This window comes from Phenylobacterium ferrooxidans, from assembly GCF_042714595.1.
GTDB classification, from domain to species: domain Bacteria; phylum Pseudomonadota; class Alphaproteobacteria; order Caulobacterales; family Caulobacteraceae; genus Phenylobacterium; species Phenylobacterium ferrooxidans.
This window is the reverse complement of the sequence record NZ_JAOTJD010000034.1, coordinates 1-53139: the sequence shown is the minus strand read 5'-3', so window position 1 is coordinate 53139 and position 53139 is coordinate 1. Positions and strand designations below refer to the sequence as shown.

57 protein-coding genes are annotated in these 53139 nt (G+C 68.2%); 32 read left to right on the top strand and 25 right to left on the bottom strand.

Going from position 1 to position 53139, the window contains the following annotated elements:
- Positions 1-73: 73 nt before the first annotated feature.
- From OCL97_RS16480 to OCL97_RS16465, 4 genes are read right to left on the bottom strand one after another with little or no spacing between them, the layout of a single operon-like run.
- A complete protein-coding gene (locus OCL97_RS16480) occupies positions 74-523 on the bottom strand; it encodes a DUF3429 domain-containing protein (protein WP_304700736.1) in 450 nt (149 codons plus the stop codon).
- 8 nt (positions 524-531) lie between these two features.
- Positions 532-1314, bottom strand: a complete 783-nt coding sequence (locus OCL97_RS16475) for a TIGR02186 family protein (protein WP_377370948.1) — start codon at positions 1312-1314, stop codon at positions 532-534.
- Entirely contained in the window at positions 1314-2234 is a 921-nt protein-coding gene (locus tag OCL97_RS16470) for a sulfite exporter TauE/SafE family protein (protein WP_304700740.1), read from the bottom strand. The genes OCL97_RS16475 and OCL97_RS16470 overlap by 1 nt, the downstream gene beginning before the upstream one ends.
- A gap of 26 nt (positions 2235-2260) precedes the next feature.
- Positions 2261-5326, bottom strand: coding sequence for a peptidoglycan-binding protein (locus tag OCL97_RS16465; protein WP_407072824.1), 3066 nt, complete (start codon positions 5324-5326; stop codon positions 2261-2263).
- Between the two features lie 227 nt (positions 5327-5553).
- Here OCL97_RS16465 and OCL97_RS16460 point away from each other — a divergent pair, with 227 nt between their 5' ends.
- Entirely contained in the window at positions 5554-5745 is a 192-nt protein-coding gene (locus OCL97_RS16460; RefSeq protein ID WP_370689262.1) for a hypothetical protein, read from the top strand.
- Here OCL97_RS16460 and OCL97_RS16455 read toward each other — a convergent pair.
- On the bottom strand, positions 5729-7414 hold the full coding sequence (locus tag OCL97_RS16455) for a bifunctional lysylphosphatidylglycerol flippase/synthetase MprF (protein WP_304700746.1): 1686 nt from the start codon (positions 7412-7414) through the stop codon (positions 5729-5731). The genes OCL97_RS16460 and OCL97_RS16455 overlap by 17 nt on opposite strands.
- 150 nt (positions 7415-7564) lie before the next feature.
- Here OCL97_RS16455 and OCL97_RS16450 point away from each other — a divergent pair, with 150 nt between their 5' ends.
- The 8 genes from OCL97_RS16450 (at position 7565) to OCL97_RS16415 (ending at position 15207) form a co-directional block, all read left to right on the top strand.
- A complete protein-coding gene (locus OCL97_RS16450; RefSeq protein WP_304700748.1) occupies positions 7565-8788 on the top strand; it encodes an acyl-CoA dehydrogenase family protein in 1224 nt (407 codons plus the stop codon).
- 86 nt (positions 8789-8874) lie between these two features.
- Entirely contained in the window at positions 8875-10086 is a 1212-nt protein-coding gene (locus OCL97_RS16445; protein ID WP_377370946.1) for an acyl-CoA dehydrogenase family protein, read from the top strand.
- 70 nt (positions 10087-10156) lie between these two features.
- Positions 10157-11374 (top strand): acyl-CoA dehydrogenase family protein, encoded by a 1218-nt coding sequence (locus tag OCL97_RS16440; protein WP_377370945.1) that lies wholly within the window; start codon positions 10157-10159, stop codon positions 11372-11374.
- Positions 11375-11480: 106 nt separating this feature from the next.
- Entirely contained in the window at positions 11481-12689 is a 1209-nt protein-coding gene (locus OCL97_RS16435; protein WP_377370944.1) for an acyl-CoA dehydrogenase family protein, read from the top strand.
- A 165-nt stretch (positions 12690-12854) separates the two neighbouring features.
- Positions 12855-13943, top strand: a complete 1089-nt coding sequence (locus OCL97_RS16430) for an acyl-CoA dehydrogenase family protein (RefSeq protein WP_377370943.1) — start codon at positions 12855-12857, stop codon at positions 13941-13943.
- A 143-nt stretch (positions 13944-14086) separates the two neighbouring features.
- Positions 14087-14293, top strand: coding sequence for a hypothetical protein (locus OCL97_RS16425; RefSeq protein ID WP_377370942.1), 207 nt, complete (start codon positions 14087-14089; stop codon positions 14291-14293).
- The gene (locus tag OCL97_RS16420) at positions 14283-14639 is read left to right on the top strand and encodes a type II toxin-antitoxin system PemK/MazF family toxin (RefSeq protein WP_377370941.1); all 357 of its coding nucleotides are present in this window, start codon (positions 14283-14285) and stop codon (positions 14637-14639) included. Before OCL97_RS16425 ends, OCL97_RS16420 begins: the two co-directional genes overlap by 11 nt.
- A 151-nt stretch (positions 14640-14790) precedes the next feature.
- The gene (locus OCL97_RS16415; RefSeq protein ID WP_377370940.1) at positions 14791-15207 is read left to right on the top strand and encodes a PaaI family thioesterase; all 417 of its coding nucleotides are present in this window, start codon (positions 14791-14793) and stop codon (positions 15205-15207) included.
- A 230-nt stretch (positions 15208-15437) separates the two neighbouring features.
- Here OCL97_RS16415 and OCL97_RS16410 read toward each other — a convergent pair whose 3' ends face one another.
- Positions 15438-15917 carry a hypothetical protein gene (locus tag OCL97_RS16410; protein ID WP_377370939.1) on the bottom strand — a complete coding sequence of 160 codons (480 nt, stop codon included), beginning with the start codon at positions 15915-15917 and terminating at the stop codon, positions 15438-15440.
- A gap of 307 nt (positions 15918-16224) precedes the next feature.
- On the opposite strand from OCL97_RS16410, the gene OCL97_RS16405 reads away from it, so the two are divergent.
- The 6 genes from OCL97_RS16405 to OCL97_RS16380 all read left to right on the top strand — a co-directional run bounded on the left by OCL97_RS16405 (position 16225) and on the right by OCL97_RS16380 (position 20207).
- Entirely contained in the window at positions 16225-16545 is a 321-nt protein-coding gene (locus OCL97_RS16405) for a hypothetical protein (protein WP_377370938.1), read from the top strand.
- A gap of 11 nt (positions 16546-16556) precedes the next feature.
- Positions 16557-16931 carry a hypothetical protein gene (locus OCL97_RS16400; protein WP_377370937.1) on the top strand — a complete coding sequence of 125 codons (375 nt, stop codon included), beginning with the start codon at positions 16557-16559 and terminating at the stop codon, positions 16929-16931.
- 91 nt (positions 16932-17022) lie between these two features.
- Positions 17023-17409, top strand: a complete 387-nt coding sequence (locus OCL97_RS16395; RefSeq protein WP_377370935.1) for a hypothetical protein — start codon at positions 17023-17025, stop codon at positions 17407-17409.
- 121 nt (positions 17410-17530) lie between these two features.
- Positions 17531-18145 (top strand): terminase small subunit-like protein, encoded by a 615-nt coding sequence (locus OCL97_RS16390; protein ID WP_377370934.1) that lies wholly within the window; start codon positions 17531-17533, stop codon positions 18143-18145.
- Between the two features lie 77 nt (positions 18146-18222).
- The gene (locus OCL97_RS16385; RefSeq protein WP_377370933.1) at positions 18223-18999 is read left to right on the top strand and encodes an EAL domain-containing protein; all 777 of its coding nucleotides are present in this window, start codon (positions 18223-18225) and stop codon (positions 18997-18999) included.
- Between the two features lie 44 nt (positions 19000-19043).
- Positions 19044-20207, top strand: a complete 1164-nt coding sequence (locus OCL97_RS16380; protein ID WP_305336975.1) for a patatin-like phospholipase family protein — start codon at positions 19044-19046, stop codon at positions 20205-20207.
- Here the strand turns inward: OCL97_RS16380 and OCL97_RS16375 are convergent.
- Positions 20204-20416 (bottom strand): hypothetical protein, encoded by a 213-nt coding sequence (locus tag OCL97_RS16375; protein ID WP_305761851.1) that lies wholly within the window; start codon positions 20414-20416, stop codon positions 20204-20206. The genes OCL97_RS16380 and OCL97_RS16375 overlap by 4 nt on opposite strands.
- A gap of 166 nt (positions 20417-20582) precedes the next feature.
- On the opposite strand from OCL97_RS16375, the gene OCL97_RS16370 reads away from it, so the two are divergent.
- Both OCL97_RS16370 and OCL97_RS16365 read left to right on the top strand, forming a co-directional pair.
- Positions 20583-21002, top strand: coding sequence for a CBS domain-containing protein (locus tag OCL97_RS16370; RefSeq protein ID WP_304779764.1), 420 nt, complete (start codon positions 20583-20585; stop codon positions 21000-21002).
- Positions 21003-21079: 77 nt separating this feature from the next.
- On the top strand, positions 21080-21310 hold the full coding sequence (locus OCL97_RS16365; RefSeq protein ID WP_305704907.1) for a hypothetical protein: 231 nt from the start codon (positions 21080-21082) through the stop codon (positions 21308-21310).
- On the opposite strand, the gene OCL97_RS16360 is transcribed toward OCL97_RS16365, so the two are convergent.
- Entirely contained in the window at positions 21307-22326 is a 1020-nt protein-coding gene (locus OCL97_RS16360) for a lysine-2,3-aminomutase-like protein (RefSeq protein ID WP_377370932.1), read from the bottom strand. The two genes, OCL97_RS16365 and OCL97_RS16360, sit on opposite strands and share 4 nt — an antisense overlap.
- 106 nt (positions 22327-22432) lie before the next feature.
- Here OCL97_RS16360 and OCL97_RS16355 point away from each other — a divergent pair, with 106 nt between their 5' ends.
- Positions 22433-23380 (top strand): amidohydrolase family protein, encoded by a 948-nt coding sequence (locus OCL97_RS16355; RefSeq protein WP_377370931.1) that lies wholly within the window; start codon positions 22433-22435, stop codon positions 23378-23380.
- Between the two features lie 77 nt (positions 23381-23457).
- Here OCL97_RS16355 and OCL97_RS16350 read toward each other — a convergent pair whose 3' ends face one another.
- The 4 genes from OCL97_RS16350 to OCL97_RS16335 form a co-directional block, all read right to left on the bottom strand.
- Positions 23458-24042 carry a hypothetical protein gene (locus tag OCL97_RS16350; RefSeq protein ID WP_377370930.1) on the bottom strand — a complete coding sequence of 195 codons (585 nt, stop codon included), beginning with the start codon at positions 24040-24042 and terminating at the stop codon, positions 23458-23460.
- A 291-nt stretch (positions 24043-24333) separates the two neighbouring features.
- Positions 24334-25344 carry a zinc-dependent alcohol dehydrogenase family protein gene (locus OCL97_RS16345; RefSeq protein ID WP_377370929.1) on the bottom strand — a complete coding sequence of 337 codons (1011 nt, stop codon included), beginning with the start codon at positions 25342-25344 and terminating at the stop codon, positions 24334-24336.
- A 295-nt stretch (positions 25345-25639) separates the two neighbouring features.
- Positions 25640-27415, bottom strand: coding sequence for a DUF885 domain-containing protein (locus OCL97_RS16340; protein WP_377370928.1), 1776 nt, complete (start codon positions 27413-27415; stop codon positions 25640-25642).
- 133 nt (positions 27416-27548) lie between these two features.
- Positions 27549-27785 carry a hypothetical protein gene (locus tag OCL97_RS16335; protein ID WP_377370927.1) on the bottom strand — a complete coding sequence of 79 codons (237 nt, stop codon included), beginning with the start codon at positions 27783-27785 and terminating at the stop codon, positions 27549-27551.
- A 254-nt stretch (positions 27786-28039) separates the two neighbouring features.
- Here OCL97_RS16335 and OCL97_RS16330 point away from each other — a divergent pair, with 254 nt between their 5' ends.
- Together OCL97_RS16330 and OCL97_RS16325 are read left to right on the top strand one after the other, a co-directional pair.
- Positions 28040-28921 carry a PhzF family phenazine biosynthesis protein gene (locus OCL97_RS16330; protein WP_377370926.1) on the top strand — a complete coding sequence of 294 codons (882 nt, stop codon included), beginning with the start codon at positions 28040-28042 and terminating at the stop codon, positions 28919-28921.
- A gap of 217 nt (positions 28922-29138) precedes the next feature.
- Complete coding sequence (locus OCL97_RS16325; RefSeq protein WP_304779787.1) at positions 29139-29273, top strand: hypothetical protein; 135 nt, start codon at positions 29139-29141, stop codon at positions 29271-29273.
- 4 nt (positions 29274-29277) lie between these two features.
- On the opposite strand, the gene OCL97_RS16320 is transcribed toward OCL97_RS16325, so the two are convergent.
- Together OCL97_RS16320 and OCL97_RS16315 are read right to left on the bottom strand one after the other, a co-directional pair.
- Positions 29278-29676 carry a response regulator gene (locus OCL97_RS16320; RefSeq protein WP_377370925.1) on the bottom strand — a complete coding sequence of 133 codons (399 nt, stop codon included), beginning with the start codon at positions 29674-29676 and terminating at the stop codon, positions 29278-29280.
- Positions 29677-29818: 142 nt separating this feature from the next.
- A complete protein-coding gene (locus OCL97_RS16315; protein WP_377370924.1) occupies positions 29819-31081 on the bottom strand; it encodes a cytochrome P450 in 1263 nt (420 codons plus the stop codon).
- On the opposite strand from OCL97_RS16315, the gene OCL97_RS16310 reads away from it, so the two are divergent.
- Positions 30974-31714 carry an AAA family ATPase gene (locus OCL97_RS16310; RefSeq protein WP_377370923.1) on the top strand — a complete coding sequence of 247 codons (741 nt, stop codon included), beginning with the start codon at positions 30974-30976 and terminating at the stop codon, positions 31712-31714. The genes OCL97_RS16315 and OCL97_RS16310 overlap by 108 nt on opposite strands.
- A gap of 71 nt (positions 31715-31785) precedes the next feature.
- On the top strand, positions 31786-32283 hold the full coding sequence (locus OCL97_RS16305; RefSeq protein ID WP_377370922.1) for a pyridoxamine 5'-phosphate oxidase family protein: 498 nt from the start codon (positions 31786-31788) through the stop codon (positions 32281-32283).
- A gap of 151 nt (positions 32284-32434) precedes the next feature.
- On the opposite strand, the gene OCL97_RS16300 is transcribed toward OCL97_RS16305, so the two are convergent.
- On the bottom strand, positions 32435-33025 hold the full coding sequence (locus tag OCL97_RS16300) for a sensor histidine kinase (protein ID WP_377370921.1): 591 nt from the start codon (positions 33023-33025) through the stop codon (positions 32435-32437).
- A gap of 209 nt (positions 33026-33234) precedes the next feature.
- On the opposite strand from OCL97_RS16300, the gene OCL97_RS16295 reads away from it, so the two are divergent.
- On the top strand, positions 33235-33621 hold the full coding sequence (locus OCL97_RS16295) for a putative quinol monooxygenase (protein WP_377370920.1): 387 nt from the start codon (positions 33235-33237) through the stop codon (positions 33619-33621).
- 6 nt (positions 33622-33627) lie between these two features.
- Here OCL97_RS16295 and rsgA read toward each other — a convergent pair whose 3' ends face one another.
- The 7 genes from rsgA to OCL97_RS16260 all read right to left on the bottom strand — a co-directional run bounded on the left by rsgA (position 33628) and on the right by OCL97_RS16260 (position 41102).
- Positions 33628-34701 (bottom strand): ribosome small subunit-dependent GTPase A, encoded by a 1074-nt coding sequence (gene rsgA / locus OCL97_RS16290; protein WP_377370919.1) that lies wholly within the window; start codon positions 34699-34701, stop codon positions 33628-33630.
- A 191-nt stretch (positions 34702-34892) separates the two neighbouring features.
- Positions 34893-35276 (bottom strand): VOC family protein, encoded by a 384-nt coding sequence (locus tag OCL97_RS16285; RefSeq protein ID WP_377370918.1) that lies wholly within the window; start codon positions 35274-35276, stop codon positions 34893-34895.
- Positions 35277-35350: 74 nt separating this feature from the next.
- Entirely contained in the window at positions 35351-38065 is a 2715-nt protein-coding gene (locus OCL97_RS16280; protein ID WP_377370917.1) for a TonB-dependent receptor, read from the bottom strand.
- A gap of 249 nt (positions 38066-38314) precedes the next feature.
- Positions 38315-38911: a TetR/AcrR family transcriptional regulator gene (locus tag OCL97_RS16275; protein WP_377370916.1), complete on the bottom strand. Its 597-nt coding sequence runs from the start codon at positions 38909-38911 to the stop codon at positions 38315-38317.
- A gap of 24 nt (positions 38912-38935) precedes the next feature.
- Positions 38936-40219: a cytochrome P450 gene (locus tag OCL97_RS16270; RefSeq protein ID WP_304779819.1), complete on the bottom strand. Its 1284-nt coding sequence runs from the start codon at positions 40217-40219 to the stop codon at positions 38936-38938.
- Between the two features lie 254 nt (positions 40220-40473).
- Positions 40474-40851: a c-type cytochrome gene (locus OCL97_RS16265; RefSeq protein ID WP_377370915.1), complete on the bottom strand. Its 378-nt coding sequence runs from the start codon at positions 40849-40851 to the stop codon at positions 40474-40476.
- Positions 40848-41102, bottom strand: coding sequence for a hypothetical protein (locus OCL97_RS16260; protein WP_304779822.1), 255 nt, complete (start codon positions 41100-41102; stop codon positions 40848-40850). The genes OCL97_RS16265 and OCL97_RS16260 overlap by 4 nt, the downstream gene beginning before the upstream one ends.
- 137 nt (positions 41103-41239) lie before the next feature.
- Between OCL97_RS16260 and ccoN the strand changes: the two genes are divergently transcribed.
- From ccoN to hemN, 9 genes are read left to right on the top strand one after another with little or no spacing between them, the layout of a single operon-like run.
- The gene (gene ccoN / locus OCL97_RS16255; protein WP_377370914.1) at positions 41240-42898 is read left to right on the top strand and encodes a cytochrome-c oxidase, cbb3-type subunit I; all 1659 of its coding nucleotides are present in this window, start codon (positions 41240-41242) and stop codon (positions 42896-42898) included.
- Positions 42899-42909: 11 nt separating this feature from the next.
- Positions 42910-43647: a cytochrome-c oxidase, cbb3-type subunit II gene (gene ccoO, locus OCL97_RS16250; protein WP_370690213.1), complete on the top strand. Its 738-nt coding sequence runs from the start codon at positions 42910-42912 to the stop codon at positions 43645-43647.
- Positions 43644-43823 (top strand): cbb3-type cytochrome c oxidase subunit 3, encoded by a 180-nt coding sequence (locus OCL97_RS16245; protein WP_304779824.1) that lies wholly within the window; start codon positions 43644-43646, stop codon positions 43821-43823. Before ccoO ends, OCL97_RS16245 begins: the two co-directional genes overlap by 4 nt.
- Positions 43810-44676: a cytochrome-c oxidase, cbb3-type subunit III gene (ccoP, locus tag OCL97_RS16240; protein ID WP_377370913.1), complete on the top strand. Its 867-nt coding sequence runs from the start codon at positions 43810-43812 to the stop codon at positions 44674-44676. The genes OCL97_RS16245 and ccoP overlap by 14 nt, the downstream gene beginning before the upstream one ends.
- A 9-nt stretch (positions 44677-44685) precedes the next feature.
- Entirely contained in the window at positions 44686-46194 is a 1509-nt protein-coding gene (ccoG, locus tag OCL97_RS16235; protein WP_305339022.1) for a cytochrome c oxidase accessory protein CcoG, read from the top strand.
- Complete coding sequence (locus OCL97_RS16230) at positions 46191-46676, top strand: FixH family protein (RefSeq protein WP_304779830.1); 486 nt, start codon at positions 46191-46193, stop codon at positions 46674-46676. Before ccoG ends, OCL97_RS16230 begins: the two co-directional genes overlap by 4 nt.
- Positions 46667-48838, top strand: coding sequence for a heavy metal translocating P-type ATPase (locus OCL97_RS16225; RefSeq protein ID WP_377370912.1), 2172 nt, complete (start codon positions 46667-46669; stop codon positions 48836-48838). The genes OCL97_RS16230 and OCL97_RS16225 overlap by 10 nt, the downstream gene beginning before the upstream one ends.
- On the top strand, positions 48835-49029 hold the full coding sequence (ccoS, locus tag OCL97_RS16220) for a cbb3-type cytochrome oxidase assembly protein CcoS (RefSeq protein WP_377370910.1): 195 nt from the start codon (positions 48835-48837) through the stop codon (positions 49027-49029). The genes OCL97_RS16225 and ccoS overlap by 4 nt, the downstream gene beginning before the upstream one ends.
- A 28-nt stretch (positions 49030-49057) precedes the next feature.
- Complete coding sequence (gene hemN, locus OCL97_RS16215; protein WP_305339019.1) at positions 49058-50452, top strand: oxygen-independent coproporphyrinogen III oxidase; 1395 nt, start codon at positions 49058-49060, stop codon at positions 50450-50452.
- 12 nt (positions 50453-50464) lie between these two features.
- On the opposite strand, the gene OCL97_RS16210 is transcribed toward hemN, so the two are convergent.
- From OCL97_RS16210 to OCL97_RS16200, 3 genes are all read right to left on the bottom strand, one after another.
- Positions 50465-50839, bottom strand: a complete 375-nt coding sequence (locus OCL97_RS16210; RefSeq protein WP_377370908.1) for a response regulator — start codon at positions 50837-50839, stop codon at positions 50465-50467.
- 75 nt (positions 50840-50914) lie between these two features.
- Complete coding sequence (gene fixJ, locus OCL97_RS16205) at positions 50915-51523, bottom strand: response regulator FixJ (protein ID WP_304779840.1); 609 nt, start codon at positions 51521-51523, stop codon at positions 50915-50917.
- The gene (locus tag OCL97_RS16200) at positions 51513-53012 is read right to left on the bottom strand and encodes a PAS domain S-box protein (RefSeq protein ID WP_377370907.1); all 1500 of its coding nucleotides are present in this window, start codon (positions 53010-53012) and stop codon (positions 51513-51515) included. The genes fixJ and OCL97_RS16200 overlap by 11 nt, the downstream gene beginning before the upstream one ends.
- Positions 53013-53139 lie beyond the last annotated feature (127 nt).

Genomic DNA, 53139 nt, shown 5'->3' with positions numbered 1-53139 from the left:
CTCCTCCAGCAGAGAGGATGAATCAGATCAGCCCTGATTTGGGAATCCCGATTCCGTCAAAACGCGGCCCGCTCTAGAGCGCCATCGCCTGTTCCAGGGCCATGGCCAGGGAGACCGCGGCCCCCAGGGTCAGGACCGTCATCAGCCGCGGATATCGCGTCGGCACATCGGGCGCCGAGTGATCAAACAGCCACTGGATGATGAAGGCGGCCATCAGGCCGGTGATGATCCAGGAGGTTGGAATGTCACCGCGCGCGACCAGCAGGGCGAAGCCCGCGATCGGCGAGATGATCGAGCCGGCCAGCCTGGACCAGCGCGGCTGTTCCCGGCTGCTCTCCAGACCCCAGCGGATGCCGCCCAGGAAGCCCAGCATGATCGCCGACCAGGCCAGCAGCACGCTGAGGGCGTGTTCCGACCAGCCGGGCGGGCCATAGGCGTAGAGGGTGGCCGACACAGGGAAGGCGGCCAGGCCGATCAGGGCCAGGACCCACATCGGCTTGGGGGCGGAGGCCTCGGCGTCCATCACAGGCGTCAGTTCCTCCGGAAGACAAGTGAGGCGGCCCAGCCCGCGCCGAGCGCCAGGGCCATCGACACCAAGCCGTACAACCATGGGCTATGATGGGCGAAGAGGTAAAGGGTCCGCTCGATCCCGGCCTTCTCCACCGTCAGGGTTCGGACCTTTCGCGAGACCGGCTGACCGTCCTGGAAGAGGATGATCTCGGCCTGGTAGGTCCCGATCGGCGCCTTGGTGGGCAGGTCGATCTCGGCCTTGAACAGGTCCTTGTCGACGAAGGTCACCCCCTTGTCGTCAGCGTCGTAGAGGCCGGCGTTCTCCTTCAGGCGGATGACGGCGCGCCGCCAGTCCAGATAGTCACCCCCCAGCCGGCTGACCACGACGTCGCGGACGCCGTAGCGGGTCTCGGTGCGCTGCTCGAAGGGGGCGTTGATGGCCAGGTGATCGATGCCGGCGCCCAGGCGGCGCAGGGTCCCGAAGCCGGCGATATCCTGCAGCGGCCGGGTCGAGGCGGTCATGTAGAAGCCAGGCGCGCCACGGAACACCACCGGCCGGCTGTTGACCCAGAGCCCGGCCACCTTGGTCTTGCGGGCGATCCGGATCGGGTGCTCGGGGCCCCGGACGATGACCACCACGTCGCTGGGCTTGGTGGTCGGATCGAACACCGCGCCATAGAGCACGATGTGCGCGCCCCGGAAGCTGGAGGTCACGCGGACTTCCGTCGTGGTGAGCGCGGCGGAGACCGCGGCCGGCGAGGCGGTGAGCTGCGGGGCGGTGGGGCTGGGGATCTCGAGCGCCATCAGCCCATCCCCGTCATCAGCACGAAGGGCTCGTCAGGGGTGAAGAACAGACCAAGCCCCATGCGCAGGCCCACCAGCAGGACGATCAGGGCCAGCAGGGCGCGCAGCTCCTCGGCCCGGAAGCGCGAGGAGGCCTTGGCGCCGAGCTGCGCGCCGAGCACGCCCCCCACCAGCAGCAGGGTCGCCAGGACGATATCGACGGTCTGGTTGCGGCCAGCCTGCAGCACCCCAGTCAGGGAGGTGGTGATGATGATCTGGAAGAGGCTGGTGCCGACGACGACCCCGGCGGGCATGCGCAGGATGTAGATCATCGCCGGGACCAGGATGAAGCCGCCGCCCACGCCCATGACCGCCGAGAGCACGCCGACGAAGACCCCCAGCAGGACGGGCGGGATGACGCTGATATAGAGCCGCGAGCGCGGGAAGCGCATCTTCAGCGGCAGGCCGTAAAGCCAGGGCGGGCGGCGCTCCTTGCGGGGCTTGGGCGGCTGGCCGCTGCGCCGCCGCAGGATCGACTGCAGGGACTCCACCAGCATCAGGCCGCCGATCACCCCCAGGAAGACCAGATAGGAAAGCGCCACCACCAGGTCGGCCTGACCCAGCAGCCGCAGCCAGCGGAACAGCTCCACGCCCACGATGGCGCCCACGACACCGCCGCCCGCCAGCACCCCGCCCATGCGGAAGTCCACGGCGCGCTTGCGGGTGTAGGAGATGACGCTGGAGGTCGAGGAGGCCGCCACGTGGTTGGCCATGCTGGCCACCGCCACCGCCGGCGGGATGCCCATCAGCACCAGGACAGGCGTCATCAGGAAACCGCCGCCGATACCGAACAGTCCGGAAATGAAGCCGACGAGCGCGCCCAGCGCCACCAGGAGCGGTGCGTTCACCGAGACTTCGGCGATGGGAAGATAGAGGTCCAAGGTCGCCTCTTATGGCGCCTGACGTGTCACCGCGTGAAGACGGAAAGCTTGGAAACCGTCGAAGGGTCGAGTTGGCCGGTGGCCTGCATGCCCTGATCACGCTGATAGGCGGCGACGGCCAGTTTGAGGGCGCCCGAGGCGCTGCCGTCGGTCGGGCCCTGGTAGTAGCCCAGACGCGAGAGGGCCCGTTGGGCGGTGATCACGGTCGGGGAGGCCGGGGTGGCCGCCAGGGCGGTGGCCGGGGCGACGGAGGGATTGGGTGTGTTGGCGCGGAACGCCGCCGCCGTGCGCTCGGCCACGGTGCGGGCGTCGGTCGACAGGCCGGCGGCCACGCGCTGAGCGCTGGAGCGGGCCTCGCCGTCGCCGGTGCGGGCGGCGACCAGGTACCACTTGTAGGACTCCGCCGCGTTCTGGCTGACCCCCAGCCCCTGCTCATAGAGGGCGGCCAGGTTGTACTGGCTGTCCACCAGGCCAAGGTCGGCGGCGCGACGGAACCACTGCGCCGCGGTGGTGGAGTTCTTCGGACCGCCCGAACCGGAGATGTAGGAGATGCCCAGGTTGTGCATGGCCTTGGGATCACCGCCCTCGGCGGCGCGCTCGGTCCAGCGGCGGGCCTCGACGAGGTCCTTCTTCACCCCGCCCGAGCCGCTCTCATAGAGCTTGGCGAGATAGAACTGGGCCGGGGCGTGGCCCTGGTTGGCCACCGCCTTGAGTTGGTCGAGTCCGCCGGCCTGCTTGGTCTCCACCGCCGAAGCGGCGGTCGCGAAGCGCTGGGCCAGGTCCGCCGCGAGGGGCGTTCCGGGCGCGATAGGCTGGGGCGAGAGCGCGATGGCGACCCGGGGGCCGTCGCCGAAGGGGGTCGTGTCGGCCTCCGCCCCCATGATCTCCTCAGACTTGCCGGCGTTCATGGCGGCCAGCGCATCGGCCACCCGCTTGGGCGGCGCGCCACCGGGCTTGCCGTCCATCAGCATGAAGCTCGCGGTGGCCAGGCTGAGGCAGGCCGCGCCGCCCACCACCAGTAGGGCGGTCTGCAGCGAGGAGCCGGCCCGTCGCTTGGGCCGCGCGCCGAAGCCGGCGAACAGTGACGTCCCCGGTTCCTTGGCGGCCTTCTCCGGCTTGGCCTTCTTCTCCTTGGGTTCCTTGGCCTTGCGGCCCTTGGCGTCGTTCGGCGTCGAGGCGCGGGCGGCGGCGCGGGCCTGCTCGATCACTTCGCGAGTGGACAGCGGCCGGCCGGGCTCGGGCGGAGCCACGACGGTGTTGGAGCTCACCGGGGGCTCATAGGCCGCCTCGAGGGCAGCCTCTTCCTCGTGCTCGCCAATGGGAGCGAAGCCGTCGGCGGCCTCGAAGTCCTCGGCGTCGAACGCCGGGCGCTCAGGCTCGCCGGAGAAGGGTTGGCCCGGGAAGCCGTCCGGGGCGTCGGGACCGGTCTCCGGCGGGGCGAAGGCCTGGCGGGCCAGAGGATCAGCGGCGCCCTCGGCCGGGCCGAAGCTCGGGAACGGGTCGGGGCCGAAGGGGGAGAGAAGCTCCGGGACGACGGCCGGGGCGCGCACGATCGGCGCAGCCGCCACCTGTTCCGACAGCCGGCGGTGGGACTCGCCCAGGCGCGCATCGATCTTCTCGCGCGCCTCCTCCAGCATGCGTGCGGTGCGCTCCTCGCTCTGGCGGATACGCTCGACGAGGTCGTCGGAGGCGCGTTCGCTGCGCTGGTTCATGCGCTCGGTGACCCGGGCCACCTGCTCGCCGACATCGTCGATCGCCTGCGCCGAACGGCGCTCGGCGTTGGCGATGCGTTCGGAGAGCTTCTCGGTGATACGGCCGATCTCGGCGCCCAGACGCTCCAGGGCCTCGGCATGGACACTGTCGGTACGGCCCAGCTTGCTCTCCATCGCCTGGGCGATGCGGGCCACTTCGCCGCCCACCTGTTCAATCGCGTCAGCGCTGCGGTGTTCGGTGGACTGGACGCGGCGGTTGAGGTTGTCGGCCACGGTCAGCACCTCCCGGCCCATTTTCTCGATCGCCTGGGCGGAGCGCTGCTCGGCCAGCCGGACGTGATCGCTCATCTCGGCCAGCTTGCGCTCCATGCGGTCGAAGCGGCCTTCCGCGGACACCTGGAGCTTCTGGGCGATCTCGCCGCGCGCGGCGTCGACCCGGCTGCTGAGATTGGCGGCGAGCTGTTCCAGGCGCCGGTCGAGGGCCGGCGAGGCGCCGCCCTCCACCGCGCGCAACCGGCCGTCTACGGTGGAGAAGGCGTCCTTCAGCCCCTCCATGGCCGCGGCCGTGCGCGACTCGGCATCGGCCAGGCGGTCGCCCACGCGGCTGACCACCTCCTCTATGAGGGCGGTGGGGTCCCCGCCGCCGCCATGGGCCTGGACCTCATCCACCCGCTCACGCAGGGCGCCCAGGGTCTCGCGGGTGCGGGCCTCGCCTTCGTAGAGGTGGTTGGCCACCTTGCCGAGCGCCTGCTCCAGGGCGCGCAGCGCCTCGGCCGAGCGCGGGCCGGCGGCTTCACTTTCCACGCGCCGGACGCGTTCCGCCAAGCGGGCCTGCTCGGTGCGAGCCTCGTCCACCGCGCCTTCGAAGCGGGCCGCCACGGCGACGTTCTCGCGCTCGGCGATCTCGATGCGGGACAGGGCGTCGCGGACCGAATGCTCCACGGCGCTGATGGCCAGGCCAGCGCGGCCTTCGGAATGCTCGATACGGTCGGTCAGGCGGTCGAGCGCCAGGGTGACCCGGCCAATCTCGTCGGCGGGATGCTCGGGCGCCTCGTAGCGTTGGGCGGCCTCCGGCGCGCGGGGCGGGGCCATGGGCCGTGGCGTCTCGGCGCGGGGCGCATCGTGACGCAACGGCGCTTCGTAGATCACCTCCCGAGGCGGCCGGTCGAGGAAGGCCTCGGGCCGGGCTTCCGGCGCGTCGTCGACCGCCCGCTCCGTGAAATAGGTTTCCGAGGTGACTTCCTCCGGACCCTCGTCCTCGAGGATCATGCGGTTCAGCCATTCACCCAGAGTCATGCCGGAGCGCCGAGCGAGGTCCTTGGCGACCTCCCGGGCTTTTGGGTCGATCCCTTTGACGCTCCATGGCGTCCCCGAGCTCATACCGAATCGTTCTCCGCAGGACTGACCTCAGACGCTATCCACCGATCCTTGGGGTGTAAACGCGGGGTTAACGCAAGATGTAGCGTCTGGGGCGATTGGCTGTGGATGATCCGGATCGTCCGTGAACCCAGGCGGGAACGGCTCTTGCGAATGGGAGACAGTCAAGAATCCGATCGGCTTTGCGGGCTGATCGCACGTGCGCTACGCCGTCGCGCATGACGCTCTCCGTGACCCTCGGCTTGATCGCCGCCTTCCTGGCCGTCGCCGTCTTCGCCGGCTGGCGCGGCGCCCAACCGCCCAATCCGCTGAAAGGGGTGCGCATGGCGCCCTACCGGCTGATCATGGTGACAGCGGCGGCGGCGGTGCTGATCCTGCTGGTTCACCTGGTGAACCTGCTGGGCGTCAAGACGGGGCGCTGACCGTCTGCGACGGCGCTTCCGGGCTCTCGGCCTTCTTCGGCCGCTTGGCGAGACCCGCCACCCCGCCCGAGGACAACAGGCCCACATCGGCCAGCAGCAGGGGGATGGCCCATTTGCGCGGGGCGGCGATGTAGCGGGGCTGCCAGAGCGGGTCGTACTTGTCCTTGTAGGTGCGCACGCCCTGGAAGTTATAGATCTCCTCGGCGTGCTCGAAGAACAGGTTGCCGACCCGGGACATCACCGGCGCCAATGGGCGATCCTCCAGCCCCGCCAGGGGGGCCATGCCGAACTCCACGGCCTTGTAGCCCTGGGCCCGGCCCCATTCGATCAACTCGACGAACAGGTAGTCCATGATGCGCTTGGGCGCGGCGGGGGCGTAGCGCATCAGGTCCATGGAGAAGGAGGTCTTGGCCGCCGTGATCCAGAGGGTTGCGAAGGCCACCACGGCGCCCTCGAACCGAACCACGGCCACGGGGAATTCCGAAACATAGCCGGGATAGAACCCACCCATGGAAAACCCCTTCTCGCCGCCGGCGTGCTCGGCCAGCCAGGCGTCGGATATCTTGGCCAGGGTGGGGACGAGGTCGCTGATCTGGTGCGGCGGGATGACCTCGAAGGTCGCGCCCTCCTCGCCGGCCTTGCGCCAGGCGCGGCGCAGATTGCCGCGCTTGGTGCCCTCGATGCGGAAGGTCTCGAGGGGGACGGCGGCCGCCTCCCCCACCTTCTGGATCGAGAAGCCCAGCTCCACCACGTCGGGCAGGTGGTCGGCGCCAATCCCATAGATGCCCGGCCGAGCGGCATGGGCGTCGGCCAGTTCCCGGAACCGCCACAGCAGCTCCAGTTGCTCGTCGCGGCGGCCGACCGGCGCCCCGAGCGCGATCCAGGAGCGCCCCCGCACCCCGAACATCAGAAAGCTCTCGCCGCTGGCCGAGAACAGGAACCGCTTGTCCCCCAGCAGGGCGACGTTGGAGCCGGGCTCGGCCACCTCCGCATTGGCCAGGATGTGGCGTACGCGCTGGAAGTCACGGTCGGCCTCTCCCACCACCGGCGGCGTGGCCGCGGTCGCCAGCATCCGCCACAGGCCGAAGGCGAAGAGGGCCAGGGCGGCCCCGGCCCAGGCGCGGATCGATCGGGCGGCGTCGGCGTCCACCATCATCCGCCAGAAGGGCTGGTCGGCGTAGTCGGCATGCTCAAAGGACCAGAGGCCCAGCAGTCCCGCCCCCACCAGGGCGGCGAAGGCCGAGGCCAGCCAGCCCGGCGTGATCTCCATACGCGACAGTCGCGCCGTCCGCGGGAAGGCCTTGCGGAACGGCAGCAGCGCGAAGGCCAAGGTCACCAGCAGCGCCGTGTCTTCCCAGACAAAGCCCTTCAGCAGCGAGAGCGAGGCGGCCAGCAGCAGGGCCCCTATGGTCGCGCCCCAGGCGGCGTCGAGCCGGGAGCGCAATCCGAAGGCCAGCATGACCAGGGTCAGCCCCAGGATGGACGAGAGGAAGTGGCTGACCTCGATCAGATAGACCGGTGTCATCTCGTAGAGGCGCAGGAAGCGGTCGGGGACCGAAGGCGTGGCGCCCGAGGCCACCAACATGACGCCGGCCGCCAGGGTCAGGACCGCGCCAAGGACGGGGGCGACCGCAAGGGCCGCCGGCTTCAGTTCTCGCCAAAATCTCATATGCGGTCCGTGCGTCGCCGAAGGCCCAGCCGCCTAGATAGCCGATTTTTTGAGCTTTGGGCCGCGTCAAACAAGCGTTTCGTTCCTTGCTCTTGAGGCGCCCGACGCTAATGTGGCGACGGCTTCAGCTTGAGACCTCGGGAGGATTCCATGGCCGACTTCGGCGGCGGCGACATCGACGCGTTCCGCAACGAGGTGCGCGCCTGGCTCGAGGCCAACTATCCGGCTGAGCTGCGCGACCCCAAGGCCAAGACCGATCCTGAAGCCGTCTGGGGCGGCCGCGCCTTTGCCGGCGGAACCGACCCCCAGGCCGTCTGGACCCAGCGCATGGGCGCCAAGGGCTGGACGACTCCCACCTGGCCTAAGGAATATGGCGGCGCGGGCCTCTCGCCCGCCGAGGCCCGGGTGCTGGACCAGGAACTGGCCGCCGGCCGCTATCGCCCCGGCGTGCTGGCCTTCGGTATCTGGATGCTGGGGCCCGTCCTGCTGGAATACGGCACCGAGGCGCAGAAGAAGACCTTCCTGCCCCCCATCGTCCGCGGCGAGATCCGCTGGTGCCAGGGCTATTCCGAACCGGGCGCCGGCTCCGACCTCGCCAGCCTCGCCACCCGCTGCGAGGACAAGGGCGACCACTGGCTGATTAATGGACAAAAGGTGTGGACCAGCTACGCCGACAAGGCCGATTGGTGTTTTTGTCTGGTGCGTACCGATACTTCGAAGAAGCATGAGGGGATTTCCTTCGTGCTGATCGACATGCGGACGGAGGGCGTGGAGACGCGGCCGATCCAGCTGATCTCGGGGGAGAGCCCATTCTGCGAGACCTTCTTCAACGACGTGAAGATCCCGAAGGACCAGCTGGTGGGCAAGGTCAACGGCGGGTGGGAGATCGCCAAGCGGTTGTTGCAGTATGAGCGGCAGAACATCTCGGGCGGTTTCGGCGGCGGCGGCGGGGCCGGCGGTTCGGCCGCGGACCTGCCGGTGGTGGCCAAGAGCTACAATGGGACCGATGACACCGGTAGACTGGCCGATACGGACCTGCGCCAGCGGATCACCCGCAACGAGATGGATTTCCGGTCGCTGCGGCTGACCATCGGGCGGACGGCCGCCGAGGCGCGGGCCAGCAATGGGCCGAGCGCGGCGACCTCGATCATCAAGTACGCGGCGGCCGAGTTCGCCAAGGAGCGATCGGAGCTGATGGTGGAGTCCATGGGCCACCAGGGCCTGGGCTGGGAGGGCGACGCCTTCACCACCGGAGAGCTGACGGCGACCCACGGCTGGCTCCGCTCGAAGGGCAACTCCATCGAGGGCGGCACGACCGAGGTGAACATCAACGTGGTGGCCAAGCGGGTCCTGGGCCTTCCCGATCCGAAGTAAGCGCTTACATCCAGGGCGGCGCTCAATTTCAGGGTGGCGCTCTCTTCGACTTGAACGACTGATTTTTTCGAGAAGGCGATTTTCCCATGGCTGATTTCGGCGGCGAAGACACCACCACGTTCCGCAGCGAGGCCAAGGCCTGGCTCGAGGCGAACTTCCCTGAGTCCCTGCGCAAGAACCCGGCCGCCCAACTGGCCGCCCAGATGGGCGGGACCGAGAGCGAGGACGCCAAGGCCTGGCGGCAAGCCATGGGCGCCAAGGGCTGGGGCACCCCCACCTGGCCGGCCCAGTACGGCGGCGGCGGTCTGAGCCGCGCGGAGGCCCGGGTGCTGGCCGAGGAGATGGCCGCCATCGGCGCCCGCAACCCCATCGGCGGCATGGGGGTGATGATGTTCGGCCCAACCCTGGTGGAGTACGGCACCGAGGAGCTGAAGCAGCAACACCTGCCCGGGATCATCAAGGGCGAGGTCCGCTGGTGCCAGGGCTATTCCGAGCCGGGCAGCGGTTCGGACCTTGCGAGTCTTCAAACCCGCGCCGAGGACAAGGGCGACCACTGGCTGGTAAATGGTTCAAAAATTTGGACTTCTGGCGCAAATCTGGCCGATCGATGCTTCTGCCTGGTGCGTACCGACACCTCAAAGAAGCATGAGGGCATCAGCTTCCTGCTGATCGACATGACGGCGCCGGGCGTCGAGGTCCGGCCGATCCGGCTGATCAACGGCACCTCGCCCTTCTGCGAAACCTTCTTCACCGACGTGAAGGTCCCCAAGGACCAGCTGTTTGGCCCGCTGAACGGCGGCTGGACGGTGGCGAAAAGGCTGCTGCAGTTCGAACGCGACAACATCTCGGCGGGCCTGGGCGGCGGTAACCTGGGCGCGGCCCAGGCGACCATGACCGTCAGCGAGGCGGCCAAGCACTATATGGGCGTCGACGACACCGGCCGGCTGGCCGACACCGACCTGCGCCGCCGGATCACCGAACACCTGATGGAGACCCGCGCCTTCCAGCTGACGGTGCGGCGAGCGGCCGACGAGGCCAAGTCGAACCAGGGCCCCTCCTCGGCCACCTCGATCATGAAGTACGCCGGCGCCAAGATCGCACAGGACCGCAACGAGCTGATGGTCGAGGCGATGGGCCACAGCGGCCTGGGCTGGGAAGGCGACGGTTTCGAGGGCAATGAACTGGCCACCGTGCGCGCCTGGCTGCGCTCGAAGGGCAACTCCATCGAGGGCGGCACGTCGGAGATCAATCTCAACGTGGTGTCCAAGCGCGTGCTGGCTTTACCGGACCCCAAGTAACGGGGACTCCGATTGGGCGTATTTTGTGTTATACTGATAGCTAAGAATTTGAATTCAGGGAGAATTTTAAATGGCTGATTTCGGAGGCGCTGATCTCGACGCTTTCCGCGCCGAAGCGCGCGAGTGGCTCGAGGCGAATTTCCCCAAGTCCCTGGGCAAGGATCCGGAGGCCCTGCAGGCCGCCGCGATGAGCCCCGAGGCCCCCACCGGCGACTACGCCACCTGGAAAGAGCGCATGGGCGCCAAGGGTTGGGGCGTTCCCACCTGGCCCAAGGCCTATGGCGGTGGCGGCCTATCGGCCGGCGAGGCCCGCGTGCTGGCCTCGGAGATGGCCAAGATCGGCGCCGTGAACCCGATCGGCGGCATGGGCGTGGGAATGTTCGGTCCTACCCTGCTGGAATACGGCACTGAAGAACAAAAGCAGAAGTATATCCCCGACATCGTCACCGGTAAGGTGCGTTGGTGCCAAGGTTTCAGCGAGCCGGGCGCCGGGTCTGATCTGGCCTCCCTGCAGACGAAAGCTGAAGACAAGGGCGACCACTTCTTGGTGAATGGGTCCAAGATCTGGACGAGCGGCGGCCAATACGCCGACATGATCTTCTGCCTGGTCCGCACCGATAGCAGCAAGAAGCACGAGGGCATTTCCTTCGTGGTCTTCGAGATGCACCAGCCGGGCGTCGAGGTTCGCCCGATCCGCCTGATCGCCGGCTCCTCGCCGTTCTGCGAGACCTTCTTCACCGACGTGAAGGTGCCCAAGGAAAACCTGATCGGCCCGCTGAACGGCGGCTGGACCGTGGCCAAGCGCCTGCTGCAGCACGAGCGTTCGGGCATGGGCGGCCGTCAGGGCGAGGGCGGAAACCGCTCCAAGGCCGACATCCTGGGCGTGGTGGCCAAGAAGTATGTGGGCGAGGACGCCAAGGGCCGACTGGCCGACAGCGACCTGCGCACCCGCATCATCCAGAACGAGATCGACCAGCGCGCCCTGCAACTGACCGTGCGCCGCGCGGCCCTGGAATCCCGCAGCAATTCGGGTCCGTCGGCCGCCACCTCGATCATGAAGAACGCCAACATGAAGGTCGCCCAGGACCGGGCCGAGCTGACCCTGGAATTCATGGGTCACCAGGGCCTGGGCTGGGAAGGCGGCGATTTCACCGCTGAGGAGCTGACCGCCGTGCGCGGCTGGCTTTCCGGCAAGGCGGGTTCGATCTATGGAGGTTCCAACGAGGTGCAGAACAACATCATCTCCAAGCGGATCCTCGGGCTGCCGGACCACATCCAGCAGCACTAGGGCGTCCCCCTCCTCCGTCGGGCCGTACGCCCGACATCCTTCTCCCCCCACGGGGAGAAGGCCCCCAGTTTTCGAGTGACCTGAATTTTCAAGGAGACTTTCTAAAATGGCAGACTTTGGCGGCGGCGACCTGGACGCCCTGCGCACAGAGGCCAAGGAGTGGATCGCGGCGAATTTCCCCGCCTCCCTCAAGGGCCGTCCGAACCCGATGATGCGGGAAGAGCGTTCGACGCCCTCCCCCGAGCAGGAAGCCTGGCGCAAGGCCATGGGCGAAAAGGGTTGGGGCGTTCCCACCTGGCCCGCGGCCTATGGCGGCGGCGGCCTGTCGGCGGCCGAGGCCCGCGTGATCCAGCAGGAGCTGGGCCGCGCCGGGGCCTATAACCCCATCGGCGGCATGGGCGTGATGATGTTCGGCCCGACCCTGTTGGAATACGGCACGGAAGAGCAGAAGCAGGAACACATCCCGCCGATCGTGAAGGGGGAACTGCAGTGGTGCCAGGGCTTCTCCGAGCCGGGCGCCGGCTCCGACCTGGCAAGTCTTCAGTGCAAGGCTGAAGACAAGGGCGACCACTTCGTCATCAACGGCCAGAAGATCTGGACGAGCGGCGCGCAATACGCCGACTGGTGCTTCTGCCTGGTCCGCACGGATACTTCGAAGAAGCATGAAGGCATCTCCTTCGTGCTGTTCACGATGCATCAGCCGGGCGTCGAAGTCCGTCCGATTCCTCTGATCGCCGGCAACTCTCCTTTCTGCGAAACCTTCTTCACCGACGCGATCGCCGACAAGAAGAACCTGGTGGGTCCGCTGAACGGCGGCTGGACCATCGCCAAGCGGCTGCTGCAGCATGAGCGCTCCGGCCTCAGCGGCGCCGGTGGCGGCGGCTTCGGCATGGGCGGCCGCGGCATCGTGCAGATGGCCAAGGACTATGTGGGCGCCGACGAAGACGGCCGTCTGTCCGACAGCGACCTGCGCACCCGCCTGATCATGAACGAGATGGACGGTCGCGCCTTCCAGCAGACCGCCGTGCGCTCGATGATGGAATCCCGGTCGAACTCCGGCCCCTCGGCCGCGACCTCCATCATGAAGAACGCCGGCACCCGCTGGATGCAGGACCGCGCCGAACTGACCCTGGAGATCATGGGTCACCAGGGCCTGGGCTGGGAAGGCGACGACTTCTCCGCCGAGGAACTGGGCGCCGTTCGCGGCTGGCTCGGCGGCAAGGCCACCACCATCTATGGCGGTTCGCAGGAGGTGCAGAACAACATCATCTCCAAGCGCATCCTGGGCCTGCCGGACCTGACGCAAAATAACTGATGAGACTCCTCACCACGTCATCCCGGCCGTAGCGTAGCGGAGAGCCGGGACCCAGGGGACGGAGCAATCCCCCCTGGGTCCCGGATCGGCCTGCGGCCGTCCGGGATGACGTGGTGGTTATTGAACCAAATCACATTTGAGAATTGAGCTAGGGAAACAACGAAAATGGCCGTTCTGAACGAAGAACAGAGCATGCTCCGCGACGCCGCGAAGAGCTGGACCCAGGAAAAGAGCCCGGTCACCGCCTTCCGCAAGATGCGCGATAGCGGTGTGGACGTCGGCTATGACGCCGCCGCCTGGAACGAAATGGCCGAGATGGGCTGGGCCGGGGTTATCATCCCCGAGGAATACGGCGGGTCCGACTTCGGCTACCTGTCGATCGGCCTGATCCTGGAAGAGCTGGGCCGCACGCTCACCGCCTCCCCGCTGCTGGTCTCCGCCGTCGGCGCGGCCTCGGCCCTGGTGCTGGGCGGCTCTGACGCCCAGAAGTCCGAGTGGCTGCCGAAGATCGCCGAAGGCACCGCCGTCGGCGCGCTCGCCGTCGACGAAGGCGCCCACCACAACCCCGACAAGGTGGAAACCAAGTTCGAGGGCGGCAAGATCACCGGCAAGAAGACCTTCGTCCTGGAAGGCTTCAAGGCCGACGTGCTGATCGTCTCGGCCAAGGGCCCGGACGGCGTGGGCTTCTACCTGGTCCGTGGCGATGACGCCGGCGTCAGCCGCACCCGTCTGGCCCTGGCCGACAGCCGCGGCGCGGCCAACATCGAGTTCAAGGGCGCGGCCGCCGAGCCCCTGACCGGTGGCGCCGCCGTCGTCGAACAGGTCCTCGACCGCGTTCGCGCCGCTCTGTCGGCCGAGATGCTGGGTGCCGCCGTCCAGGCCTTCGAAGTGACCCTGGACTACCTCAAGGTCCGCGTTCAGTTCGGCCAGGTCATCGGTTCCTTCCAGGCCCTGCAGCACCGCGCGGCCAAGATGTTCACCGATCTGGAACTGGCCCGCTCGGCCGTCGAAGCCGCCCTCCAGGCGATCGACGCCGGCACGCCGGACGTGCCGGAGCTGGTCAGCCTCGCGAAGGCCAAGATGGGCGACACCTTCCACCTCGTTTCCAACGAGATGGTCCAGATGCACGGCGGCATCGGCATGACCGACGCCCACGACGCCGGCTTCTACCTCAAGCGCGCCCGCGCCGCCGAAGCCGCCTTCGGCAACCAGGCGTTCCACCGCGACCGCTACGCCAAGATCCAGGGCTACTAAACAGCTTCGCCGCCCGGCTAGCCGGGCGGCGGGTTTAGCTCAGAGTTCGAGATTGAGAAGCCCCGTCGGTGTGAGCCGGCGGGGTTTTTCTTTGGGGCGCCGGATATGATATTGCTGGTGGGACACGTCTTGGAGCATCCGCCGTGGCCGACGACGTCCAGGCCAAGAGCCTCATCGAGAAGATCACCGCCCTGCCCGCCGAGCGCGTCGCGGAGGTCGAGGACTTCGTCGACTTCCTCAGCCAGCGGGAACAGGGCTTGGCGTTGACACGGGCCGGGGCCGCAGCGAGCGAACCGGCCTTCGCTGCGGTCTGGGACAATCCCGAAGACGCCGCGTACGATGCCCTCTGAGACGGAGGTCGGCACGCTCGCCTTCGGCGACGTGATCCTGGTTCCGTTTCCTTTCACCAACCAAGCGGCCTCGAAACGGCGGCCTGCCGTCGTGGTGAGCAACCGCGCCTACAATCTGGCGCGGCCCGATGTGGTAGTCATGGCCGTGACGAGCCAGTTCCGCGCCACGGAGAGTTTGGGTGAGGTTTGGCTGGGGGCTTGGGAACCTGCGGGGCTCTTGAAACCCTCGGCGATCAAGCCCGTGATCGCGACGCTGGAGCGAGGTCTGGTGATCCGCCGACTGGGTGTGCTCGGGGCCGTGGACCAGACTTCATTGCGGCGGGCGATGGTGCAGATCCTGGGATAGAATCGTTCCTACGGGACTTCGCAATTTCACACAGTGTCACCGTAATTCGGGATGATCTGGGCCCCGGCCTGCGCCGGGGTGAGCGGTGGGGAGGGCCTGGGGTCGAAGACCGAATCCGCTAGGGTGGCGTCCCCTGCCTGGAGCGCAACCCATGACGACCATCCCCTCCCTCAACGAAACCCTCGGCCAACAGCGCGTGGTGTCGAACGCCGACGGGCGCGCGGTGATCGAGTATCTGGCGGGGCCGCATATGTGCCACTCGGGCGGGGTCGTGCAGGGGGGCTTTGTCAGTGGCTGGATCGACGCGGCCATGGCGCACGCGGCGATGAGCGCGGGCGGCGACGTGACGCCGATGTCCCTGGAGCTGAAGGTCAGCTTCTTCGCACCCGCGCGGCCCGGCCTGGTGATCGCCGAGGGTTGGGTGGAGCGGCAGGGGCGCTCGGTCTGTTTCCTGGAGGGGCGGCTGACCGACGGCGCGGGCGCCGTGCTGGCCAAGGCGTCCTCCACCGTGCGGCTGATGGATCGGGCCCGGGTCGAGGGGGCGGCGCGGGCGGCGACCACCACCTGAGCCCTTGTCCGTGGGGTTCGTGGTTCCAAGTCCTGCGGCGGTGACGCGGCGAGGCGGATGAGATTGACCACGAACCCCACGAACCACACGAACGGGGGGCCACCTCCACGGCCTTGGGATGAATCTGGGCCCCGGCCTGCGCCGGGGTGAGCGGTTTGGGAGGCCGGGACAAGCCCGAGGATGACGGCTGAGAGGTGGGGCCAGCGCGCCGGGTCAGAGGATGACGCGCCTCACGCCGGCGTCTTCGGATTGTCCGCCTGCGGCGCGACCGTGTCCGGGGGGCTCTGGGTGAGGTTGATGTTGAAGCTGCGCAGCCACCAGTCGCCCTTGGGCTGGGCCGGCACCAGGACCGAGGTCACCACGATGTCGGCGTCGCCGTAGTCGTAGGTGTGTTGCAGGGTCAGGGTGGTTCCGCCGGTGCCGACGAAGGTCTTCCAGTTGGTGAGGACCGGGACCGGGACGAGGGGGGCGCCGGCCGCGCGGGGCGGGACCAGGGCGCGCATCTGGGGCAGGATCGCGCCGGCGCGGGGGTTCCGCTGAGCGGGCTCGAACATGCCGATGAGGGCGGCGTCGTCTTCCTGGACCAGACTGACATAGGCCGCCTTGGCGACCGCCTCGGCCTTTGCATCGATCTTCAGGCTGTCGCAGGCGGCGAGCGCCAGGACACCGGCGAGAACAAACCCTCGGCGCGTTGGATAGCGTGCAGTCATACGGGTTCCCCAACCTGAGGGTGAAGCTTGCAAGCCCCGCGGGCGGCTGTCCATCCCGGGATATTCGCGGGACAGGCCCGAGGATGACGGCTGAAAGGCGGGCGGCCTGTGGCGGTGGCGCGGGCGCTCGAGACTGGGTCGGCGTAGCGGGGTGGCTCGCCGGCGCCTTCGTTCGTGGGGTTCGTGGACAATCTGATCGGCCGCCCCGCGACACCACAGCAAGACGTCGAACCACGAACCCCCAGGCGCGATTCCTGATCCGCGCCAGGCATGCTATCGTCGAACGGCGTTCGGCGGAGGATCGGCGATGCGACGGGGGTTGCTGTTGGTGTTGATGGCCCTGGCGGGCGGCGCCCAGGCGGAGACCTGGGTCGACACCCGGCACGTGACCTATGTCGATGTCGACAGCTTTCAGCGCGGCGGCGACGGGTTGATCTACTATCTGGAGAAGGAAAAGTACGGCGACGATCCCACGCCCCGGCAGGCCGCCGTCGATTGCGTCCGCCGGCTCGCCTACTCGTCCTATGATCTCAAATACACCCCGGACTGGCGGTCCCACGGCAAGGCGGTGGTTCCCGGAACCATGGGCCAGGACCTGCTGGATTTCGTCTGTTCGAGGGTCCGCTAGGAGGCGCCGCCATGCGTAGAACAACCCTGCTTTCCCTGGCGCTCGGCGCGGCCCTAGCTGGGTCGGGACCCGGCGCCCAGGCCGTGGAGACCTTCCCCACCGGGGCGGACTTCGTCGCCGGCTGCGCGGCGACCCCGTCCAACGAGGACTGCACCGGGGCGGTGCTGCATGTGGAGCAGGTGGTTAACGACCGCGACAATCCCAACGCCACCTGCGACGGCGGGATCGACGGCCTGCTGCAGGCCCGCGACAGCGCCGAACTGGAGCGGCGGCTCACCCAGCGGGTGGTGGCCGTCGTCGCCTGGCTGAAGCTGCATCCGGAGTATGACCGCATGTCCTATGGCGACGCGATCTGGGCCGGACTCAAGGGCGCCTACTGCCGCTGAGGGGCCGGGCCGGTGGCGCCGGCCGATGGCCATCGGGGTAGGGCCAGCTTCGCCGGCCCGTGTTAGGCTGCGGTCCGCCTCGGAGGTCGCCATGCGCCTGTCCCCTGTCCTCGCCCTGGCCCTACTGGCGGCGACGCCGGCCTGGGCCGGATCGTCCTGGCCCGAGGAAGCCGCCGTGATGGAGGCCACCGGCCGGGCCTTCGTGGCCGGGCGCATGCAGCACGATCCCGCCGCCGCCCTGGCCCTGTGCAAGGGCGTCGAGGACCTCTACGGCGCCCGGAGCGGCTATCTGGCGGCCCTGGTGGAGCGCTGCTACGCCAACAGCCAGGACGACAAGGCCGTGTCCTGCACGCGCTACGCCAGGGCGATCGCCCTGTGGAACGGGCCGCCCGGCCCCCGCCCCGAGCCCGACTATCAGGAAACCCGGGACGGAATCCTGGCCAACCTCGTCGAGTGGCACGCGAAGAACTGCGGTTGAGGCGGCATTTGTTCGTCTTTTGTTCGACTTTTCGCCGGTCCCGTGGCAAGTTCCACCGGTGTCGAGGTACGACGAGAACTGGGGTCCGACGAACCCGTGGCGGCATCCGCGGGACCGCATCGTGCCGGACTTCGACCACACCGGCGGGTGGAAGCCCTCGGCCTACCGGGCGGCCATCGGCCGCGTGATACTGGCGCGGGTGGAGGTGGGGGAGACCATCACCTCCATCGTCGCCGATCCGGAGATGCCGTCTCGCGCGACCCTGTACCAGTGGCTGCGGGTGCATGAGGACTTCGCCGCCGAGTACGCGCAGGTGCGCCGGGTGCTGGCGGAGAACCATCTGTGGTCGCGGGCCGATGTGGACGCCCAGCGGCGCGACTATGCGATCCGGTTCGGCAAGGGGCTGCACAAGGGCGGTCAGAAGAGCCGCTACACGCTCTGCCGGGCCTGGGCCTTCTGCCAGGCGGTGGCGGACGGCAGGACCCTGGCCCAGATGCGCGGGGATGCAAGCCTGCCGACCCCGAAGATGGTCTATCTCTGGCTGCGGCAGCGGCCGGAGTTCCGGGCCATGTACGAACGCGCCCGGGCGACCCAGAGGCAGATGCTGCAGGTGGATATCGACCTTGTGGTGGACGGGGCGGGCGCGGGGGGCTTCGCGGCCGCCAACCGGGAGATCGCCCGGCTGGAGGGCCGGATCGGGCGGCTGACGCCGAAGGTCTATCGGACGAAGCTGTAAGGTGGCGCTTGAGGACCGATCCTTAACCGAGGGGCTGTAGGCTGGAGGGGACTGAAAGATCCCCGGAGCCTGCCAGAATGTCCCGACCCTCCCCCTGCGCCGGTTGCCGCGACGGCGAGGCCGTCGGCTTCGACATCGCCATGGCCTTCCAGCCGATCATGGACCTGCAGACGGGTCAGCCCTTCGCCTATGAGGCCCTGGTGCGCGGTCCGGCGGGGGAATCGGCGGCCAGCGTGCTGGAGAAGGTGACCCCGGAGAACCGCTACGCCTTCGACCAGCAGTGCCGGGTCAAGGCGATCCAGGGGGCTGCGCGGGCCGGACTGCTGGACGGGCCCGCCCGGCTGTCCATCAACTTCCTGCCCAATGCGGTCTATTCGCCCCAGGCCTGCATCCAGCTGACCCTGGCCACCGCCGCGGCTCTGGACTTTCCCACCGACCGGCTGATCTTCGAGTTCACCGAGAACGAGGAGATGACCGATCCGACCCACGTCTCCAACATCGTCGCCAGCTACCAGAAGATGGGCTTTGGCGTGGCCCTGGACGACTTCGGGGCCGGGCATGCGGGGCTGAACCTGCTGGCCCGGTTCCAGCCCGACATCATCAAGCTGGACATGGAGCTGATCCGCGGCCTGGACGCCAGCCTGCCGCGGCGGATCATCATCGACGGGGTGATGAAGATGTGCGCCGCGCTGGGGGTCGAGGTGATCGCCGAGGGCATCGAGACCCGGGCCGAGCTGGACGCCCTGCGCGAGATCGGGGTGCGCTACATCCAGGGCTATCTGTTCGCCAGGCCGGGCTTCCAGAGCCTGCCGGCGGTGGACCCCATCGATGTGCGGGCCGCCCGCGCCGCCTGACGCCATCCGTTGAGCCTGGCCCCGCGATGGGTCAGGATGGGCCCATGCCCGACCGACACATCACAAGGCGGAACGGCCTGTTCCGCACCCGCCTGCCGGCCCCCGCCGCCGGGGTGCGCGCCAGCATGCCCGGCTTCGAGGGCGTGCGGTTCAGCGTCGAACAGGCCGAGGACAGCCTGAACGCGGCGGCCGACCGGCTGTCGCTGCCGCGCTCGGCGGTGGGGCGCAAGGAGTTCAACATCCTGGCCATCTCCGGCGGGGCGGCCGGCGGGGCCTTTGGGGCCGGCGTGCTGGTGGGGATGACCCGGGCCGGCAAGCGGCCCGACTTCGCCATCGTCACGGGGGTGAGCACAGGCGCCCTGATGGCCCCCTTCGCCTTCCTGGGGCCCACCTGGGACGCGCGGCTGACCGACGCCTATACCGGCGGCCACGCCAAGAACCTGCTGTCCCTGCGCCGTCTGGCGCCCGCCTTCGGGTCGGGAATCTTCCAGGCGGCCAATCTGGAGGAGCTGGTGGACTCCTTCATCGACCAGGCCGTGGTCGACGCCGTGGCGGTGGAGCACCTGAAGGGGCGGCGCCTGCTGGTGGCCACCACCGACCTGGACAGCCAGCAGACCGCCATCTGGGACATGGGCGAGATCGCCTCGCGCGGCGGCGAGGCGGCGCTGGTGCTGTTCCGCGACATCCTGGTGGCCTCGGCCAGCCTGCCCGGCCTGTTCCCGCCCCGCAGCTTCCCCTGCGAGGCTGACGGGGTGTCGTACGAGGAGATGCACGTGGATGGTGGGGTCTCGGCGCCGCTGTTCATCATGCCCGAGGCCATGCTGCGCTGGAAACAGCTGGGGCGCAGGCTGAAGGGCGGCCGCATCTATGTGGTGGTCAATACGGTGCTGGAGCAGGCGCCGCGCACCACCAGCCCGAACCTGGCCTCCATCCTGGTGCGCAGCTTCGACACCATGCTGCGGTTCTCCTATCGCAACGCGCTGTCCAACGCGGCGACCTTCTGCGCCGGGATGGGCCTGCCGCTCTCCTTCACCTCGATCCCCGACGTGGCGGAGAATGGCAACATGCTGTCCTTCGACACCGCCAACATGAAGCGCATCTTCGACGAGGGCGTGGCCCTGGCCCAGGGGCCCCTGTGGGTCACCCCGGTCGCCGAGCCCCCGACGCTCGGCCAGTTCATCGAGAACATGACCCGGCCGAGGGACTAGCCTCCGAACAGCTTCGCCAGCCAGGAGCGCTTGGCCGGCGGATCGGGCTCGCCGATGCGGCGCAGGCGGGTGAATGCGATCTCGCCCCAGTCCTCGTTGTCCATGTCGGGACGCCAGCCGCAGATCGCGCCCGACATCGCCTGGGGCACGTCGAAGACTAGGTCGACATCGGCCTCGTCGCCGCCCTCCTCCGCCTGGTCGGCTCCCAACCCACCGGATTGCTCCCTAAGGTTGAGCTTCAGCCTATTGCTCCCTATTTGTTCGCGCCAAGGGGGCGACGTCTCCGCTTTGAGGCCGAGATGGCCGGGGGTCCAAGGAACAGCGGCGGCGGTGGGGGGTTTGGGTGACGAGTTCAACACATAGAGGACGACCCCCATGAAAGTCAGTGAAGCCATGACCGCCCAGGTTGCGACCGCGGGCCCGGCCGACAGCGTCCAGAAGGTGGCGGGCATCATGGCCAGCATCGAGACCGGCGCCGTACCGATCGTCGAGGACGACAAGGTCGTCGGCCTGATCACCGACCGCGACATCGTCCTGCAGGTGGTGGCCAAGGGCGGCGCGCTTTCGACGCCCGCCAGCGACGTGATGAGCGGCGACGTGCAGACCTGCAAGGAAGACGACAACCTGGCCGACGCCGCCGCGCAAATGGCCAACCACCAGATCCGCCGCCTGATCGTGGCCAATGACGCCGGCAAGCTGGTGGGCATCCTGTCGCTGGGCGACATCGCCACCGACTACGGCGCCAAGGTGGTGGGCAAGACCCTGGAAGAGATTTCGACCGACAACGACGCCTAGAGCCATTTGACCGGCGTCAAGGCGGGGCTCTTGTGGTCCCGCCAGTCTCCAGGGGCCATCGCACCTGGAGACCCGCCATGGGTAACCTGATCTACCGCATCGCCGCCATCATCACCGTCGCTCTAGGGACGGCCCTGACGGTCTTCGCCCTGATGGCGGCCTACCGCACCGACGACGACTGGGCCCGGATGCTGTTCACCCTGGGCATGCCCGCCAGCCTGCTGCTGCCGGCCCTGGGCGCTCTGCTGGCCGCCATCGGAGTGGCGATGTTCATCCACGCCCTGAGGGCCATGGAACGCGAGGGCTAGGGCCGGTAGGGGTGGAAGCCGCCGTTCGGGTCCTCCACCTCGCCCTCGGAGGCCAGATAGTCCGGCCCCACCGGGACCTTGCCGTGGCCGCCGGGGATATCCAGGACATAGGTCGGCTGGGCCAGGCCTGACAGCCGGCCGCGCAATTCTCGCATGATCGCCTGCCCCGCCTCCAGCGTGGTGCGCAGGTGGCTGGTGCCGCGGGCGAGATCGCCGTGGTGCAGGTAGTAGGGCTTGATCCGGCTCTCCACCATGGCCCGCAGCAGGGCCTCCAGCACCGCCGGGTCATCATTGACCCCCTTCAGCAGCACCGTCTGGCCGACCATCGGGATCCCCGCATCGACGAACTTCGCGCAGGCGGCGCGGGCAGCGGGGGTCAGCTCCGACGCGTGGTTGGCGTGCAGGGCGACATAGACGGCCTTGCCCGGGGCGTTCAGCGCGGCAACCAGCTCATCGGTGACGGCGGCGGGATCGACGGCCGGGACGCGGGTGTGGATACGCAGCACCTTCACGTGCTCGATCTTCGCCAGCCGACCCATGATCGCGGAGAGGCGCCGGGGCGACAGCACCAGGGGGTCGCCGCCGGTGAGGATCACTTCCCAGACTTCGGGACGCCCTGCGATGTAGGCGATGGCGGCGTCCAGCGCCTTGCCCGCCAGGGCGGGGACCTCGGCGGTGGGCCCCACCATCTCGCGGCGGAAGCAGAACCGGCAATAGACCGCGCAGGTGTGGGTGACCTTCAGCAGCACCCGGTCGGGATAGCGGTGGACGATGCCTTCGACCGGCATGTGGGTGAGGTCCCCCACCGGGTCGGCGTCTTCGCCCGGCTGCACCTCGAGCTCGGCCAGGTCGGGCAGGAACTGGCGGGCGACGCCCGGCTCGTCCATCAGCTCGGCCATGGCCGGGGTCACGGCCACCGCATACTGCGCCGCCACCCGCTCCAGGGCGGGCAGGCGCTCGGCCTCGATAAGGCCCGCCCGCGCCAGGGCCGGCAGGGTGCGAAGGGTGCTGGTCACGCGCGCCCTATGACGCAAACAGGCGCGCGCGGCAATGTTGTCGGGGGCGCCTGGCCGTGTCACCTCTGATGGATTCTTAGGCGCGTCATTTTCAAGAGAGCCCCCGATGCAGATCATCGACTTCGAGTGCGACACCCCCACCAAGGAGGCCGTCGAGGACACGGTGCGCCTGATCCAGTCGGGGCGCGGCTTCGACAAGGAAGGCTACGCCCAGCAGATGGCGCCCGGCTGGGCCGCCCAGATCGGCATGTCGCTGGAGGAATTCAACGAGGCCAAGGCGACGGTCGGGCTGACGGCGCTGGCCCTGAAGCTCTGCGAAGTCGACATGACCAAGGCCATGACCCATGCGCAGGTCATCGCCATGCTGGACGGGGCGGGCGTGGCCATGGCCTGCATCGGCAATGCGGGCCGACGCGCCAGCAATGAGGACGTCGCGGCCTTCGCCGCCGAATATCCGGACCGCCTGATCCCCTGGTTCCGCATCTGGGGCGACGAGGGCGAGGCGGGCGTGGCGGCCCTCGAGCAGGGCGTGCGCGAGCGCGGCGTGCGGGGCTTCGAGATCAGCTCCTACCGCGAGCAGCGCTACATCAATGATCCCGTCTACCGGCCCTTCCTGGCCAAGTGCGTGGAGCTGAACATCCCGGTGCGGATCACCGTCGGGGTCCACCTGCTGTCGGACCGGCCCTATGACTACGCCCACCCCAAATATATCGACGAACTGGCCATCGCCTTCCCGACCCTGAGGATCGTCTCCGGCCTCGGCGGCTATCCCTGGATCCCCGACATGGTGGCGATCGCGGGACGGCACCAGAACGTCTTCATCGACTTCGCCTGCCGCCGGGTGAAGTACATGCTGTCGCCCGGCGCCGGCTACGAGGCCCTCGTCTACTACGGAGCGCGGGGGCTGCAGGACAAGATCATCTTCGGGTCGGGCTGGGGGACCTCGATGGTCCCGCTGGCGCAGCTGGTGGCGGAGACCGACGAGCTGCCGCTGAAGGACAGCGTGCGGGCCAAGTGGATGGGCGGCAACGCGGCGGTGGCGTTGGGGCTGTAGGGGGCGGAGCGCGACGCGGGATGATTGCAGAGCGCCTTTCCTCCCCCGTTCCGCTCCGCTGCACAGGGGAGGAAGGGTCAGCCGTCGTTGGCCCTCGGAATCACCACCCGCTCCCGCGCCAGGTCCTCCAGGCGCCGCTCGCCATAGGTCTTGTCGTTCGGCGGTGTGGGCCAGCGGACGTCGCAGTCCCACTTGGAGGCGCCGCATTTCAGGCAGGGCTTGCTGGTCTTGGTGACGAGCTCGGTATGCAGGGTGCTGGAGGTCCCGGTCTTGGCGGCCACCAGTTGCGCGATGGCCTGGCCAGGCGTGATGGCCTTTTCCCACTTGCAGCCCCCGCAGCGGAAGACGATGCGCACCTCGGGGTTGGCGGCGAGGATCGACAGCGGCAGGCCTGAGCCACCCTTGTCGTCCTGAAAGGTCATGCGGCAGCCGCCCGGCATGTTGCAGCGAAGCAGGCGCTGGATTTCGGGCATGCGGACATAGGCGTAGCCGCTGCGCAGCAGCAGCTCGAAGTCGAGATGGTAGTTCCGCCGGCAGTCGCGGGTGTAGCAGGAGCCTCGGACGATCTGTTTGCGGTGCAGATAGCCCCAGAGCGTGGCGTCGGGGATCAGCTGGCCGTTGAAGACGCGCCAGCCCTTGGGCGGCGGGATGTACTCGGTCATGGGACGGCCTGTTCCGGAGATGGAACAAACGCAGAACATGGCGTTTCGGGCGACTCCGCCCTGGCTGTATTTCCGGGGGTGGCACAACCGGCGGAGGGGCGTGGCGACTTGCGAGATGCTCCCCTCCTGGCGGAGCTGTTGGCCCGAAGGGCCGGCTGAGGGGGACTTTGACCCTTGTTCGGGGTCGAAGGCGTGGATTACGTCCATCCCCCTCCGTCACGGACCTGCGGTCCGCGCCACCTCCCCCACATCGGCCTGCGGCCTGGGGGAGGATTTTGGTGCGCCCGCGGCTCAGATATCCACGACGATCTTGCCGAAGTGGGTGGCCGACGCCTGGTGGCGGAAGGCGTCGGCGAGGTTTTCCAGGGGGAAGTGTTTGTCGAGGACGGGGCGGTAGCCGGCGACGTCGATGGCGCGGATGAGGTCAAGCTGGTGGCGGCGGCTGCCGACCGTCAGGCCCTGGACCTTCAGCTGCTTCCCCATGATGGCGACGGTGGGGACCGGGCCGGCATAGCCCGCCAGCACGCCGATCAGGGCGATGTGGCCGCCGTTGCGGGTGGCGGCGATGGACTCCGGCAGGGTGCCCGAGCCGCCGATCTCCAGGATGTGGTCGACGCCGCGGCCGCCGGTGAGCTTGGCCGCCGCCGCGCCCCAGGCCGGCTCGGACTTGTAGTTGATCAGGTGGTCGGCCCCCAGCGCCTTGAGGCGCTCCAGCTTCGCGTCGGAGGAGGAGGTGGCGATGACGGTGCAGCCGAAGGCCTTGGCGATCTGCAGGCCGTAGATGGAGACGCCGCCGGTGCCCTGGACCAACACGGTCTCGCCGCCCTTCAGGGCGCCGTCGGCCACCAGGCCGCGCCAGGCGGTGACCCCGGCGCAGGTGATGGTGGCGGCCTCCGCGGCGCTCCAGCCCTTCGGCGCGTGGGTGAAGGAGGTGGCCGCCGTGGTGATCATCTCCCGGGCATAGCCGTCAGCGCCGTCACCGGGCACGCCGGAGAAGCCGCCGTCCGGCGCGTCGACCCCGTCCAGCCAGGCGGGGAAGAAGGTGGAGACCACCAGGTCGCCCACCGCGAATTCCTTCACGCCCTCGCCCACCGCCGTCACCTCGCCCGCGCCGTCGGACATGGGGATGCGGCCCTGCGGCGTGGGGATGGCGCCCAGGACCACCATGTAGTCGTGATAGTTCAGCGAGCTGGCCCGCAGGCGGACGGTGATCTCGCCGGGGGCCGGGGGCTTGGCATCGGCGATGTCGGCGTAGCGCAGGGTGTCGAGGCCGGTGGGGTGGACGGTCTGGATGGCCTTCATGGGGTCGCCTCGTGCTGGGGTGTGGCGGGCAGTGAGCCGCCGCTACCCTGGGGGAACGCAAGCCCTGCTCCACCGCTCATCCCGGCGAAGGCCGGACCCAGATTCATCCTCCAGCATTGGGCTTGATCCCCCGTTCGTGTCGTTCGTGAGGTTCGTGGTTCCATTCTTGAGGCTGTCCGGGGTCGAGGCCCATCAGCTTGACCACGAACCTCACGAACCACACGAACAAGGGACCCTGATCGAAGGTCGGAGGTGAATCTGGGTCCGGCCTTCGCCGGGATGAGCGGATTTGGCCTCAGGCGATCGGAAGATCAAACAGCAGCTGGCCGGCGAACCGGGCCGGGGGCGAGCCGAAGGACAGGATGCCGTCGTGGTAGCGCTTGAGGGTGAAGCTCTTGCTCCACTTGGCCTCCGCCTGTTTCCGCAGCGCCTTGTGCTCCTCCCAGCCGACGAAATAGGTGGGCAGCTGGGCCTGGCTGAGCTGGGCGCGGACCCATTTGCCGGCGGCTTCGCGCTCCTGCTGGAAGGCCTGGACGGTCATCAGCTTCATGGCCTCGTCGCGGCTGATATTGTCGACGTGAACGGCCTGGTCCAGCAGGGCGTTGGCGCAGACCCGCAGCTGGAGCTTCAGGTGGACCAGCAGGTAGAGCGGGTCCCTGTCCAGGTAGCCCTCGTCGGCCATGACGTCCTGGGCGTAGCAGGCCCAGCCCTCCACGAAGGGACCTGAGGAGAGCACCGCGCGCAGCACCGAGGGATAGGCGTTGGCGTGGGCCAGCTGCAGGTAGTGGCCGGGCATGGCCTCGTGGACCGTGACCTCCTGAATACCCAGACTGTTGTATTCGCGCAGGAAACTGTCGGCCTGGGCGGCGGTCCAGTCGTCGGGGATGGGGGAGATCTTGTAGTAGGTCTGCTGGCCCTTATCGAGGGGGCCGGGGGCGTCGCAATAGGCCACGGCGACCCCGCGCTGGAACTCCGGCACCAGGCCGATCTTCACGGGGTCCTTGGGCACGGTGACGATGTTCCTGGCTCGGACGAAGGCGGTGGCCTCCACCAGGGTGGCCTCGGCGGCCTCCACCAGTTTGTCGCGTGCGGGCTTCTGGGCGTAGGCGTATTCCAGGGCGGCCTCGATGGCGGCCTGGCGCTGGGCGTCGGTAGGGCGGGCCGGGGTCGGCGGGGCGCCGGGCTTGCCGGCCAGGAACCTGGCCGAGATGTCGTACATGGTCGCCCGCAGCGAGGTCATCTCGGCGAGCGCCCGGGCCTTGATCTCCGCGCGGCTGAGCGGGGAGTTGAGCGCGAAGGCCAGCTTGGCGTCGTAGAGCGCCGCGCCCAGGCGGAACTCGCCCTTGGCGCCGGGGACCAGCACGGTCTCAAGCCAGGTCTGGTGCTCGTCGATGGCCGCCTTGCAGGTCTTGGCGGCGGCTTCCAGCCGGGCGCGGTCGGCGGGGGCCAGCTTGGCCCCGTCGGCGACGATGCCGTCCACCAGGGAATGCAGGCCCTTGTTCTGGCCCACCACGGTGTCGGCGTGGATCTTCGGCACGCGGGCCGGGACCAGTTCCTGGCGCGCCTGGGCCAGCAGGGCCGGCAGCTTCTGCATCCGCGCGGTGGCGCTGCGCAGGCGCACGTCGAGGGGGGCGAACTCGCGGGCGGTGAGGTTGTAGAGGGCGCCGCCGGCCACGGCGTTCCAGGTGAGCGGGTCCCAGGCGTAGGGCTGCAGGGCCTGCAGGGTCCACAGGTCGCTGCGGACCTGGTTCTCCAGGATGGCGGCGTCCACCTGGTTGGCGCGGCTCAGCTCCGCGCGCGGCGTGGCCTGGAGGGCGGCCAGGGTCTCGGTGGCCAGCTTGATGATGGCGGCGCGGCCGGTGGGGCCCATGTCGTCGATCTGGTCGTCGAAGCGGTGGTCGCCGACCTGAGTGGCGCCGACCGGATTGAGCCGCAGGTTGGCGTCGACCCAGCCCTTGGCCAGGGCCTCGAACTTCGCATCGGCGGGACCGGCGGCGCGGGCGATGGCGGGCAGGGTCAGGGGGGCGGCGGCCGAGAGGGCGAGGACCGCGCGGCGGGAGACCTTGGGCATGGGCGTTTTCCTGGAAGTGTCACCTCCAGTGTTACCAGCGGCCGCGGGACGGGGGAACAGGGCGGGCCCGATGCAAAACGCCCCGCCGTCCAGAGACAGCGGGGCGCCTGAAACGCGGTCGCGGGCGGTCGGCCTACTTGGTGGTGGGGGTGTTTTGGGTGGTGGCGCCGCCGTCGGCGTTGCCCGCCTGTTGCTCAATGACGTCGGCCTGCCTGTTCAGCGCGGTCTCGGCGGCTTCGTTGGAGGTGGCCGCCGCCTGGGCTTCCAGGGCGTCGGCTTGAACTTCGGCGGCCTTGTCGGCCTTGCTTTCGCAGGCGGCGACGCCGGTGAGGGCGAACAGGGCGACGGCGGCGATGGCGAACTTCTTCATGGGGGGTTCCCTTCCAGCTGAAGCTCTACAAACGCCGCTTGGCCCGGCGGGTTCACAGGCCAGGCGCAAAATCTGAAGCCCCCTCCCCCGCAACGCGCCGTGCAGATCCCACCGATACTTGAGGCCGGCGAGAGCCGCGTGGGAGATTGGAGGGCGTCCCGCCCGCAAACCCTGCGGTCATTACATCTTTGGCACTTTGCCAACTGGCTAATTCATGGCAAGGCGTCATGGCAAAGCGACACTGGATAGAGCCCATGCCGACCTACGCCTTCGTCACCCTCGACGTCTTCACCGACCGCCCGTTCGGGGGTAACCCGCTGGCGGTGTTCACCGACGCCCGCGGCATGACCGACGCCCAGATGCAGTCCCTGGCCGCCGAGATGAACCTGTCGGAGACCACCTTCGTCCTGCCGCCCAGCGATCCCGCCAACACCGCCCGGGTGCGGATCTTCCACCGCACCGGCGAGATGCCCTTCGCCGGGCACCCCAGCATCGGCACCGGCTATGTGCTGGCCACCCTGGGGCATGAGGGCGCCCTGAGCCTGGAGATGATCGCGGGCCTGGTGAAGGTGGACATCGACCGCGACGGCGCCGGCGCGCCCACCGGGGCGGTGATCGCCGCGCCCCAGGCCCTGACCACCAGCGCCGATATCCCCATCGATGAGGTGGCCGCCTGCGCCGGAATCGGTCCCGGCGACGTGGTGACCGCCACCCACACGCCGGTGCTGGCCACGGTGGGCGTGCCCTTCATCCTCGCCGAGGTGACGGGGCAGGCGCTGAGCCGCGCCGAGCCGGACGTGGCGGCGTTCCGCAAGGCCGAGGGCGGGCGCCCCGACCTGGCGGGGCGCTACTCCCTGCTGCTCTACGCCCGCGACGGCCAGGACATCCGGGCCCGCATGTTCGCACCGCTGTCGGGGACCTATGAGGACCCGGCGACGGGCAGCGCCAATGCGACCCTGGCGGCCCTGCTGGTGTCGCTCTCCGGCGTCGACCAGGCCGCCTTCACCATCAGCCAGGGGGTGGAGATGGGGCGGCCCAGCATCCTGAAGGCGACCGCGCGCCGGACCCCCGACGGGGTGCGGGCGACGGTGGGCGGCGGCTGCGCGCCGATGTTCCGGGGTGAGGTGACGCTCTGATTCCCTCCCCGCTCGTCCCGGCGAAGGCCGGGATCCAGGTGAAACCCACAGGCGCCTGATGGGCGTCCGAGATCGCATTCGGCGTCCATGCGGCGTAGAACGTTGATGAATCTGGGTCCCGGCCTTCGCCGGGATGGGCGGTTGTCAGTGTGTCACGCTTGCGGCGCGCAGTGCGATACGCCAGATAAGCGGCTGACTAGAAGGAGAGCGGCCCACCATGGCGCGGACACCCAACTACAGTTTCGAGCGGATGGAACGCGACAAGGCCAAGGCCGCCAAGGACGCGCAGAAGGCCGCCGCCAAGGCCGAGAAGAAGGCCGCCGCAGCCGCCGAGAAGGCGCCCAAGGAATAGGGCTTCAGGCCTCGATACGCCCAAGCGCCCGAGCCAGGGCGCCGGCGACGTCGGCGGGATTGCACGGCTTGGCGACGAATTCCGAGCCGGGCACCCCCTCCGCGACGTGCCGCGCCGAGGCCGTGCCGGAAATGTAGACCACCGGCAGGGCGGGATAGACGCGCCGCGCGGCGCGGGCGATGTCGAACCCGTCTGACCCCGGACCAAGATCGACGTCTGTCACCAGGGCGATCAGCGGCTGACGCCGCGCCAGGGCCGCGAAGGCGCCCGCCGCGTCAAACAGGCTAAGCACCTGATATCCGAGATCTCGCAGGATGCCGCTGGTCTCCAGACCACAAATCGCGTTGTCGTCCACGAATAGAACCGCAGCATCATCGATAAAAGCCGGAAGCGAATTAGACATGGCGTGCAGCCTCTAGGAGGCTACACAACCTATCGGCGACGCATTGTTTCCATAGATTTCGGATTTATTTGTCAGGCACCGGTCAATTGGGAACACATTCGGAACTCAATTTGGAAAATCTGGAATTGTTGGGGCCTAGACTTCAGCCCGGAATGCGCACCGGCAAGTATTCGTAGCCCTTCACGAAGTTGGAGGTCAGGCGGCGAGGCTCGCCAACCACCTCGATGAACGGGAAGCGCTTCATCATCTCCTCCCAGACCACGCGCAGTTGCATCTCGGCCAGGCGCTGGCCGACGCAGCGGTGGACGCCGAAGCCGAAGGCGACGTGCTGGCGGGGGCGCTCGCGATCGATGATGAAGGCGTCGGGGTTCTCAATCGCCGAGGCGTCGCGGTTGCCCGAGACGTACCACATGATGACCTTCTCGCCGGCCTTGATGGTCTTGCCGCCGATGGTGGCGTCGGCCACCGCTGTGCGGCGCATGTGGGCCACGGGGCTTTGGTAGCGGATGATCTCGGGCACCATGCCGGCGATCAGTCCGGAGTCTTCCCGCAGCTTGGCGTACTGCTCGGGGTTCTCATTGAGGGCCAGCAGGCCGCCGGTGATGGAGTGACGGGTGGTGTCGCTGCCGGCCACGATCAGCAGGACGAGGTTGCCCACGTATTTGTAGGGGTCGCCGCCCCCATTGGTGGCCGGGTCATGGGCCAGCATGGAGATCAGGTCGTCATTGCGCGGGTTGGCGGCGCGCTCGGCGAAAATCCCCACCAGCCGGGTGAAGGTGGCCATCAGCTCGGCCTGGCGGGCCGGCTCCCCGGCCGGCGAACCGCCGCCGAGAATCGGGGCGGCCAGCAGCAGGTCCGAGGCGCGCGGCAGGAGCCGGCGCTCCTCGAAGGGGAAGTCCATCAGGGTGGCCAGCATCTGGGCGGTGAGCTCCACCGAGACGCGGTCCACGAAATCAAAGGTCTCGCCCACCGGCAGTTCGTCGAGGATGGCGGCGGCCCGGCTGCGGATCAGCGGCTCCATGGCCGCCATGGCCCCGGAGGTGAACATCGGGGCGACCACCCGGCGCTGGGCCTCGTGGCGGGGACTGTCCTGACTGATGAAGCTGGCGCCGGCGGCGGACTCAAAGGAGTCGCCGAGCGCGATGCCGCCGCGCTCGGAGGAGGACGAGAAGGTGTTGTGGTCGCCGTCGACGGCGACGATGTCGTCGAACTTGGTCACCGACCAGTAGGGGCCGAAATCGCTGGACTTGCAGTAGTGGACCGGGTCCTCGGCCCGCAGGCGCTCAAACCACGGCCAGTGGGTGTCGGTGCGGAACAGCTCCGGATCACCGACGTGGAAGTCCTCAAGAGGGGTGGAATAGGCCCGGTCGCGAGCCTCCGCAGCGATGCGTGCGCCGTCGGCCATGTCGGCCTCCCATGGATCCTGCGGCCTGATCTTGACCGTCGTTATCGAGATCAGAGACCATCCCCGGCGCACTGTCCACCGCGAGAGAGACCCATGCCGGGCCGCATCATCCTGCTGACCGGCCCACCGGGGGCCGGCAAGACCACGGTGGCGCCGCTGCTCTGCGCCAATGCGCCGGGGCCCCTGGCCGTGCACCTGGAGACCGACAGCTTCTATCGCAGCATCCGCAAGGGCTGGCTGGCGCCCTGGACGCCGGCGTCCCACGGCCAGAACCAGGTGGTGGCCGCCGCCATGCTGGCGACCGCGGTGACCTACGCCCAGGGCGGCTATGAGGTGATCACCGACGGGATCATCACCGACTGGGTCCGCCAAGTGTTCATCGACGGCGCTCGGGAGGCGGGCGTGGCGCTGGACTTCATCGTGCTGATCCCCGACCAGCCGATCGCGGCGGAGCGGGCCAGAGTTCGCACCGCCGATCCCATCCCCGACTATGGCCCCTATCTGACGCTCTACGGCCAGTTTACCGCCGAGGACGCCGCCCACGCCGTGGACACCGGCGGCCTGGCGCCCGCCGACCTCGCCGCGGCCCTGCGCGAGGGGATCGAGAAAGGGCGGTTCGCCCTGGGCAGATAGGGGAGAGCCGGAACAACCGCCCCGCTCCAGGGTTGAATCGGCGACCGAAACCCCAATCCAGGAGCCCTCTCATGAGCACCGACCTGAGCAGCCGCGCCGACGTCGAACGCCGGCTGTGGGATGAGATCGAGAAGCACAACACCGGCATGCTGGGGGTCACCGGAGCCGCCGCGCATCACACCCAGCCGATGACCGCCTTCGTGGAGCCCAAGACCAACCAGATCTGGTTCTTCACCCGCACAGACACCGGCCTGGCGCGCGAGGTCGGCGAGGGCAGGAGCGCGATGTTCGTGCACCAGCAGAGAGACTTCCAGGCCTGCATCGGTGGACGACTGACCCTGCAACGCGACCCCGTCCGCATCGACAAGTACTGGAACGCCGTGGTGGCCGCCTGGTATCCGGAGGGCAAGGCCGACCCCAAGCTGACCATGCTGCGCCTGGACTGCGACGACGCCCAGGTCTGGATCAGCCAGGGCGGCCCGATCAGATTCGTCTGGGAGATCGCCAAGGCCAACGCCACCCACACGACGCCCGATGTCGGCGGCAGCACCAGCCTGGACTTCCATTAGGACACGACTGGATCGTGGATATCATCGATCGCAACGGCGTCGAGGCCATGACCTGCGAATGCTACGGCGTCGTCAAGCGCACCTATGGGCCACTGCTGCCGGGCTGAGATTTCCAGCCGCTGGTCCCGCCCTGCTTGAGGGGAGAGGAAATCTAGAGACTGAAGGTCAGCCTGGCGGTGCAGCTGGGGGCGGGCGTGAGCACGAACTCGCCGCGCACCTGGGCCGCGAGGCTGCGGACGAACCAGAGGCCGAACCGCTCGCGCGCTCGTTCGGGATCGAAGCCCTGCCCGTCGTCGGTGACGGTGAGCTCGTGGCGGCCGTCGGCGGCCTGGGTCAGGCTGATCTCCACCATGCCGGGTCGGTCGCCCAGGTAGCCGTGGGCCAGGGCGTTGCCCACAAGCTCCTGAGCGATGAGGGCCAGGGTCGAGGCCGCGGTGTCCGGTGCGAAGACGGGAATCGCGGAGACCCGCACCTCGGTCTGGCGCCCGGCATGACGGCGGCGCCAGACGGGCGCCATCTCTACGAGATAGGACGTGAAATCGACCCCTTCAGGGGTGCGGTGGCGCTCAAGGGCCCCCAGGGAGCCGATGGCGTCAGCCATCCACAGCAGCTGGCGGCGGGCTTCGGGTTCGCCGGACCGCTGGCTGCGCATGCGGCCGAGCGCCGACATCAGCTGGAAGGTGTTGGCCATCCGGTGCCGCATCTCGGAGGCGGCGCGGGCATCTGTGTTGTCGTCGCTCATCCAGCCGGCGGCCCCGCGCGGTGACTATGACCGCAAGTAAAAACGCGAGCGGCGTCCCCCATCCGCCACTCGGAAGACAGATTACCCAGGACGACAGCCGCCGGTCCATGAAATCAGCAGCTTGCGACGAATAGTCAGCCCCTTGCCGGTTCTCGCGTCGGTCCAGCATCGCCTGCTGTTTTCCCGCGCCATCCTTGTATCCTGACCCCATGCCTATCGAACGCAGAACAATGCTGGGCGGGGCGCTGGCCGCCGTGGGCGCGGTCGGCGCCGCCCACGCCCAGGGGAGCCCGGCCATGTACGGACTGATCGGCAAGATGACCGCCAAGCCCGGCCAGAGGGACTCCCTGATCGCCATCCTGCTGGAGGGCGTCTCGGGCATGCCTGGCTGCCTGAGCTACATCGTGGCCCAGGACCCCAAGGACGCCGACGCGATCTGGATCACCGAGGTCTGGGAGACGGCCGCCAGTCACAAGGCCTCGCTCTCCCTCCCCTCCGTCCAGGCCGCCATCGCCAAGGGCCGGCCGCTGATCGCCGGGATGGATGCGGGGACGGAGACCGTGGTGGTGGGCGGGCACGGGCTGGTGAAGAGCTAGGGCGGCTCACTCCATACCCCCGCGCTTGTGCTTCATGTGCGCACGGGCGGCCTTGTGGCGGCCGATCCAGACCTTGCGAACCTCGGCGCGGGCCAGCAGGTCGTCCTTCAGGTCCAGATGGGCGAGTTCTCGCTGGAGTTTTCCAAAGCTCTTCCAGCGGCCGGGATCGAGGGTTCCGTCCTCCAGGGCGGCGCGAACCGCGCAGCCGGGCTCGGTGCGGTGGGCGCAGTCGCCGAAACGGCAGTCGGCGGCCAGGGCCTCGATGTCGCTGAAGGTCGCCGCCACGCCGGCCTCGTTGTCCCACAGGCCCAGCTCACGCATGCCCGGCGTGTCCAGCACCAGCCCGCCCGAGGGCAGCAGGATCAGCTCGCGGTGGGTGGTGGTGTGGCGGCCCCGCGCGCCCTCCTCGATGATGCCTTGGGTGGCCATCAGGGCCTGGCCGGCCAACGCATTGACCAGGGTGGACTTGCCGACCCCCGATGAGCCCAGCAGGACAGCGGTCTGGCCGGGTCCCAGCAGGGCGGCGAGCGCCTCCAGCCCCTGGCCTGTCACCGCCGAGACGGCGTGGACCGGGCAGCCGATGGCGATGGCCTCCACCTGCGCGACCAAGGCCTCCACCTCCTCGCAGGCGTCGGCCTTGGTGAGGACGATCACCGGCTGGGCGCCGCTCTCCCAGGCCACGGCGAGGTAGCGCTCCAGGCGCCGCAGACTGAGGTCGGCGTTGAGAGAAGCGGTCAGCAGGGCGATATCGACATTGGCGGCCACGGTCTGGGGCGCGACATTGGGGCCAGAGGCCTTGCGCACGAAGACGCTGGCGCGAGGCAGGACCACGTGGATGGTGGCCGCGCCCTCGCTGGGGCGGGCGGCGCAGGCCACCCAGTCCCCGGCCACGGGATAGCCGCCTTCGCCCGCCTCATGGGCGAGCTTGCCCGAGAGCTCGGCGGACAGGTCGCCGTCCTCGGTGGCGAGGCGATAGAGACCGCGCTGCTGCACGGTGACCCGGCCGGGGACGAGGCCACGGTCGGCATGGGTTTGGAATTGGGCCTGGAGCCTGTCGCTCCAACCATAGGACTTGAGCAATGGGATGATCCGTCGATCGGAAGTGCGTCTGAGCGCCCGGCCGACGGAGAGTCTAAGGTATCAGGATACCCGGTCGGCGGCGCGATGAAGGAGGTTCTGGATGAGCACAGTCATGGCGAAACCCTCCTTTCGAGGCGTGTTGACGACGAGATGAGGCTAGGCGCGGGAAAAGAGGCGGTCAAGCCGCGGCTTTACCCCTTCGGTTCGATCAAGTCCCAGCGGTTGCCGTAGAGGTCCTGGAAGACCGCCACCATTCCGTAGGGCTCGGCGCGGGGCGCTTCGAGGAAGGTGACGCCGACGGCGGTCATGCGTCCGTGGTCGCGGGCGAAGTCATCGGTGTGGAGGAAGCCCATGACCCGGCCGCCGGTCTGGTGGCCGACGCTGGCGACCTGGGCGGCGCCCAAGGCCTGGGCGAGCACCAGGCCCGCCCCACCGCCGGGGGGCGTCACCACGACCCAGCGCTTGCCGCCGCCCAGATCCGCGTCCTCGGTGAGGACGAAACCCAGGCCGTGGACGTAGAAGTCGAGGGCGTCGTCGTAGTCGGCGACCACGAGGGTGGTGAGGGCGATGCGCATGGCGTGGCCTTAGCCGACCGCCCCCCCAAAGTCAGCAGGCGGGCCCCGGGGGACGGGACCCGCCTGCCGCCGCCCTAGAACCCCTTGGTGATCGAGATCCCGTAGATGCGGGGATCGAGCAGGAAGAGGCTGCGGGTGGAACCGAGATTCTCGTCGGCGATGTCGAAGCCGACGATGGTGTCCTCGTCCATGGCGTTCTTCACGAACATCTGGAACGTCAGGTCGATGTCAGGATTGGCGACGATCAGACTGGCGTTGAGGTTGTCCCAGGCCTGGATGCGGTCGAAGGACGCGTTGTTGTAGCGCATGAAGCTCTCGGTCTGGCGGTAGTAGTCGCCCCGCAGGGTGACGTTCCAGCCGTTCTCCAGCTCCCACCTGTATTGCGCGCCCAGGGACATGGTCCACTTGGGGGCGTTGGGCAGCTCATTGCCCTTCAGGTTCTGCCGCACGCCTTCCCCGGCCCCGTTGGTGTACAGCGAGACATTGGAACCGTAGCTGTACATGCCCGCCGCCAGGGCCGCAGCCGCGGCGGGGGTGTTGCCTGCCGCCACCAGGCCCGCGGTGACCGAGGTCGGGCCCGAACAGACCCGGTTGGCCAGGGTCGCGGCCCCGCCGGGAACCGACAGGATCGCCGCCACCCCGGTGGCTCGCACCACGCAGCCGCCGCTGGTGGCATTGCCGTAGATATAGGTGCTGTCACCCCGGGTGCGGTCGAAGGTGTCCACCACGACGCCCTGCTCGATCTTGGTGTCGAGATAGCCGATATTGGCGTTGAGTTTCAGGTTCTCGATCGGGCTCCAGACGCTCTCCAGTTCCAGACCCTTGATCTTGGCGTCGATGTTCTCGTTGTAGACCGACCGGTTCACGCTGCGACCGATCTGGTAGCCTTTGTAGTCATAGGAGAAGGCCGTCAGGTTCAGCAGCAGCTGGCCGTCCATCAGGGTGTTCTTCATCCCGACTTCCAGGGCGTTGACGAACTCGGGCGCATAGCTGGGGTTCAGACCCAGGGCCACGACGCCGGGCGGGTTGAAGCCGCCGCCCTTGTAGCCCTTCGAATAGGACCCATAGACGAGGGTCTCGTCGGTGAAGGGGAGATCGGGCTTCCAGTCGAGGTTGAAGCGACCCGTGGCCTCCTTGAACTGCACCCTCTGTTCGGCGGTGAAGACCGGGCCGCGGCCCGGGGTGAACAGGGTCGAGCCGGAGCCGCGGGTCCATTTCTTGTCGTCGGTGTAGCGCAGACCCAGCGTCGCCCGCAGGGTGTCGGTGGCCTGCCAGTAGACCTCGCCGAACACGGCCTTGGACTTGAGTTTGTACTCGGTCAGGCTGACGAAATAGTTGTGGCCGGTGAAGTCGGGCTCCCGCAGCGGATCGACATAGCCGGTGGGCACCAGCACCTTCAGAGCCGCCGTCGCCGCATTGGTGGCGACATAGGTGATGCTCATGGCGTCATAGTCGAGATAGATGCCGCCGACGTTGAAGTTCACCGGCCCGTCGAAGCTGGACTGCAGGCGCAGTTCCTGGGTCACCTGCTCGTTATGGCCGATGCCGCCGGACTCGCTCTGCAGCCGGTCGGTCGCCCCGAACTGCGGGTCGATGAGGATGCCGCCCGGGGTATAGGGCGTGACCCCGAAGAGCACCGAGGAATAGCCGCCGGTGGAGTCGCCGCGGGAATAGTTCTCGTTCTCGTTATAGCTGGTGAGCGAGGTGAAGGTCAGGCCCGGCGTCAGGTCCCATTCGAGGTTGAACTCATAGAGGTCGGTGCGCGGCCGGTAGATCGGCTGGCCCACCACCTCCACTTCCCGCAGGTCGCGGGAGATGGTCTTGCCCAGGAAGGAATCCTGGGGCTGCAGGCCGATCTGGCGGGCGATGATGCCCGAGAAGGTGGAGAGCTGGTTGGTGGTCCCGTAGGCGTTGGGATCGTAGACCGAGGCCGCGAGGCAGCCCTGGGTCAGGCCCGCCTGGGCCGCGCCGGTGGCCACGCCAAGCACGGAGGTCGGACCGGGATCCTTGACGCAGAGCTGCTTGCGCGCGCCGCGGCTGTCGTCCTCGGCGAAGGTCTCCCAGAGCAGGAAGGTGCGCAGGTTGTCAGTGGGGTTGAAGGCCAGGGTGACCCGCCCGGCCCAGATGTCGCGGCTGTCGATGTCCTGGCCGTTCAGCCTGTTGGTTGTGTAGCCATCCCGCTGCAGAGCGAAGCCGGCGGCCCGCAGGGCGAACTTGTCGCCCAGCGGGAGGTTGATGTAGCCCTGATACTTCAACGAGTTGTAGTTCCCGAACTCCGCCGTCAAGGAGCCGCTGCGCTGGTCGTTCGGCTTGTTGGAGATGATGTTCACCACCCCGCCGGTGGCGTTGCGGCCATAGAGGGTGCCCTGCGGGCCCCGCAGGACCTCCACCCGCTCCACATCATAGAACTCCGCATCAGCGATGCGGTTGGCGGTGAGCGGCACGTTGTTCTCGTGGATCCCCACTCCGTCGTCGCCGGACAGGGAGACCAACTGGGCGCCGACCCCTCGGATCTGGAAGTTGGTGCGCAGGGCGCGGCGGGTGAAGGTCAGGTTGGGCACGGACTGGACCAGGTTGCCAGCGCCGTCGATGCCCTGGGCCTTGAGGGCCTGCTCGCTGAAGGCCGAGACGGCGATCGGCACGTCCTGGACCGACTCCTCCCGCTTCTGGGCGGTGACGATCAGTTCGTCGATCAGACTGCCCTTGGAGGCGTCCTGGGCCAGGGCTAGCTGCGGCAGGCCCAGAACCAGGGCGAGCGCGGTCGCCGACAGCATCAATCGCTGAGTCATGTCTTCCTCCCAAGAACGTCCGATAGTCGAACGCCATCCCTGCGGGCCTCATCGAGGGGCCTCTTATGCTTGACGCTAGGTCCGCAAAGCCGAGGTCGTCAACTCATCACGTAACAACGTGACTTGGAGATAATATCCTTTATTAATAGATAGTTATCCGACACACTCAGTGAGCGGATGAATTATTCCGGACCCGTTTCGTAAGTCGAAATTTGGTGAACGTTGTTCGGATCGCCGACGTGCGAGGCGTCAGTCGGCGAAGCGCGGGGAGAGCAGGAAGGCGAAGCCCGAAATCACCTTGGCCACAAGACGCCCGGCCGCGCCCGGATCGTCCTCGCCCTGCATCAGAACCGCCGAGGCGATGCCGCGTCCCAACACCCAGATGGTCAGGGAAACCTCCTCCACGCGCTCGGCTGGCACACGATCGTCCCCCTCGAACGAGGTCTGGAAAGTGGCGAAGGCCGCCCGCTCGGCGGCGCGGACGGCGTCGTTGGCGGCGAGCGCCTGCTCGGTCTGCATCAGGGCGTAGAGCTGCGGATTGCGGTGGATGAAGGTGAGGAAGGCCCGCGACGCCGCGTCGATGCGGTGGGGGAACTTCCCGCTGGCCATGGCCTGGTCGATGGCCCGGGTGAGCTCCTGCCAGCCCTCGATGGCGAGCGCCGCCAGCAGGGCGTGCTTGTCGGCGAAGTGATGGTAGAGGCTGGCCACCCCGTTTCCCACGCGGGCGGCGATGGTCCGCAGGTGCAGGCCCTCGGCGCCGCTCTCCTCCAGCAGCGCGCGGGCCGCGTCCAGGACGCGGCGGCGCAGGGATCCCGGCCCGGCGTTCAGCTTCAACTCTTCACCCACGGCGTCCTCCGCCGCCAGCATGGGCTAGAGTTTGGACGGAAGCACCACCTTCATCTCTTCATAGCCCTTCACGAAGATCGAGAAGGAGCGCTTGGGCTCTTCCAGCAGCTTGATGTCCGGGAAGCGCTTCATGATCTCCTCCCAGATGATGGTGAGCTGCAACTCGGCCAGGCGGTTGCCGACGCAGCGGTGGATGCCGAAGCCAAAGGACATGTGCTGGCGCGGCCGCTCGCGATCGATGATGTAGCTGTCGGGATTGGCGATCACCGTGTCATCGCGGTTGCCCGAGACGTACCACATGGCGACCTTGTCGCCTTCCTTGATGGTCTTGCCGCCCAGCTCGAAGTCCTGGGTCGCCGTGCGGGCCATATGGGCCAGCGGGGTCTGCCAGCGGATGGTCTCCGACACCATGGACGGGATGAGGGCCGGGTTGGCGCGGAGCTTGGCGTACTGGTCGGGGTTCTGGTTCAGGGCCAGGACCGAGCCGGAAATGGTGTTCCGCGTGGTGTCGTTGCCACCGATGATCAGCAGAGCCACGTTGGCGTGGAACTCCTGCTGAGTCATGTTGCGGGTGTCGGCCCCGTGGGCCAGCATGGAGATCAGGTCGCCAGCCGGCTCGGCGTTGACCCGCTGGTTCCAGAGTTCGGTGAAGTAGCCGAAGCACTCGGCCATCATCGCCCGCATCTCCATCAGGTCGGCTGCGGGGCCGAAGCCCGGCGCCGTGGTCATGACGTCCGACCAGCGGGTGAGCTTGCGGCGCTCTTCGAACGGAAAGTCGAAAAGCGTCGCGAGCGTCATGGTGGTGAGCTCTTTGGAGACCAGGTCCACCCAGTCGAAGTCCTCACCGATCGGCAGGGAGTCCAGGATCAGGCCGGCGCGCTCGCGGATCAGCGGGGCCATGATCGACAGCGCGTGCGGCGAGACCGCCGGGCTCACCGTCTTGCGCTGCACGTCGTGGCGCGGCGGGTCCATGGCGATGAAGTTGGTGGCGGTGTTGTTGGGGTCGCGGAAGCCCTGGGCGGCCTTGGGCGTCAGCGTGATGCCCTTGGCCGAGGAGAACACCTGATGGTTGGAGTCCACCGCCAGGATGTCGTTGTACTTGGTGATCGACCAGTAGGCCCCGTAGTTGCTGTCGGCCGTGTAGTGGACGGGGTCTTCCTTCCGCAGCCGCTCGAACATCGGCCACATGGCGTCGTCGCGGAAGAGCGAGGCCCGCGCCGGGTTCAGGTCCTCGACGGGGCCTTCGTAGGCAGCCTTGCGCGCCGCTGCACGCTTGTCGTTCAGGATGTCCACGGCGCCGTCAGCCATACTCGTCTCCTACCAGGGGCGTGTGATCCACGCGCATTGCCCCCATCGAGACCTTCCGAACACAGTTCGACAAGCCCTGGGTTGGCTGACAGCGACTTGGCCGCCTTGGCCCGGGCCTTGGCCAGGGACTCCTCAAAACCATTCCGCTGAGCGTCGATGAAGGAGACAAGCGCCACCAGGGACCGGGGCGGGTGATGGGGTTCGAAGCCCCGGGGGTCCGGTCGGCAAGCCGGATTGGCCGGAGGCGTCAAAACCTAGCGCGCGGCGGCGGGAGGTTCCAGGCTGTTGATGTAGGCCACCACGTCCTGAACCTCGTCGGCGTGCAGGTTGATCGGCGGCATGTCGTAGTGGCCGGTTTCAGCGATGTCGGCCAGGCGGCGCTGCAGGGTGAGCGGGACATGGCGCCCGGCCAGGTCGCGGAATGGCGGCGCCTTGGCGTTGGGGCTGGCCCCCTTGGTCTCCACCGCATGGCAGGAGGCGCAGACGCTCCGGGCGAGCGCGTGGCCGCGCGCCTGGCTCGCGGGCAGCGGATTCTCACCGGCGGCCGCGGCGGCGGGGACCGCCAGGAGGGTCAGCACCAGCAGGCCGAAGTACATGATCGACCCCCCTGGGCGGCGCGACAGGGTGATCATTCCGATCTGGCCTTGGCGCAAGCGGCGCTGCTGCGATGGGCGTGCCAGGCCGTGAGGGCGGCCATGGCCAGGAGGGGGGCGACGTAGCAGGCCCAGCAGTGGCCGCCATCGGACACGCCGCAGATCGGGCCGCGCTGTGCGGTGAGCCACATGTGCGCGGCGGCGATCGCCCCGGTCACCAGGGCCGAGGCGCCCAGCAGCGCGGCGACAGCCGGGAGCGGCGAAGGACGGGAAGGATCAGGCTGGTCCATGGCTTCGAATTCCGCGCCGCAAATCGGCGTGACCCCATCAGAGGGTGCGACGGTTTCGACGGCCTTGATCTCTGTCAAAGTTCCCCACGACAATACCTGCCACTTCGACCCACCTTTGCAGTTTGGGTCGGGGATCTATGACACAATTATCAGTCCAGCATGATGAGGGCGCGCCGTTCGACGTGGTGCTGCTCTACATCTTCACAGGGGTGGGAGCCTTCGCGGCGCTGCTTGCCGCGGCCTTCACCGAAGATCCCCTCTTCCGTTTCCACAGTTATTTGTTCCTGACCGCCTTCGTGCTGGCCGCCGGCGTGATGACGGCGGGCATCGGTTACGGGAAGTTCCGGTCCGACCCCACCCGCTATTCTGACGGGGTGATCCGCGCGGGCGTGATCGCCACCATGTTCTGGGGGGTCGTGGCCATGCTGGTGGGGGTGGTGATCGCCGCCCAGCTCACCTGGCCGACCATCTTCTATTTCCCGGAGGCCGGCTGGCTGAACTTCGGCCGCCTGCGTCCGCTGCACACGTCGGGCGTAATCTTCGCCTTCGGCGGCAACGCCCTGATCGCCACCTCCTTCTGGGTGGTGCAGCGCACCTGCCGCGCGCGCCTGGGCGGCGGCGTCGCCCCCTGGTTCGTGTTCTGGGGCTATCAGCTCTTCATCGTTCTGGCGGCTACCGGCTACCTGGCCGGCATCACCCAGTCGAAGGAGTACGCCGAACCTGAGTGGTATGTGGACCTGTGGCTGGCCGTCGTCTGGGTCGCCTATCTGCTAGTCTTCCTGGGCACCATCTGGAAGCGCAAGGAACCCCACATCTACGTGGCCAACTGGTTCTACCTGTCCTTCATCATCACCGTGGCGATCCTGCACATCGTCAACAACCTGGCCCTGCCGGTCGACCTGCTGCACCACCGTAGCTATTCGGTCTATGCCGGGGTCCAGGACGCCCTGGTGCAGTGGTGGTACGGCCACAACGCCGTCGGCTTCTTCCTCACCGCCGGCTTCCTGGGGATGATGTACTACTTCGTGCCCAAGCGGGCCGAGCGGCCGGTCTATTCCTACCGCCTGTCCATCGTCCACTTCTGGTCGCTGATCTTCATCTACATCTGGGCGGGCCCGCACCACCTGCACTACACCGCCCTGCCGCAGTGGACCCAGACCCTGGGCGCCACCTTCTCGATCATGCTCTGGATGCCCTCCTGGGGCGGCATGATCAACGGCCTGATGACCCTGTCGGGCGCCTGGGACAAGCTGCGCACCGACCCGGTCATCCGCATGATGGTGGTGGCGCTGGCCTTCTACGGCATGTCCACCTTCGAGGGCCCGCTGATGAGCCTGCGGGAGGTCAATGCGCTCTCCCACTACACCGACTGGACCATCGGCCACGTGCACTCCGGGGCCCTGGGCTGGGTCGGCTTCATCTCCTTCGGGGCCGTCTACTGCATGGTCCCCTGGCTGTGGAAGAAGGACCGCATCTACTCCAACACCCTGATCGAGTGGCACTTCTGGATCGCGACGACGGGCATCCTGCTCTACATCGCCGCGATGTGGGTCTCCGGCATCATGGAAGGCCTGATGTGGCGCGAGTACACGCCTCAGGGCTTCCTCGCCAACAGCTTCGTCGAGACCGTCGCGGCCAAGCACATCGAGAACATCATCCGCACGCTTGGAGGGCTCATGTACCTCTCCGGCACGGTGATCATGTCCTACAACCTTTGGCGGACCGTCAGGATGCCCGGTCATGAGGCCCTGCCTCAAGGCGCAGCATCCCTGCCCGCCCTCGCAGCGGCGCAGTAAGGGCCCTGACCATGTGGAACAAGCACGCCAAGTTCGAGCGTCATTCGCTGTGGATGATCATCGGCATCGTCATCGTCGTCTCCATCGGCGGCCTCGTGGAGATCTCGCCGCTCTTCTACCTGGAGAGCACAGTGGAGGAGGTGGAGGGCATGCGTCCCTACACCCCTCTGGAGCTCGAGGGCCGCGACATCTACGTCCGTGAGGGTTGCTACACCTGCCACTCGCAGATGATCCGCCCGCTGCGCGACGAGGTCGAGCGCTACGGCCACTACAGCCTGGCCGCCGAGAGCATGTACGACCACCCCTTCCAGTGGGGCTCCAAGCGCACTGGGCCTGACCTGGCCCGGGTCGGGGGCAAGTACTCCGACAGCTGGCACAAGGACCACCTGACCGACCCGCGCTCCGTGGTGCCGGAATCGGTGATGCCGCCCTACGCCTTCCTGCGCGACAAGGACCTCGACTACCGCGAGGTCCAGGCCAAGCTCTCGGCCATGACCAAGGTCGGCGTGCCCTACACCCAGGACCAGATCGACCACGCCAAGGACGACCTTGAGGCCCAGGCCGATCCCTTCGACAGCCGCGCCACGGCCCTGAAGAAGCGCTACGGCGCCAAGCTGGCCCAGCGCGACTTCGACGGCGATCCCAACAGGGTCACCGAGATGGACGCCCTGATCGCCTACCTGCAGATGCTGGGCGGCCTGGTGGACTTCCGGACCTATCGCGCCGAAGCCCCGGAGAACCAACGATGAGCGGCCTGTCCTACGAGGCGGTCGCCCGCTTCGCCCAGCAGGGGGGGACGGTCTACTTCGCCATCCTCTTCTTCGCCGTGGTGATCTACGCCCTCTGGCCTCGCCACACCGAGACTTTCAAGCGCCTCGCGGCTCTGCCGCTGGAGGACAATGAGGACAACCATGTCCAACCGTGAAACCGACGAGCATTCCGGCGTCGAGACCACCGGCCACGAGTGGGACGGTATCCGAGAGCTGGACAATCCGCTGCCCCGCTGGTGGCTCTACATCTTCTACGGCTGCATCGTCATCGCGGCGATCTACTGGGTGCTGATGCCGTCCTGGCCGGGGGTCAACAGCTACGCCAAGGGGGTGCTGGGCCAGTCCGACCGGGTCGATGTGGCCCGGCAGCTGGAGGCCCTGAACCAACAGCGCGGAGCCGAGGGGGCGATGCTGCGCACCGCCTCGCTGGAGACCATCGAGGCTGATCCCAAGCTGCAGGCCTATGCGCTCGCGGTCGGCCAGTCCGTGTTCGGCGACAATTGCGCCACCTGCCATGGCGTGGGCGGCACGGGCTTCAAGGGCTATCCCAACCTGCGGGATGACATCTGGCTCTGGGGCGGCAGCCTCGAGGAGATTCAGCACACCCTTCAGGTGGGGGTGCGTTCGGACAATCCGAACACGCGCCAGTCCCAGATGCCCGCCTTCGGCCGCGACCAGATCCTGCAGCCGGCCCAGGTCGATGACCTGACCGAATTCGTGGTGGCGCTGTCGAGCCGACCGGCCAATGTCGCGGCCATCAAGCGCGCCGCGCCGGTCTATGTCGCGCAGTGTTCGGCCTGCCATGGCCCCCAGGGCAAGGGGGACATGAAACAGGGCGCACCCGATCTCACGGACGCGGAGTGGCTGTACGGAGCCGAGCGCGCCGACATCCGCAACCAGATCTGGACCGGCCAGGGCGGCGTCATGCCAACCTGGGAAGGTCGCCTCAGCCCAGAAACCATCAAGGCCCTGGCGGTCTACATCCACGCCAACGCCGGCGGCCAGTAGAGCGTACCCATGACCGTCGTCATCGATCGGACCAAGCCCACGCCACCGCCGCCCGGAGAGGGCTCCGGCCCCGTCTCGGCGGCGGCGAAGGCGCGGGCCAAGGGTTTCACCCTGGGCCTCTACAAGCCCCGGACCCCGATCTATCCGAAGCTGGTCCACGGCCAGTGGCGGCGGATCAAGTGGGTCCTGCTGATCCTGATGCTGGCGATCTACTACGTCACCCCCTGGATCCGATGGGAGCGTCCCGGCGTCCTGCCGGACCAGGCGGTGCTCGTCGACTTCGCCGGTGGGCGGTTCTACTTCTTCGGCATCCAGCTCTGGCCGCAGGAGGTTTATTTCATCACCGGCCTGCTGGTGATCTCCGCACTCGGCCTCTTCCTGGTGACGGCCATGTTCGGTCGTTTGTGGTGCGGCTACGCCTGCCCGCAGACGGTGTGGACCGACCTGTTCATCTATGTGGAGCGGGCCTTCGAAGGCGACCGCAACGCCCGGATGAAGCTCGACGCCAGTCCCTGGTCCTTCAACAAGGCCTGGCGGAAGATCGGCAAGCACGCGGTCTGGCTGGGGATCGGGTTCGGCACGGGCGGGGCGTGGATCTTCTATTTCCACGATGCGCCGAACCTGCTGGCCGATTTCTGGGTCGGCCAGGCGCCGGCCACGGCCTACATCTTCTGCGCCCTGCTGACTGTGACCACCTACGCCTTCGCCGGGCACATGCGCGAACAGGTCTGCACCTACCTCTGCCCCTGGCCGCGTATTCAGGGGGCCATGCTGGACCAGCATTCCCTGCAGGTGACCTATCTGCGCGACCGGGGCGAGACCCGGGGGCCGCACAAGAAGGGCCAGCCCTGGGAGGGCCGGGGCGATTGCATCGACTGCAACGCCTGCGTCGTGGCCTGCCCCGCGGGCATCGACATCCGTGACGGCTCCCAGCTCGAATGCATCAACTGCGGCCTGTGCATCGACGCCTGCGACGAGATCATGGAGAAGATCGACCGTCCCAAGGGCCTGATCGCCTACGACACCGACGCCGCGGTCGCCGCGCGCGAGGCCGGGCGGCCTCCGATCTACCGGTTGTTGCGGCCCCGGACCGCCTACTACGCCGTGGCCCTGAGCCTGGTGAGCGCCCTGATGATCTGGGGCCTGACCCATCGCAGCGCCCTGGATGTCCACGTCCTGCGGGACCGCAATCCCATGTTCGTGCGCCTGCACGACGGGGCGATCCGCGACGGCTACACCCTGAAGATCGCCAACCGCGGATTCGAGGCGCGCGACGTCCAAGTGACTTTCACCGGACCGCCCGGCGCCAAGCTGCGGACGCCCGGCGCCAAGGCGGCGGGCGACACCCTGAGCGTCCGCGTCGAGGCCAACGAGGTGCGCGCCGTGCGGGTCTTCGTCACCGTGCCCGCCGCCGCCATCGACGCGCCCAACATGCCCGCGGCCTTCGCGGTGCGCGCAGGCGACGAGGTGAAGACCGTCGAGACCAACTTCCTCTCAGGGGCCGCGAACGCGCCATGACCGACATCCCGCACAAGAGCTTCGAGCTGAAGGGTCTGCACGTCCTGGGGCTCTTCGTCGGCTTCTTCCTGGTGGTGATCGTCGTGAACGTCGCCTTCACCGTGATGGCCATCCGCACCTATCCCGGAGAGGTCTCGCGCACGCCGTATGAGGACGGGGTCGCCTACAACGCCAAGCTGGCGCAGCTCGAGGCTCAGTCCCGTCTCGGATGGCGCGCCGCGGCGCAGGCCGGGCCCGACGGCGCCGTGGTGGTCACCTTCCGCGACCGCGCTGGCCGCCCGCTGACCGGCCTTCGGGTCGCCGCCAAGCTGCAGCGTCCCGCCACCGAGAGCGGCAGGAAGGACCTTCCGCTGGCGGAGATCGCGCCCGGGACCTATTCGGCCCGTCTCGGCGACCTGAGCGGCGCCTGGGACCTCGGCCTGCTGGCCCATGACTCGGCCGGTGCGCGGTTCGAGGCCGAGCGGAGGCTGACATGGCCGTGACCTATGACGTCGCGCCGGACTATTCGGCCTTCCTGAAGCCCGCCCAGGATGGCGGGGCGACCTTCGACCTGCTGGTGAAGGGCGCGCGTTGCGCCGCCTGCATGGCCAAGATCGAGGGGGGCGTGAGCGCCCTCCCAGGCGTGCGCAGCGCACGCCTGAATCTTACCAGCGGCAAGCTCACGGTGGGCTTCGAGGGCCGGTCCGGCGATCCCGGGCGGGTGATGTCCACCCTTGAGAAGCTGGGCTACGAGACCGCGCCCTATGATCCGGGCCAGGCCGCCGCCGCCCAGGACCGGGAAGGCCGGCGCCTGACCCTGGCGCTGGGAGTCGCGGCCTTCGGCGCCGGCAACGCCATGATGTTTTCGGTGCCCATCTGGGCGGGGCTGTTTGGCCAGGAGCTAGGTCCGGCGGCGCTGACCATGATGCAGTGGGCTAGCGGCCTCATCGCCACCCCCTGCGCCCTCTATGCCGGCATGCCCTTCTTCCAGTCGGCCTGGCGCTCCCTGCGGGTGGGCCGGGCGAACATGGACGTGCCGATCTCCATCGGGGTGCTCCTCAGCCTCGCGATCAGCTTCGTCGAGACCCTGCTGCACGGTCGCGACACCTATTTCGACGCCGCCATCTCCCTGCTGTTCCTGCTGCTGATCGGCCGCTGGCTGGACCACACCCTGCGCAGCCGGGCCCGGGGCGCGGCCGCCGACCTCCTGGCCATGCAGGCGCCCGCCGCCACGGTCCTGACCCCCGATGGCGGCCAGCATCGCAGGCCCCTGGCGGAGATCGCCGTGGGCGACCTGATCCTGGTGCGTCCTGGTGAACGCCTGCCCGTCGACGCTCGTATCGAGGCCGGCGCGTCCCAACTGGACAATGCGCTGCTGACCGGAGAGTCGCGCGCGGTGGCCGTCGGCCAGGGAGATGTCTGCCGCGCCGGGGCGCTCAACCTGTCGGGCATGCTCACCCTGCGAGCCGAGGCGCGGTCCGACGATTCCGCGGTGGCCGCCATCGCGCGGCTGGTGGAGGCGGGCGCGCAGTCGAAGTCGCGCTATGTCCGTCTGGCCGACCGCGCCGCGGCCATCTATGTCCCGGTGGTCCACACCGCCGCGGCGCTGACCTTCGTGCTGGGCTGGGGTCTTGGCCTGGGCCCGCGCGAGGCCCTGCTGCGGGCGGTCGCGGTGCTGATCATCACCTGCCCCTGCGCGCTCGGTCTCGCGGTTCCGGCGGTGCAGGTGGCAGCGTCGGCGCGATTGTTCCGCAAGCAGGTCCTGGTGAAGTCCGGCGCGGCGCTGGAGCGCCTGGCGGAGGTGACCCACGTGGTGTTCGACAAGACCGGGGTCCTGACCCTTGGCCGGCCGACCCTGATTGCTCCCGACCTGGCCGCCGCGGCCCTGGCGGCGCCGCTGGCGCGGGCCTCCTCCCATCCCCTGGCGCGCGCCCTGGCGGCGCAGGATGGCGGAAGCGACCTGGCGCAGGACGTCGTGGAGACCGCCGGACAGGGGGTTGAGGGCGTCATCCACGGCCGTCGCGCCCGTCTCGGCCGGGCGTCTTTCGTGGGAGCCGAAGGGACGCAGGGCTCTGAGACCGAGCTCTGGTTCGGCTTCGAGGGTGAGACCAAGATCCGCTTCCGGTTCTCCGACAGCCTGCGGCCGGATGCGCGCCAGACCATCGCCGACCTCCGCGCCCGGGGACTGAGCGTGGAGATCCTGTCAGGCGACCTGCCGGACGCCGTGCGCGCCGTGGCCCAGGCCGTGGACGTACGCCATTGGCGGGGCGGCATGACCCCCACCGACAAGGCCGCCTGGGTCGAGAGCCTGGCCCGCGTCGGCCACAGGTCGCTGATGGTGGGCGACGGGCTGAACGACACCGCCGCGCTGGCCACCGCCCATGCGGCCATGGCGCCGGGCACAGCCCTGGACGCCAGCCAGAACGCCGCCGATCTGGTGTTCTCCGGCGAGGGCCTGAGCGCTGTGGTGACCGCCATCGACGTGGCCCGCGCGGCCCGGCGTCGCGCCGTGGAGAACTTCGGATTTTCCGCGCTCTACAATCTGATCGCCGCGCCGGCGGCCATGCTGGGCCTGATCAATCCCTTCGTCGCGGCCTTGGCCATGTCGGGCTCGTCGCTGGTGGTGACCCTCAACGCCCTGCGCATGCACCGGGCCGGCCGATGACCATCTTCTTCCTGCTGGCGCCTTTCTCGGTGATGCTGGCCCTGCTGGGGCTGTGGGGCTTCTGGTGGACGGTGCGCAGCGGCCAGTACGATGACCCCGCCGGCGACGCCGCCCGCATCCTGCTGGACGACAGCGACTTGGGACCGCCGGCTTTGATCCAGGTCACGGCGGGGGACACCGATCCGGAGTGAATGGGGCGACCCTTCCCGGAGATTCGCCGTGACCTCGCCTTCCGTTCTGCACGCTCCCAAGCCCGTAACCCTGGCCCTGGACGAACTGATCGCCAGGTACGACGGTCGGGCCCCGCGCTACACTAGCTATCCGACCGCCGTGCAGTTCACGCCCGCGGTGGACGCAGCGACCTATCGGGGCTGGCTGGCCGCGCTTCCCGCCACCGACCCGGTCTCCCTCTATCTGCACATCCCCTTCTGCGCCCGCCTGTGCTGGTACTGCGGGTGCAACACCCGGGCGGTGAACCGACATGAACCCGTGGGCGACTACGTCCAGCATCTGCTCGCCGAGGCCGCCCTGCTGGAAGCCGCCTTGCCGCGACGCCTGCCGGCCAACGCCATCCACCTGGGGGGCGGCACCCCCAACATGCTGGCGCCCACGGAAATGGACGCCATCTTCGGCGCCCTGCGGCGGATCTTCGATGTCACCGAGGACGCCGAAGTCGCCGCCGAGCTGGACCCCGCGGTCCTGACCCGCGAGTGGGTCCAGGCTGCGGCTTCCCACGGCCTGTCGCGCGCCAGCCTGGGGGTGCAGAACCTGTCGCCCCAGGTCCAGGCCGCCGTGAACCGTGAGGAGAGTTACGAGGAGATCGCCCAGTGTGTCGCCTGGCTGCGGGAGGCCGGCGTCGGCTCGATCAACCTGGACCTGATGTACGGCCTGCCGCACCAAACCACGGTCAACACCCTGAGCACCATCGACCAGATCGTGGCTCTGAGACCCGAGCGCCTCGCCCTGTTCGGCTACGCCCACGTGCCGTGGATGAAGACCCACCAGCAGCTGATCGACGAGTCGGCCCTGCCGGGCGCGGCCGAGCGCCTCGACCAGAGCGAGGCCGCCGCCGAGCGCCTGGTGTCGGAGGGCTATGTCCGCATCGGCCTGGATCACTTCGCCCTGCCCGACGACACTCTGGCGGCCGCCCAGCGGGAAGGCCGGCTGCGGCGCAATTTCCAGGGCTACACCACCGACAGCGCCCAGACCCTGCTTGGCCTGGGGGCCTCCTCGATCGGCAGCCTGCCCCAGGGCCTGGTGCAAAACGTCGCCCAGGAGCTTCCCTGGCGCAACGCGGTGGTCGCGGGCGACCTGCCTATCGCTCGGGGTGTCGCCCTCACCGACGATGACCGGTTCCGCGCCGAGATCATCGAGCGGCTGATGTGCGATCTGTCGGTTGATCTCGCGGCGGTGTGCGCTCGGCATGGCCGGACCTTGGGTGATCTGGCGCAGGAGCTTTCGGCCCTCAAGCGGTTCGCCGACGATGGTCTGGTGGAAATCCTAGAGGCGCGGCTGACGGTCTCGGAGCTGGGTCGACTGGTGGTGCGATCGGTCTGCGCCGTGTTCGACACCTATTTCACGGCCGAGGCGGGACGCCACTCCAAGGCGCTGTGAGACGCCTCGCCCTTACGATAGGGCGGCGTTGATGGCGGCGCTGAGAGACTCGCCCATCAGAGGCTTCTCGACGATGACCGCGCCCAGGGCCGCAGCGGTCTCTCGGGTGCTGGTCCGGGGGTGGCTGGTGATCAGCACGGCTGGCAGTTGCTCCCTCCTGGCGCGGAGGACAGCCAGGGCCTCCAGGCCGGTAAGGCCGGTGAGGTTCTGGTCAAGGACCAGGCAGACTGGGGGGGGCGGGAGGGCGGCCTGCAGGAGCGCCTCACCGCTCTCGAGGGCCGTGACGGCGAAGCCGTCCAGTTCCAGCATGAAGGTCAGGGCCAGACGCAGAGCGCTGTCGTCATCAACCAGGACGACCGTGCGGATGGCGGGTGGGAGTGTAGACAAGCTCAGCCTCCAGGGAATCTGAAGACCCTAGGCCCGAGCCCGACGCCCGGCTTTGATACAGCGCAATCGCGGCGATCAGGCGAAGCCGGCCGTCAAGGCCATGCGAATGAGCTGAGAGAGGCTGGAGGCGCCGGTCTTGGTCATGACGTTGGCGCGGTAGACCTCGACGGTCCGGGGGCTGATGCCAAGCTCGAAGGCGATCACCTTGTTGGCCTTGCCGTCGACCACGCCGCGCAAGACCTCGGTTTCGCGGGGCGACAGGCTGGCCAGAAAGGCCTGGAAGGGACCCGAGTTCTGCGGGGGCGCACCTGGACGGGCCTGGGCGAGGACCGAGCGGATGGCGCGCAGCAGGGCCTCGTCATCGAAGGGTTTTTCCAGGAAGTCGGCGACACCGGCCTTCATCGCCTCCACCGCCAGCGCCACGTCGCCATGGCCGGTGATCATGATGATCGGCAGGTCGATATGAAGCGCCTTCAGGTGGCGGCACATCTCCAGGCCGTTCATCCCCGGCATACGCACATCGGTGACGATGCACCCGCCGGAAAGGCGGCCGACGCCCTCCAGGAACACCATGGCGGAGTCATAGGTGCGCGTCTCGAAACCGGCGCTGTCCAGGAGAAAGGACAGGGAGTCGCGCATGGCCTCGTCGTCGTCGATCACATGCACGAGTTCGTCAGTCGTCAACGTTCAGCTCCTCCTCCGGGACCGTCTTCAAGGTGAATGAAAACACTGTCCCGCCGCCCGGCGCGGATTCGGCCCAGATGCGGCCACCGTGAGCTTCGATGATCGTACGCGAAATGGAAAGCCCAACCCCCATGCCCGTGCTCTTGCTGGTGACGAAGGGCTGGAACAGGCGACTGGCCACTTCAGGGGCGATGCCGGGGCCGGTGTCGATCACCTTGACGATGACGGTGTTGTCCTCAACCAAGGCGGAAGTGATGGTGAGGGCGCGCCGGGGGCTATCCTGCATCGCCTCGATGGCGTTGCGCATCAGGTTCAGGAGCACCTGCTGCACCTGAACCTTGTCGGCGAGCACATAGGGCGCCGCTGGCGAAATATCGAAACTGACCTTCACTCCGGATTCCTTGGCTCCGATCATGGCCAGGGCGCCGGCTTCCTCAATGAGCTTGGTCAGGGGCTCGACCCGGCGCTCAGACTCGCCCTTGGAGACGAAGTCGCGGAGCCTGCGGATGATCTCCCCGGCGCGAAGGGCCTGGTCGCCAGCCTGGATGAGGGCGTTGCGAACCTTGGCCGGATCTGGCTGTTCCTGATCGAGGATGCGGACCGAGCCCTTCACGTAGTTGGCGATGGCCGACAGGGGCTGGTTGAGCTCGTGCGCCAGGGCCGAGGCCATTTCCCCGAGCGCCGTCAGGCGGGAGACGTGGACCAGTTCGGCCTGCAGGTCCTGCAGGCGCCGTTCGGTGGCCTGACTTTCGGAGAGGTCGCGGACGAAGCCGGTGAAAAAGCGCTCCGAGCTCGATTGCATCTCGCCGACCGCCAGCTCCATCGGGAAGGTGGAGCCGTCCTTGCGCTCTCCCACCACGACGCGGCCGATACCTATGATGCGCCGCTCCCCGGTGGTCAGATAGCGTACGAGGTAGCTGTCATGGGCGTCACGGTAGGGCTGCGGCATCAGCATGCTGACATTGCGTCCGATGACCTCTTCGGCGCGCCAGCCGAACAGCCGCTCGGCGGTGGTGCTGAAGGACTGCATCAACCCGTGCTCATCGATCACCACCATGGCGTCGGGCACCGTATTCAGGATCGACCTGAGATGGTCCTCGCGCTCGGCCAGATGCACCAGCGCGTCAGCGGTGCGATCGGTCTGCCGGCGAAGGCGCCAACCTCCATAGGCGATGGCCGGTCCCATCACCACGAAGAGCAGGGCGTTCACCTGGTCGGCCGGATGCGAGAGCACGGCGATGTTGCTAAGGGCGACCCCCCCGACAAAGGTCAGGCCGGTGGCCAGCAGGGCCGGGCCGCCCCCCCAGAACGCCGCGCTGAGAATCACCGCGGGCATGAACAGCAGGAAGGAGGGATGATCCTGGAAGATCGGCGTCAGGGCCCATCGCAACGACACCGCCAGGCCCGACAGCAGGGCCGCCCCGACGTACCCAGTCAGCGCACCGTTCCTGGAGCGCGGCTCGACGGTGGCTGACGGGGGCGATCGCATGCCTCTGGGCTAGGCCGCAGCCTTGCCTGGCGCAAGGGTCAAATGACGGCCGTCAGGCGGCGTATCCGCCGACGCGCTTGATGTTGCAGTGGGCCCAGAGCCTTTCGAGGGCTTGGGCCAGGTCGTC

Coding starts and splice junctions, on each gene's coding strand:
- ccoS (WP_377370910.1), top strand. CDS start 48,835: ATGACCATCTTCTTCCTGCTGGCGCCTTTCTCGGTGATGCTGGCCCTG.
- OCL97_RS16200 (WP_377370907.1), bottom strand. CDS start 53,012: ATGCGATCGCCCCCGTCAGCCACCGTCGAGCCGCGCTCCAGGAACGGT.
- OCL97_RS16345 (WP_377370929.1), bottom strand. CDS start 25,344: ATGAAGGCCATCCAGACCGTCCACCCCACCGGCCTCGACACCCTGCGC.
- OCL97_RS16320 (WP_377370925.1), bottom strand. CDS start 29,676: ATGTCTAATTCGCTTCCGGCTTTTATCGATGATGCTGCGGTTCTATTC.
- OCL97_RS16455 (WP_304700746.1), bottom strand. CDS start 7,414: ATGAGATTTTGGCGAGAACTGAAGCCGGCGGCCCTTGCGGTCGCCCCC.
- OCL97_RS16480 (WP_304700736.1), bottom strand. CDS start 523: ATGGACGCCGAGGCCTCCGCCCCCAAGCCGATGTGGGTCCTGGCCCTG.
- OCL97_RS16475 (WP_377370948.1), bottom strand. CDS start 1,314: ATGGCGCTCGAGATCCCCAGCCCCACCGCCCCGCAGCTCACCGCCTCG.
- OCL97_RS16370 (WP_304779764.1), top strand. CDS start 20,583: ATGAAAGTCAGTGAAGCCATGACCGCCCAGGTTGCGACCGCGGGCCCG.
- OCL97_RS16465 (WP_407072824.1), bottom strand. CDS start 5,326: ATGAGCTCGGGGACGCCATGGAGCGTCAAAGGGATCGACCCAAAAGCC.
- OCL97_RS16295 (WP_377370920.1), top strand. CDS start 33,235: ATGCCTATCGAACGCAGAACAATGCTGGGCGGGGCGCTGGCCGCCGTG.
- OCL97_RS16445 (WP_377370946.1), top strand. CDS start 8,875: ATGGCTGATTTCGGCGGCGAAGACACCACCACGTTCCGCAGCGAGGCC.
- OCL97_RS16420 (WP_377370941.1), top strand. CDS start 14,283: ATGCCCTCTGAGACGGAGGTCGGCACGCTCGCCTTCGGCGACGTGATC.
- OCL97_RS16280 (WP_377370917.1), bottom strand. CDS start 38,065: ATGACTCAGCGATTGATGCTGTCGGCGACCGCGCTCGCCCTGGTTCTG.
- OCL97_RS16415 (WP_377370940.1), top strand. CDS start 14,791: ATGACGACCATCCCCTCCCTCAACGAAACCCTCGGCCAACAGCGCGTG.
- OCL97_RS16380 (WP_305336975.1), top strand. CDS start 19,044: ATGCCCGACCGACACATCACAAGGCGGAACGGCCTGTTCCGCACCCGC.
- OCL97_RS16405 (WP_377370938.1), top strand. CDS start 16,225: ATGCGACGGGGGTTGCTGTTGGTGTTGATGGCCCTGGCGGGCGGCGCC.
- OCL97_RS16270 (WP_304779819.1), bottom strand. CDS start 40,219: ATGGCTGACGGCGCCGTGGACATCCTGAACGACAAGCGTGCAGCGGCG.
- OCL97_RS16225 (WP_377370912.1), top strand. CDS start 46,667: ATGGCCGTGACCTATGACGTCGCGCCGGACTATTCGGCCTTCCTGAAG.
- OCL97_RS16325 (WP_304779787.1), top strand. CDS start 29,139: ATGGCGCGGACACCCAACTACAGTTTCGAGCGGATGGAACGCGACAAG.
- OCL97_RS16395 (WP_377370935.1), top strand. CDS start 17,023: ATGCGCCTGTCCCCTGTCCTCGCCCTGGCCCTACTGGCGGCGACGCCG.
- OCL97_RS16350 (WP_377370930.1), bottom strand. CDS start 24,042: ATGACCGAGTACATCCCGCCGCCCAAGGGCTGGCGCGTCTTCAACGGC.
- OCL97_RS16450 (WP_304700748.1), top strand. CDS start 7,565: ATGGCCGACTTCGGCGGCGGCGACATCGACGCGTTCCGCAACGAGGTG.
- OCL97_RS16305 (WP_377370922.1), top strand. CDS start 31,786: ATGAGCACCGACCTGAGCAGCCGCGCCGACGTCGAACGCCGGCTGTGG.
- ccoN (WP_377370914.1), top strand. CDS start 41,240: ATGACACAATTATCAGTCCAGCATGATGAGGGCGCGCCGTTCGACGTG.
- OCL97_RS16285 (WP_377370918.1), bottom strand. CDS start 35,276: ATGCGCATCGCCCTCACCACCCTCGTGGTCGCCGACTACGACGACGCC.
- OCL97_RS16245 (WP_304779824.1), top strand. CDS start 43,644: ATGAGCGGCCTGTCCTACGAGGCGGTCGCCCGCTTCGCCCAGCAGGGG.
- OCL97_RS16355 (WP_377370931.1), top strand. CDS start 22,433: ATGCAGATCATCGACTTCGAGTGCGACACCCCCACCAAGGAGGCCGTC.
- OCL97_RS16230 (WP_304779830.1), top strand. CDS start 46,191: ATGACCGACATCCCGCACAAGAGCTTCGAGCTGAAGGGTCTGCACGTC.
- OCL97_RS16400 (WP_377370937.1), top strand. CDS start 16,557: ATGCGTAGAACAACCCTGCTTTCCCTGGCGCTCGGCGCGGCCCTAGCT.
- ccoG (WP_305339022.1), top strand. CDS start 44,686: ATGACCGTCGTCATCGATCGGACCAAGCCCACGCCACCGCCGCCCGGA.
- OCL97_RS16385 (WP_377370933.1), top strand. CDS start 18,223: ATGTCCCGACCCTCCCCCTGCGCCGGTTGCCGCGACGGCGAGGCCGTC.
- OCL97_RS16260 (WP_304779822.1), bottom strand. CDS start 41,102: ATGGACCAGCCTGATCCTTCCCGTCCTTCGCCGCTCCCGGCTGTCGCC.
- OCL97_RS16265 (WP_377370915.1), bottom strand. CDS start 40,851: ATGATCACCCTGTCGCGCCGCCCAGGGGGGTCGATCATGTACTTCGGC.
- OCL97_RS16340 (WP_377370928.1), bottom strand. CDS start 27,415: ATGCCCAAGGTCTCCCGCCGCGCGGTCCTCGCCCTCTCGGCCGCCGCC.
- OCL97_RS16410 (WP_377370939.1), bottom strand. CDS start 15,917: ATGACTGCACGCTATCCAACGCGCCGAGGGTTTGTTCTCGCCGGTGTC.
- OCL97_RS16335 (WP_377370927.1), bottom strand. CDS start 27,785: ATGAAGAAGTTCGCCATCGCCGCCGTCGCCCTGTTCGCCCTCACCGGC.
- OCL97_RS16435 (WP_377370944.1), top strand. CDS start 11,481: ATGGCAGACTTTGGCGGCGGCGACCTGGACGCCCTGCGCACAGAGGCC.
- OCL97_RS16440 (WP_377370945.1), top strand. CDS start 10,157: ATGGCTGATTTCGGAGGCGCTGATCTCGACGCTTTCCGCGCCGAAGCG.
- OCL97_RS16315 (WP_377370924.1), bottom strand. CDS start 31,081: ATGGCCGACGGCGCACGCATCGCTGCGGAGGCTCGCGACCGGGCCTAT.
- ccoO (WP_370690213.1), top strand. CDS start 42,910: ATGTGGAACAAGCACGCCAAGTTCGAGCGTCATTCGCTGTGGATGATC.
- ccoP (WP_377370913.1), top strand. CDS start 43,810: ATGTCCAACCGTGAAACCGACGAGCATTCCGGCGTCGAGACCACCGGC.
- OCL97_RS16430 (WP_377370943.1), top strand. CDS start 12,855: ATGGCCGTTCTGAACGAAGAACAGAGCATGCTCCGCGACGCCGCGAAG.
- OCL97_RS16300 (WP_377370921.1), bottom strand. CDS start 33,025: ATGAGCGACGACAACACAGATGCCCGCGCCGCCTCCGAGATGCGGCAC.
- OCL97_RS16330 (WP_377370926.1), top strand. CDS start 28,040: ATGCCGACCTACGCCTTCGTCACCCTCGACGTCTTCACCGACCGCCCG.
- OCL97_RS16365 (WP_305704907.1), top strand. CDS start 21,080: ATGGGTAACCTGATCTACCGCATCGCCGCCATCATCACCGTCGCTCTA.